This is a genomic window from Marinifilum sp. JC120 (assembly GCA_004923195.1).
Classification (GTDB): Bacteria; Desulfobacterota; Desulfovibrionia; order Desulfovibrionales; family Desulfovibrionaceae; genus Maridesulfovibrio.
Window position 1 is genome coordinate 1 of sequence record RDSB01000005.1, and the last position, 57671, is coordinate 57671.

Genomic DNA, 57671 nt, shown 5'->3' on the forward strand with positions numbered 1-57671 from the left:
CCTACGAAAAAACGTTGCCCGAGAAATGCTTCCACAAACCTGCCAACTGATGATATTGTCATTTTAGCCATGTCAGCCTCCTGCTAGTTTCACTTTTACTGGTATACTACCAGATTAAACAGGGGAGTGCTGACATGGTATTTTATGTCTTATTTTCCCATACTGGCGCGGATCATGTCCGCTACCCTGCGTTTTAGCTCACGGACCGGGATGATATATGTGATCGGGCAGTTGAGACAGTGCTTATCAGTGATATTTCCGGTGATGAGTTGTTTGCGTAGATCCGTATAGCCGGGTGTGTGCATGGCTTCGCGGACATTGTTGTAATTATTGAGATTCGCCATGATGTCGCCACGGATACAGCAGGAATGCAAGCTACCGTCCGGCATTATGTAGACTGAATTCCATGGGAAGAGACACGCTCTTGTTTCTCCCGGACCTGGAATGCCGCTTTTTTGACCATACATCCGTGCATCACCCTGAATGCTGTGCATTTGTATGCCCAGCTCTACTGGTTTTACTGCCAGTTCCAGATCCACTTTATATTCTTTTCCCGCGTGTTCCACTGTCAGCTTTGCTTCGACCATTTCTTTCCATGCTGGATGCATGCTCATGCGGAGTTTGTTTTGCTCGGCAATTTTAAGTGCTCGCTCAACGCACCCAAGGGCTTCTCGGAATTCGTCCTGATGAAGAGAAAAAATGCTGTTGACCGGAAGCTTCCTATCATCAAAATATGCAAGCTCATTGCAGTTCAACTGGGGGACATTGTTGGAAACCGCAAGGCTTACAAGGGCCGGAAGTTGTGAAACCACACGGTCTGTCAGGGTACACATCCACTGAAAGTCGGGCATGGGTAAGTCTTGGTTGATAGCCGCAGCCCTGATTTTGTGCATATTTAAAAGCATTCTTTGCAGGTTCGCGGGGGGCCGTACTTCTTTAAGAATTTCAGGGTCAGGAGAGTCTATACTGAATTGAATATGATTGAATCTGGCAAGGACGCGGCAATCCTCGTCACTCAGTTCCATATTGAAGTTGGAGCAAAGGTTCATGGTTACCTCGGCATCCAGAAGTTCTGTGCAGTACTCTGTCCAATTTTTACCGATGAGTGTTTCCCCGTAAAATCCTACAGTAGCCTGAATGACGTCGTTTTCCTTTATGTAATCCACGGTTTTGCGCAGCAGGGAGTTGTCCATTTCCATACCCTCAGCTTTGTTCCAACTCTGGGGGCAATATACGCAGCTCAAATTGCATTTGGTGATTGGCTGAAAATTAACTGAATCAAGCTGTAGCGGAGGAAAGCGCAGGTCATAATCGGATAATATCTCGGGGAAATCATGCTCATTTTCGTCTTGGGCAAATTTTGTAACCTTGTTGATGAATTCAGCGGCCTCACGGCTTACATTATCCCACTCAGCGCTCATCTTTCCGTTATGGATGCGTACTTCTTTTTCTACAAACTGACGGTGCAAATGGTCCGCCCGGTCAGCAGCCCATGCGGATATATAGTCGATACTCATAGGTGTATCTAACTGTATAGTTCTTACGTCCTGTTTACTTAGATCAAAGGCAATCATTTCATCGGAGTCCGTGACAACGTATATTTCATCCATGCTTTCGCAGATGCTCTGGACGCAATCGTCGTCAATTGCTCCGTAGAACTCGTTAAGGACAACCGGATTGATCATAATAGGGTGGAGATGGAAATTATAGGCGACTACTCCTTCCTCTGGAATTTCCCACAAAAGTTGTGACGGCCAGCCATTGGCATTCGGAGAGTCGACAAAAGCGTTTCTGGTATCCGGATGAATATGTTTTATGGCCAGATCAACCATTTCCCGTGCTTCGATAGGGGCTGCAACGGAATCATCGGAAAAGAATAGTTCTCGCATGCGTGGACGGAATTTTTCTCTCGTTACCCGCATTGTTCCGATCATGATGGCCTTGTAGCCTTCTTTGCTTCGCAGGTAGAGGTTCCGAAAAGTGGATTCTGAAATGACAGCATCCGGGGCAAGAACAACAGTTCTTGCTTTTTCCTCGTGCGCTTTGCGCAGGGCGTGTTTGTGACTTTGGACCATGTATTCGTACTTATTGGCACTATCCATCATATCGAAATCAACAGTATATAGCCGCACATCCATAATCCGGGTCAGCTCCTTAAAAGCAGGGGATTGCTTTATGGTTCGACTGTCTTCGGGGGTGGTGTAAATGATGTAAACTGAGCGGGCTTCGGTGTTCAGGGCTTCTAAGTTGTTGGGTCCAAATTGTGTAGGCAGGGTGTCATTTACAAACAGGGATGTGAAATCATCGCCAAAGACGGTAATGACGATGTGGAAGTAAATTGGGTCTTTACCACGGTGAACATTGTTCTCCACATATTCATCACAGGGAAAAACATCCATGTCAGCTGCGTTGTACGCATGTTGCAGGTATTGCTGTTTGATTTTTTCATCGTTGGGTGCGAGCTGAAGAGCATGGCTGAACAGCTCTCCAGCCTGATACAGCATTTCCTGCCGGGTAAAAAAATCGGCGATACTCAGTGAGGTTTCAAGGTCCGGCTTGGTCAGTTCAAGATATTGTTTAAAATACTTTACAGCGGTTTTTGGCTGGTCGCATTTTACGGCTAACTCTGCAGTGAGTTTAATCGCTAACGTATTTTGACTTTCTTCCTTGAGCATCCGTTTCAGTGCGATTTCTGCTTCAATGTAGTTTTCATCAGCAAGAAATTGGGCTGCCTCATCTAAAAGCTGTTCAATATTCATATGTTCTCCGTAAGTGATGCAGGTTGCAGGAAAATATTTATCAGTCCGGGATAATGAAATTTATTTGTGGATAGCAGCCATTTATACGCTGGGCAATACGTGTTCCCAATTCTTTGTTGAATCCCATTATTACCGCCGCTCCCTGTGGAATGCTTTCCGGGCCGATGATGGGAATGTTCATGTGGGTTTGACCTTGTTTGCTCGGGTCTTCATCAACAAAAAAGGAAACTTCATCAAGTGATGCAGCCAGCCACGTTCCGGCTACGGCTGTACCAAAGATTCCAACTTTTTGTTTTGCGCAAGCTTGTTTTGCTTTGCGGTGCAGTTGATTTAGCCAGTCCAAAGAGCTGTTCATTCTTTGCAGATTCTTCTCAATCTGGACCGAGGGTTGATTCGTTACTCCTTTCCGGGCAGTGAAGCCGATTTCTTTGGCCAACCAAGGGTCAGTGCGTTTGATGACTTCCAAACCTGACTGTACAGCTAAAAATTCCAGAGTGTCCGGGGTGAAATGTGAGCAGTGGTCGCAGACCATAAGGTCAAAGGGATTATCTTCAAATGATGAAGTATGAACCATGATTTGTCCGCCATCGCGGAGCAGGCCAGCTAATTGTTTAAAAGTACCTAACGGATCGGTCAGGTGTTCAATCACATAAGTCATGGTGATCAGGTCGAATTTGCGGTCGATCTGATTTAATTTTCCGGAATAAAATCCTTTCACTCCGGTAAGATGCAGGATTTCCTCTCGTTGTGCTGATTGTTCATGTCCGTACAAATCCCATTCGGGGAGGCGCATGTGAAATTGCTCAAGCAGGCTGCCGTTGCCACACCCCACATCAAGCATTTGTCCTTTCTCCGGTAGGGAAAGCGTAGGGATAAGTTGGTCCAGCAGGACTCCGCTGCGGGGCTTGCCTGTACCGCTGTCATCGAAAACGAGTGGCTCACTCCCATCGCTTAGGGGGTACATTTCGTAGCCGGAGTATATTTTGTTGATGTCTTGGAACCATTGCAGGGAAAGTCTTTTTTGGGCGTGTCCGCAATCGGTGCAAAGCAGGAACTCTCCCGCTCGCGGCCATGGTTTGCAGTCTGAAGTAATACCGGGGAAGTCATTGAATTCAGCAAAGCTATGCAGATTGCTGCTTCCGCAAAGCAGGCAGCAGGGGCGCAGAAGTTTTTCAATAAGTCTGTCAGGTGCGGGAAATTTGAATTGGATGAATTCTTCCGTTGCGCTTGAATCAAGACCGCAATGCGTCGGGCAGTAATCCAGAAATTCTTTGCAGCTGGCAGGCTTGATCAAATTGCTGTCGAAGCCTGATAATTCACAAAGTTTTTGGGCAAATTCAAGATAGCTGATCTCTTGCGGACCGGAACAATGGAAGACTCCACTGCCGCCGTTCTCCATTATCCGACAGCAGGCACGGGCCGCATCTTCAAACAGGACCGGAGCAATAGTCAGGTCTCTGAACGGGGTAATTTCATTTCCCGCTGCAAGATCGTTCAGCCAGCCGGAAATAAGCGGAGTGTCCCGTTCCAGAATCTTGGTCAGCCGCACGATGGCTGTCTGTTCAGGATAATTGAGCAGGAATCTTTCCACTTCTGTTTTTTGGCGGCCGTATTCTGTGACTGGACAGGTGGGAGCCTTAGCTGTGGGATAAGGGGCATCACCATCAAAAACCGCAGTGCTGGAGGGAAATAATATTTTTGTACCCCGTTCCAGAAGAGTGCGGCAGAGCTTAATTGTTTGGTCTACGTTAACTCTGCGGGATTCTGGATTGTCTGCGCATTCTTTGTATCCTGAAATCCCGGCAGCTATGAACGCCCAGTCGGTTTTTTGGAGATTAGTGAACTCTTGTTCATTTTTAAAATCAAAATGAATAAGTTGCTGATCTTTTCGCGAAGTCTGGAATAGTTCATGCCCGGATTCTTGGGCCTGCCATGCAATGGCATTTCCGAGCGAGCCGTCACCTATAACCAAAATTTTCATTACGCTCCGCCTTAATTAAACAAAGGGCAGGTGGTCGGGGTTGGCATTCAGGTAGTCGTGAATAAGCATATTCTTACCATTGGAAACGCAGTGATGGTTGCAATGCTTGGACGGGTTGATCTTGAAGAACTTATCCCGGTTATTGAACCAGAAATCCTTGAAGCGCACATCCTTGATGGACCCCAGTTCTCCGCAATCAAGGTTGTAGGCCTTATCCTGACAGGCGTAGACCCGTTGGTCCGCTCCGATGATGGGCAGAATTTGCTGGTAGGGGCACCACTGGTAGTGTTTATCGAATTTTTCGTCCAGTTCGTGATAGGCATCAAAAACTTCGAAACCCTCTGATTGCAGTTCTTCTTTAGCTCGCTGGGTCTGTTCTTTGATTCTTCCAAATACTGGCGCGTGGTAGCGGTTATTTTCATGACCGTCATTGCTGACCACGCATCCTGAAAATTTTATACTGTCCACTCCCGCATTCTTGAGTTTTTGGCCCATTTCAAAGACGTGATCGGCATTATCTCGGTTGATGACGTAACTGACACCCAGAAAACATTTACCGTTCAGCTTCTTGAAATTTTCGATGTTGGTCATGATCTTGGAGAATTCATCCTCAGCAACCGAGCGAAAGCGCGAATAGCTGGGACCGTCCCAGCCGTCCATGGAGATTCTGAGCCATGTGCCTATGGAGGCAAATACCTCGGCTACTTCGCCGTGCAGCAAGCCGCCGTTGGTCAGAGTGGCGATGCTCACTCCGCCTTCAGCCAGAGTTCGTGCCGTTGTTGCCAGTTGCGGATAACAAAGCGGTTCCCCTCCGCCACTGAAAGTTACAGCCTTGACACCCATCTCAATACAATCAGTGACTATCTCTTTCATTTTTGCAGCAGGGATACGGTCGGCAATGGACATGTCCTGTCCCAATTGCAAGTTTGGATTGCGGTACGCGCAGTAAGAACAACTGTGGTTGCATGTATTGGTCGGCTTGATGCGGATATGGAGAGGTGCTTCGGTACGCTCCGATTCCGGGGGTAGTGAATCCAGTTTGTGCTGGTAATGGAAAATTTTCAGGTTGGTGTAGAGCTGCATGTAATCCCCCGTTTATTCGAAGTAGATGAATTCATAGTCGCCGGAATAATTGAATTCCTTGAAAAGCCATTCCCACTCTTTCTTACTAAAAAAAGATTCGCAGGTCAGTGCCCAGCATTGGAGGTTAAACAATTCCTGCTCATTGCGGAAGCTTTCAACGCAAAGATATTTATTTCGTCCGACCCGTTCCATTTCCGCAAGGGCTTTTTTGAAATTGAAAACCGGCAGATTGTGCAGGGAGTTGATGGAGATTACCAGATCGAATTCTCCATCTACATAAGGGAACGGTTCTTCGGCCCGCTGGATGAACAGGCTGTTTCGTATTTCTTCTCTGGCGCCTTCGAGTCCGTGGCGGGAAATATCAAATCCGTGAACTTCCATGCCTAGCTTGTGCAGTTCATAGAGCAGGAATGCTTTGCCGCAGCCCACATCCAGAACACGCGAACCTTTGTTGAGTCCGTATGTTTCGATCATTTTTTCGGCCACCGGGGTCCAGTATCCTGCCAAATAGCGATAGCCTCCATAGCCGTAGCGGCGGTCGCCGTCCCAGTAATCGAATTCGTATTCTTTGGCCTTGAGCATGCACTGAACTTTCTCGTCCATCATGCGCGGCAGGTATTCGCGTTTGGTTGATGTATGCAGCGGAGTGACTAAGTTTAATAAATTTCCCATAATATTTTATATGATGCGCTATGCGTTTTTGGATGAAATGATTTCGCCTCCGGCGGCTTAAGGAGCTAAGCCCCTTAATAATCCCTAGTTGTTATAATTGGAGCTTATTTTAAAAGTTTGCGGGTCTGTTCAACAATATTTTCAGCAGTCAGTCCGTTGTGGGCGAAGTGTTCCAGCTGAGAGCCGTAATTTTCGCTGAAAGAATCAGGCAACCCGATTCGCTTCATGCGTAGCGGGTTGGGCAGACATGCTTCCGCAAGGATTTCAGTCACTGCGCTGCCGAGTCCGCCAAGGATGGTATTTTCTTCCACGGTGATAATCGCCCGAGTTTCCCGGGCCCGCGAAATTATGGCCTCGTTGTCCAGCGGTTTGATGGTCGGTAAATGCAAAATAGATGCTTCGATCCCAGCCTCAGCTAGTAATTCCCCGGCCTGTTTCATGATTCCCAGCATGACCCCGCAGCCGATCAGCAGCACATCCTTACCTTCGCGATAGGAGTATGCTTTGCCGATCTCAAATGAATTTCCAGAGAGGGGGGCCTTGGTGACGATGGGGTCGTAGCCTTTGGCTAAGCGGATGAAAATGGGCCCTTGATGATTCAAGGTGTGGGGCATAATCCGGTTCATCTCTTCAGCATCGGCCGGGGAAAGTACGGTCAGGTTGGGAATAACCCGCAGAATGGAAATATCTTCCGTGGCCCAGTGGGTGGGGCCGAGCGGGGCATAAACTAGACCTCCGCCATTGCCGATGAAACGCACATTCAAATTGTGCATACAGGCATCGAGCAGCAATTGCTCGTAGCAACGGCGGGTCAGGAAACTCTGGATGGTGTTAACGTAGACCACCTTCCCTTCATGAGCCATACCACAGGCCATTCCAACGGTATGTGCTTCGGCAATTCCTTCCATGAAAAAACGCTTCGGCATCTCTTCTTGGAAATGGGAGAGAGTTCCCGCGCCGAGATCGGAACCTATAAAGACAACCCGCTCATCTTTTTTAGCCAATTGGTAGACCTGTTCCAAGCAGGCTTTACGCATGGTAATTCTCGATACTTTTAATGATCATAGCGTGGTCTTCGGCAGACATTTTTGTTTTGTGATGCCAAGTGGGATTGTTTTCAGCTGTAGGTATGCCTTTGCCTTTTATGGTATGACAGATGATTGCTGACGGTTTTTCTTTTGCAAAGGGCAGGTCAACGAAAGTCTGTTCCAGTGCGGTTACATCGTGTCCGTTCACCTCGCGCACTTCGAATCCAAAGCTTTTCCATTTGTCAGCAAAGGGTTCTAGGCCGGAAATATCTTCGGTTGCGCCGTAGGATTGCAGCTTGTTGTAATCCACAATGGCGGTCAGGTTGCTGAGCTTCTGGCGGGCCGCACTCATGGCTGCTTCCCAGACGGCTCCTTCGCCGCATTCACCGTCACCGAGTACGGTAAAAACTCGGCTGGTTGAGTTGTCGATTTTGAGTGCCGCAGCAATACCCACAGCAAAGGATAGTCCGTGCCCAAGGCTTCCGGTGGCGAACTCCACCCCCGGAGTCTTGGTTGTGGGGTGACCGCCCAGTAGCCCCTCAAAGGAACAGAAGCTGAACAGTTCTCCCTCAGTTATAAATCCTTTATCGGCTAGCAAAACATAGAGAGTCAGACAGCCATGCCCCTTACTGAGGATTAAACGGTCCCGCTCTGGCAATTGCGGGTCAGCAGGATCATATTTTAAAACCGAGTCATAAAGCACGCGCAATATTTCCACCAAAGACATGGACGGACCGACATGGCCGCGTCCTGCATGGTGGAGCACATCCACTATTTTTTTTCTGAGCTGTTTAGAACGCTGGTCCAAGTCCTTTCTCCAAATGTATTAGCGCAAGTTCAGTGCGGTTAAAATCTTCTGATCTTTATTAAGGAAATTTTCAGCCTTTTCAAGCTGTTCCCGGCGGAGTTCATCGCGTGGGACCATTTCCCCATTGGCGAACTCCCGTTGTTCGAGATGATGGTTTAAAAATTCGTTAAGCAGGATCATGCACCACTTTAGGCGAAACAGGGGTAGATAAGTCTTGAAGCGGGTTATGAAATTTTTATCTGTTTTGAAAGTATCTATCATACCAGTAAAGAATAGTTTCATCTGGCTTTCATTCAAATTCATTGCCGGATGGAGCAGAAAATCTGAGGTCGCTTTTACGGGATCATCCCAACCGAAATATTCAAAGTCTACAAAAGTGAACTTGTTATCACTTTTAATCATGTTGTGGAAACCAAAGTCGGACGGGCTGAGAATTCTCAAGTCATGTGGAAGTTGTTTGTTCCATAATTTGCCGGGGAAATTCTGTTTTGTGTTGTCGATACACTTTTTTAATTCCGGCAAGAATTTATCGTCCAGATATGAATGCATGCGTTGATAGAGTTCATCTTGTGCAGGCAGACCGCGTAGTTTTTCAAATCTTAAATGGATGTTTTCAATCAATTCAGCTGGTGAGAAACATGCTTCAGCGGCGTGGGGCAAAGTTGCGGCATTAGCTTTGGTAGATATTTTTTTGAGTTTGGCGAGGAATGAGAGTACGGCCCGGATGCTTTCGTACGTTGTTTCTTCCACAGGATTTCCATGGATGAATGAGTAAATCGTTCCTTGGGCGGATTCATCAAACCCTATAGGGCGAGGGATACAAGTTATTCCTGATTCATTCATGAATTTCAGTGCAACCCATTCCTGATTAAGCCTGCTGCATCCGTCTGCTGTGGGCTGGAGATAGAATTTTGTTAGCAGAGTGCAGCCAGACTTACAGTCAACCCGAAAGACCCGGCTGTTGCGTCCTGCCCGGATTCGCGTGGTATTGACCGGAATTTCCCCGGTCAAAGTAAGGACAAGTCTTTTGGGATCAGATTCTACCATTTTTGATCCCCGTGGATACAAATTCGCTGATCTGTGCAAAATCTGGAAGTATAGTCATGTCGAGTCGGTCGATATTTAGCTCTGACGAAATAAGAATTTTAGCGGTCTGCTTCGGGAAATCAGGTTCAAGAAAAAATTCTTTTAGATCGTCAATGAAAAGGAAGCAGTTCAATTCACGAATTGTTGCGATTTTTTCAGCCCGTGTGGACAGAAAAAAAACATCATCTTCAGTCAGACCCAAACCGGATTCGGCAAAAAAATTATGTTGCTGCAGAAAGTCCATTGCCGCTGCGCGCAAATTTATTTTGTTTTCGCCGTAATTTGGATAACGAGTTTTGTGACTGACAATTTGAAATTTAATTCCCCGTTCTTTTAATCCCAGCAGAAAATCCCAGACACCGTCCATGAGTTCCGCCCGCTGCATGTGTGTCCCATAAATGGCGACCTGTAGTTTCTGCCATTCAATTTCGCCATGTTCAGCACGGACCTCGTCACGGATTATTCGTTTGATCTTGGGCGTATCACTTGAAATCAGACCGCGCTCAAGAGCAATGCCATGCAAGGCATTGTCATAGCAGATAATAGTATTATCAAGGTCGATTCCAACAAGCATAACCCAGTCCCCTAATAGGGATTCCAAAGGGGCTTAGCTCCTTTGGTCCCGCTGAAAGCGCCCGCCGGGAGGCGAAATCTTCTTATCTCAAAGCGCGAAGCGCATCAACTTTCTATATAAAATTTACATGATCACCGGGATTTTTAAGCTCCCAGAGATAAGCGTTAATCTTGTCCATGCGGCAGTTGACGCGGCACTGCTGCGGATTAAGATTCTCGGCACACCATTTGAAGGATGCTGCCCGTTTTTTTCCGGTCCAGATTTCTTCAAAGCTGTTTTCATGAATATTTCCGTAGAGGAAATTGTCATCGTTGAGGTAAATACTGCATCCCCAGACATTGCCCTTGGAATCAATGTAGGACCAGAAGGGCAGGGCGTTGCAATGTTTGTAGTCGCGTTTACGTCCGTCCCAAATTTTCATGGTTTCGCTACGGAAGATTACGTTGAAGCTGTCCGTTTTGTAGCTTTGCAAAAGTTCTTCAAGTTCGCTGCAATCAGTGTAGCTTATGTCTTTGTACTCGGTACAAATGCTCTGAGGATGATGGGAGTAGGGCTTGATTACCAGATAGTCCATGCCCGCGTCACGGGTCAGTCCGGCCAGAGTCTCCACTTCCCCTTCATTTTCAGGCAGCAGCACCAACTGTACTCCCAAAGTACATTTGGCCTGCTGTTTTTCACGGATATTGGCAGCTGTTTCCAGATTTTTGAGCACGCGCTGAAAATCATTTTCCTGCGTGCCGTGAATACGGGAGTATGTTCCGGGAGTTCCCCCGTTCAGGCTGACCTTGATCCAACTGGTGTAAGGCATTATTTTAGCGGAGTTTTTTTCATCCAGCAGCACTGCGTTGCTGGTTAGGGCAACGTCAATCCCTGCTTCCTTGGTGGCGCGGATGATCTGGTCCATATCCTTGTGCAGCAGAGGTTCACCTTCTCCCGCATACATGATGCTTTTTACTCCTAGTTTCCCCATTTCGCTTAGTCTTGCAGTCAGGATTTCCGTGTTGAGAAAGTCGGGCTTGTATCCGGCAAAGTCGAGGCCGCAGAATTTGCAACGGTGATTGCAGGCTCCGGCAGGACTAAGCTCCATGTATACTGGATAAATATTTTCCCCTTCCAGCCAGTCTGCCACCCGGCGCGGGTGCAGGTGCATTTTGTGGGAATCTATACGCAAATTATCGCTCATTAATAATCCTTACGGGGTGGGAATGGAAACGGAATCCATCCAGTAATGCAAAATGCAGGAATGTCCGGTTTCGGCCATGCCGTATGTCTCAGCAGGCAGCCAAAAATTGATGTCGCCGATGGAACGCAAATTGTTTTCCGGGGACATGGCACTGAGGGTGACCACCGAAGCCCCGGTTTCAGCGGCAAAGCGGCAGGCATTGAGCACATTGGGTGAGTTGCCGGAGCTGCTGATGGCGACCAGCATATCATTGGGAGTGAGTCTGCGCTTGAGTGGCTCCACAAAGACCTGATCGTAGGAAATATCGTTGGCAAGGGCGGTAATAAGTGCCAGATCGGTAAAAACCTGCGTGTGCACATGGGCATTTTTTGCAAGGTCGGCGGAAAAGTGGCTGGCCATGGATGCACTTGCCCCGTTGCCGATCAGGTAAATAATTTTGCCCTGCTCACGAAGTTTCTCAGTCATGTTTTTCCATACACTAAAAGCCTGATCACAACCCTCGGGGCAGCAATTGTTACCACTTACTTGAATAGAACTTAGGCAATTCTGTAAATTTTCTGTATGCTTATTCCACAAGGTCTTTTCCCGGTGGTTAAAGTTTGGTGGCAGCGGTCCAGAGTTGGGGAATGGTCTGATTATGAAATCCCCGCACATAAAAGCTCTTGCCACCGTCGGCAATTGTTCGAACCAGCATGGTTTTCCACGGCCTGAAATAATATTGGGCATCGCTTTTAGGAGCTTCGCTTCCAACCTGTTCGGGCAGATCATGCAAATCGCATACTAAAGTTGTGAAATCTCGAATGGTTGTTGCGGGATTAGAATTTGCAGCAGCGTTGCGGACCATGGCGAGGGCTTTGAGGTAGATCTCCGGGGCCATGACGGCACTGCCGAAATTCATGACCACCCCGTGTTCAAGGTTTTCCATCTGGCTGGCAAAAATCAGGAAATCACGATAACTGGCCTCGCCGATAGCTGCGCCGTCGCAATTGGGATGCTCGTGAATGATATCATATCCGATCCCGGCATGGACGGTAATTGGAATTCCCAGTTCATAAGCCTTGGCAAAAAGGCTGATTTGCGCATGGGGGAGTTTGTTATCGTAAATGTACTTACCCACAGCTTCGCCGAAACCAAGTTCCTGCGCATTGCTTTGGGAAACAATGTCGTTAAGAAGCCCGGTTTCTTTCCAGAGGCCGAACTGTCCGTTGGAGATGTAAGTGGCGACGCATTCCGTGGTCTGTCCAAGCAGGGCGAATTCAAAATCGTGGATAGCGCAGGCTCCATTGACCGCAATGCAGCTGATTAATCCTTTTTCCATGAGTCCAAAAAGGTAATGCTGCATGCCGGAACGGATCACATGCGCACCGATCATGAGCACCCGTGCGCTGCCTTTGTCCCGCGCTGTTGCAAGCTCTTTTGCCACAGTTTTAAGGGAAGGATGAATCGCTGCACAAGGTTTGGGTTGTTCGATAAGTCCGGTATCAATCAGGCTTTTACGCTCTGACAGAGGAAGTACCCTAAGTTTGCTGCGGTCGAATTGGCGGTATTTGCTGCTCATTTTATTTCATGGTCGCGGTTATGTATTTGCGCATGGATTGTTTGTCGATTGCCCGGTCATTACCCATGATCTGCACAGCCAGCGATCCGGCAATATTGCCGAGGAAGCCGACCAGTTCTTCGTGCAGTCCCATGCAGGCGGACATGGACGCAATGGAAAACAGCGCGTCCCCGGCACCGACCCGGTCCACCACATTGGACTGAAAGGAAGGTATACGCACGAACTCACTGTCCGGATTGTATAGCGAACAGCCACGACTGCCCTGTGTGACCAAACAAATTTTGCTCTTCAGGCGATCTCCGGTTTCAATGAGCAGGGGGCGCAGTTCATTCATCTGATCGCGGGTTTCAAGACGCAATTCGTGTTCAGCCAGTGAGAAAAAGTCCATCTGCGGATATTTGCCGATGGTATTGAATCCCCGGTTTCCGGCATTGGCCTGCGTGTTTACCGCAAGGTAGGGCGATTTTTTTGTAAGCAAATCAACGACCGCAGGGCTTATCAATCCGTGACCAAAGTCGGCAGCAAGCACTAGATCGTAACCAGAAATCATGTCTTCCAGCTCGGCGCAGATCTCCTGTTCCACCTTTTCCGGCAGCGGGCTGTCATCCATGACGTAGATTTCCATGACTTTGCTCAAGGAATAGTTGTCAATGAACCTGCGCTTAAGGGTGGTCGGCCCGCCCTGACGGGTGAAAAAGCGGGGCTTGATTTTGGAATCCAGCTTTTTACAGATAAAATCTTCGTAGCGTTCTTTTTCACCGAGCATGGTCAGCAGGGTTACTTTCCCGGCAAAGTTGGCTACGTGATTGGCTACGGCCAGTGCGCCCCCGGCATAAAGTTCATGGGACTGGTACTTGAGGGCAAGGATGGGATCTTTGGAAGATTTCCCCAGTGTGGAAGCAATCTGGTATTCATCAAGGATAGTATCTCCAATGACGAGTACCTTGAGGTCCTGCATGCGTTCCAGATGACCCAGCAGGTCATCGAGTTGATAGCGGTTACGGAACATTTTCAGGTACTCGTCCAGTTCTTCGCTATTGCGGTTCAAATAGCGGTTGATCAGATTGGAGGAGCTGTAGACAATGTCCGATGTGAAGACCAGTTCAGCACCGATCTCGCGGACCACGTCAGCTTCCTTGCCGATCTTGCCCAGCGGATCGTTCTCGATATCTTTAAATTCATCGCCTTTGGCATAAACATGCGGGCGAATGGTGCGCAGAGTTTCTTCGGCAGTAGGCCATTCATTAATGGCTACGTAATCGGTTTCACCAAGCGAGGCGAGGGCTTCGGCGCGCAGAATTTCAGTGAAGGCCGGGCGATCCGGGCCTTTGTCCACGTAGCGGTCCGGGGTCAGAGTGACGATCAGTATCTCGCCGTGTTCCTTGGCCTGATTGAAATAGCGGATGTGTCCGATGTGCAGCAGGTCGAATACGCCGTGACAGAGCACGATTCGTTTACCGCTCTCTCGCAACTCTTTGGAGATTTCCGCAAGTTCTGAAATATTTTTTATCTTACTGTCCGCACTGGCCATTTATTCTGGTTTCCATGTCTTTCTTATTGATTTCAAGGGGCGCAGCCCGTCCGCAGGATCAGCCCGCCACTGACGGTCCGGGATTTCCACTTGTACCGGGACTTTGATTCCGTCTCCGTCCGCAGCCATACCTTCGCGAACGTTGCTGATCATTCTTTCAAGCTGATCCGGCAGCCAGCAATGCCCGAATTTGTATTCGGCCCCGGCCTCGTCAAGATCGAGATGCAGTTCAATTATCCGGGCGTCATATTTATGAATTGCCCGCTGGATGACAGCTTCGCTTACTGTATGATCAGACCATCCGATTTTGCAATTGAATTTATTTTTTATGGTTTGCATGGCCGCAAGATTGGCCTGATCAACCGGAGCAGGGTAGCCGGAGACGCAGTGAAGAAGGGTCAAGTCAACGCAGTTCGCATCGCGCAGAGTTTTCACTGCGGTATTTATTTCGGCCATATCAGCCATACCGGTGGAAAGCACCACGGGCTTGCCACTGGCTGCACATTTTTCAAGCAGGTCAGTCCAAAGCAACTCATAGGAGGCGATTTTAAAAAAGTCTACGTGCGGAGTCAGAACTTCGACAGCATCAAGATAGAATGGGGTGCATGAAAATTCTATTTTACGTTCTTGGCAATGCTGGGCCAGTAAGGGAATGAATTGTTCAGGGAGTTCCCATTGCTTGCGCTCCCGGTGTTCTTTGCTTTGCGTGAGAACCTCCGGGGCAAAGAGTTCTTCAATCCTGAATAGCTGGAACTTGACCGCACCGCAGCCGATGCGTGCGGCGGTGTCGATGAATTCATAGCAGCGTTCAAGGTCGCAGCCGTGGTTGCTGGAGACTTCGGCTATGAAGAGGGGGATGGTATTATTGGTTATGCTGGGCACGATTGGAGCACCTTTTTTTGTTGAAAAGTGAAACAATTATAATCAACGTTTACCGGGTAAGAATTCATTCTTAGCCCACCTCCAGCACCATCCGCTCAACAACAGGTCCATCATGCTTCCTTGAAATATAGTAGACCGCCACAATCTGTCCCTTGTTGTTTATTGCCAGATCTCCGTAACCGCCGTGGAAACGGCCGCCTTTATACCATGCTAGGGTCTGGGGGTGGCTCCATGTTTCTCCCTCGTCTTCGGAGATGGTCAGGGTTACCCGGCATTTCCGGTTCTTGCGGATCATGCCCCGGTAGATTGCCAGCACCCGTCCGTCTGGCAGAATTTTGATAGACGGGGCCTCACCGTAAAGGCCGATGGGAGCCGGGGTGGACCATGTTTTGCCGTCATCATCGGAAATGGATTTGAATAGGCCGTCCTCGCAGGGGGCCTGACGTATAAGGGCTATTATCCTGCCTGAAGGCAGGCGGGCAATGGATGTTTCATTGAGCCTGTATTCTGGAAAATATTTGTAGATGTACGTTTGCTGGGAGATTTTTCCGCTTTCCGGGTTAAAGCGGAAAGTGCCGCAGCCCGGACCATTATAAAATGAACCGATAAACGTTTTTTCATCATCAAGAGTAGGGATGAAATGCCCGAAGGAGGACCATTCGCCATCGGGGAGGTCCAGCGGTTTGCGCTCTGGAAAGTTCTTGCCGCCGTCAGTGCTCAAGGAAAAATAGTTTCGGCGTAGTTCAGAGGTATGGGTGCGCGAGATGAGCAGCACCCGCTCATTGCCCAAATGGGTAACCAGTGCGTCATGCTCGTTGGTCCGTTCTTGAGCGTGACTGATGACTAGTTGCGGGCGGTCAAAAGTCTGCCCGCCGTCAGTGGAGCGGGTGGTGTAGATATCACCTGCCATGCCGTGATCCATTCTCTGTCGCAGATCATCGCTGATGTTTACTGCCCTGCGAAAGCCCACCAGCAATTCTCCGTTCACATCGGTGATGGTCGGGAAAGATTGGTAGCCGTCCCATTCCTGCGGGGTGATTCGTTTAGTGTCGATGATTGAGACAGACAGTTTGGGGCGTTTCTTAAGCATGTATTATTCTCCGGGACGGGGCTTAATGCTGAATCCGGTGCTGAAGGTGAATTTGGGGTCAGGGCCGCATCCGCGCAAGCTGGTTTCGTCCATTTCCTGCATGGAAAAAAATACCCTCACAAAGGGTGATGGTGCGGCCTGTCTGCATTTGATCATCCCGATAAAACCATGTTCCGGGTAAAGCGGGCTGATTTCCAAAGCCCGTTCCGCGCCGCCCAGAACTATCTTTGAGTCAGTCATGCCCAGCCCCTGTGAGGCCGAGACTGCAAATGAAATATTGTCGCTGTGATCAAAAGTAAGCCCGTTCAGCGGGAACTTTTCTTCCTTGCCGCCGTTGGATGTGGAGTAGAAAAGTTTGGTCGGGTCCATGTCTGCGGTAAGCAGGGTGACGTGTCCGATGCGCGCGAATCCAGGAGGTCTGCAATCCAGTGCAAAGCGGTAAAGAATATCGATCTGTTCACAGTTTTTATGGATACGCACTGCCTTATCGAGCATGCCCTGATAAAGATCAATGGAGCAGGAAGCGGTGATGAATTCATCACTTTCATCAATTAACGGAGTTCTCCGGGCCAGATCGGTGTCCTTGGGGATTCCCGGACCTTCCATAATTATATGACCGGAAAAGAAGTCCGCGCCAAGGTCTATTTCTTCAAAATATCCGTGTTCAAGGGTTCCGAATGATGGAATGTTCTCGTGGGAGGGAAAGTGTGCTTTCTGTACGGCTAAACCTTTGGCGGTGTTCAGGGTCACGGATGCGCTTTCCGTCTTCAACTTTAGCATGCGGCCGTGCTTCGATGCCGGGGTGCCGGAGATTTGAAAATACGGTTCTCGGACAGCAGATTTGGTTTCAAAGGCCAGTTGTTCCAGCTTTTCACTTGCTTCAGCGTACCGTTTTCCGGTGATGTGGGTGCGCAGGTCACTGGACCAGCAGAAACATAGTTCGCGCCATTTTTCTTCATTATCTGTGCAGAAAGGGAAGTCTTGTTCAAGTTTATGGCAGACCGCCCGGCAGAGGGAGTTTAGTTGGAAATCGTTGCGTCCGCTGAGTGCCCAGCGGGTAATGTTGTATTTGCTTTGCTTTTTGACCGGGATGGGCTGACTTGCACAGCTCAGGTCCAGTTTATTGCCACCCAACGTATGATTTAGGCCATCCAGTACCGCTGATGGCAGTTGGAATTTATGGCCGCGCTGCTGCAAGGTTTCAAAAACTTGCCGTATCAGCTTCCATTCGCTTTCTGCTTCCTGCACGGCTTCATTCTTGTAGCGGCGGGGACGGAAATCAAAAATCTCAGCATCATTGCCGTAGATGGGCAGCCAGCCTTCGCCTGTTCCCAGACCTTCCACATAATCAAGATATTCGGGTAGTTCCAGCTCTCGGTGGGCGAACCGTTGCAGCTTTTGAAAAACCATGGAGCGGCTCCAGATCACCGGAATAGATTCACCGTTGGTCCCTTTGGCTTGCTGGGGAAAATGTTGGATGTGCTCATCCCACTCAGCGTAGCGGGCCGGATTGTCGTAATCCATGAAAATAGCTTTGTATCCGGCCTTAAGATAGTGCTTAACCATGCCGGCGGACCAAGCCTGTTCATTGACCAGTGCTATTTGCGAAACAGTATCTAAAATTTTCTGCCCGCTCTGCATGCCCAGCGCAAGGTTGGCTAGGTTTACCGAGGACGGTACAAGGGGACCTATTATTTGTCCGTAGCCGCTGCCGATGAATTCGGTCTTACCCTCATGGAGCAGGGTTTTGAAATTTGTAATCCATTCAGGATCAAGGTCACGGATAATTTCAAGGGTGATTCCTGAAGCTTCAATGCCCAGCGGAAAGCCTTTATCGACCAACCTTAAAAGCGGCCAGTAGCAGCGCTTGATGACCTCTGTCCGGCTTTCTTCGGGAATGGAAGAAAACATGAGGTTAAGATGAAATATGGCAAAAATTTTCATATCAACTATTCGGTGATGATTTTAATTGGGACTACTGCCGCTTCAACTTGTTTGACGGCTTCTTCGCGGGTTTCAGCTCTGGCCATGACTACTCCGGCACGGGCCGGATGGGATGTTGCTGGTGAAATAGTTTCACCCACAACAGTACGGATTTCCACCATGCTGATTCCGTTCATTTTTTTTGCTTCTTCAACGCCTTCGATGGCAATTACTTTGCCCGGTTTGGGAAAGAGGTAACGCTGGGCCACTCCTTTTTGAAATGAGGGCGTCATGTCTTGGGCATGGGGAGTTTCACCCAGGGCCAGCCGGATAGCGGTACCTACAAAGTCTACTCCCGTGTTCCATGGGATTTCATGGGAACAGAAATAGCCTCCAGAAAGGCGGGCTGCCATTTCGATGACATAAGGTTTGCCATCATGCACAACCATGTCGCCTTTGAATATACTGTTTTCAATGCCGAGAGCTATGGCTGCCTGCCCGGAGAGGTCTTTTACCGCAGTTTGAACATCCAGTGGTAGGAATGAAGGTAGATCTCCACCGTTCTCAATTATATTGGGGGCGTAACGATCAAGAAATTCATAGTTGCGGTCCGAGAATCCGGGACAAAAGGGCTGCCCGTTGACCACAAAACCTTCAGTGCTGATTTGCGGCCCGTCGAGATGCTTTTCTACCATAACCCGCCCGCTGGGTGATTCATTTTTGGAACATTCAAATGCCCATTTGGGATCAGGCATATCCGTTGCCCCATAAACAAGACGCAGCACACCACGCGCGCCCCGGCTGTCCACAGGCTTGATGACTAGCGTTTCCCGCCGTTCATCCAGAATCCGGGTCAGCTCATCCGCGTTGAAAATTTCCTGATACCAGGGGATGGGGATTCCCCGTTCCTTGAAACGGTCCTTCATGGCTTTTTTGTCTGTTGCCAGACGGGCCGTTTCCGCGCTGACCGCAGTTAAACCAAAATGATCAGCCACAGCCGCAACTGTAGCCGGAGCATCAACAGCCGCGCAGATGACACCATGCGGCTTGCCGCCTGTATGAGACCATTCAATCAGGGTGGCAACCGATTTTTCCGGGGTGTAGACACAACCGATAACCGGATCATGGGCATGAGCGAATCCGGGAGCCTGCGGGTTGGCGTCTACCGCCACAACATGCAATCCCATATCTTTTGCTCTTTGGAAAACCGGAATGGATTCCAACCCAGCTCCGATCACAATTAATGTCTTGCGCATAAATTATTCTTGCCTATGACGGTTAGTCATTTGAAGCGGCGAAGCCTTAATAAAAGTTTTTGGGATTCTTAAACCCTTTTTTCAAAAAGGGTTTAAGGCCCCCGGCGGGGTCGCCGAAGGCATTCTTTCTAAGCCGTCTTGCGGCAGACCATAAAAGTATTCTGGCCTTTGGGGTCATCAGGAAAGACAATGCGTCCCTGCTTGATGCCTGTGGTCTGCATAATTTCAAAATGTTCGGAACAAAGCCCGCTGATTTCCTGCAATGAAAATTCATGCAAATGCTGGGAATTGACCGGAATATGTCCAAGACTGTTCTGGGGAGTACTCAGGATGAGCAGTCCGCCCGGTTTAAGTACCCGTTCCATTTCCTTAAAAAAAGGAGCCGGGTTGACGTGCTCCACGGTTTCAAAACTGGTTACCGCGTCAAAGGAATTGTCTTCGAAACTGAGCGAGGTCGCATCCCCGGTCTGGAAGGTGATGTTATCAAAATATTTACCGGATGAGGCAAGGCGCACTGTTTCAATATCCAAATCTGTGGCGATGACTTTCTGGGCCTTATGGGCAAGCATCCTTGAACCGTAACCGGGACCACATGCACAGTCCAGAACCAGAGCTTCTGAATTAATGTAATCAAGGGCAAGTTCGTAATGAAATGTAAGCTGGTCTCCGGCACTGATTCCTCTGTGCTGACCCACATTCATGTTCCCGGCCACATAGACCTGCTCTGCGGTTTTGCGGCATTTTTTCAGCCATTCTTCGCTTACAGCCGGAGGAGCAAAACGGGAGCATTTGAAATTTCCATTTTCGCAGAACATGAAAAATTTAGGGTGGACCCGGTAGGGTGCTCCGTTGGGCCGCTCTTCCAGAATGGCAAGTGCTTTTTTGAGTGCACTCAGCCTGTAAATATCTGCGGTGAGCTGGATGGGGAAATCGTCTTCGGTTTTAACACAGTCCAGACCTTCTTTATCTGCCAGCTCCAGCATGGTCCGGGCATGTTCTGCGAGCCATCCGAAGTGCAATCCGTCCACCCGGATGAACAAGGAATCTTCCTCTTCTCCGTCAAGGGCTGCGATCATACGCTCCAGCGGACTTTCATCGTGACCGTAGAAGACAGAAATCTTGTGTTCCGGGAACATGTCGGGCAGTTCATTCAGTCTACCGCCAAGATCAAATTCAGGTGCGATGATTCGAACATCCGCCTTGGGAAATTCCTTCAGTGCGCTTTCAACTGTCAGGGCCACTACGGGGCGACCGTCAACTTCGTTCATGCACCAGTCCGGTGCGCCGCTCCATGCCCTTGATGCCGCCTGTACCAGAATAATCGGAGTATCCATCAGCTGTCCTTCCAGTTAAATAGTTCGTCCGTGTGCGTTTGCAGAAAATAAGTACTTATCGGGGTTTCAAAACGTGCGTTGTATTCTGAAGTTTTCAAGTGTGATAGGTAGCACCGTTGCAACTTTTTTTCTTCTTCAGTTGTTTGCCATTTGCCGTTTATCCGCAGATTCATTTCCTTTATTGCTTTCAGCAGTTCATCTTCTGTATTGTCAATAACCGCAAAATCGGAATCTGCAAAGTTTTCAATGGGCCATTTGCTGATTCCGGCTTTGATTATCTCAGGAACGCTTATAATCCGTCCTGTGGATTTCGATTGGATGAGCTTGAACAGGGCTAAATCTTCCGGTGAGCAGTATTCGATAATTTCCAGCCGGGCCACATTGATCCGCAAGCAGGGAATGCGGAAGACATTGGCCACATGCATGGGGCCGCTCTGTACGCCGACAAAAAATGTACAGGTGGCGGGCAGGTAGATATCCATGAAGTCGTTTTGCTTTCCACTCCATGCGTAGTCCACAAAATTGGGATGCTCGATTTCAAGCGGCTTCTGAACAATACTGCCGATTCTTATTACGTTGTAACCGAGTCTCAGCAACTCCTCGGCTCCGGCTTTGAACGTAGAAATTTCCATATTGCGGGGTTCCTGCATGTCCCCGTCACTTTCGGGCATGGTCTGTTGCAGGAAGGCGTTATCCCGGCCCAGCAAACATACGTGCGGACGATTCGGATCCAGGCCGAGTTCCTTTAGTTCGCGTTTACCTCTTTTGCTTTCTTCTTCCGTGAAAGCAACATGGGTATGCGTTTGCTGGATGACACATTCATAATCACGGGCAAAGGATATGGTCCGGGTATTCAGGAGTAGCTCATGTTTCTCCGTGAGATTGAAAATTTTTACTGCTTCCAGCAGGTAACGGTTGCAGTTACAGATCTGCATGTTGCGGGCAAAGAGTTTGCCGAGAGTTTTGTTCGCAATCTGCCCATCTTTAAAACAGAACAGATCCAGATAACCATCATGGCGCCCCAGTTCTTTTTCTGAGAGGTAGGTTTCACAATCAAGAGCCAGATGGCCCAATCGGGAGGAGTATATCTCAGCTACCCGGACAGTTTTGAAAAGGGAGAATGCTTTGATCAGCAGGGCCAGTGTGCCCAGTGAAATCCATTTTGAGAATTCTTTTATCGGGTTGGGTTGTAATGCCGGATCTGCCGGAATTAGCTTGTTTTTGACGCAGGTTTGGATGCGCAGGTTATAGAAATTTGTATAAAAAGAAACCGCTCGAACCACGTTGTCGTGGTCGTAGGTCATACCACAGACGATGACAATTTCATGTGGCCTGAAAGTGAGCATTGCTTTTAACAAGGGTGGGAAAAAGGGATGGAATGTACCGGAGAAAAAGACGGTCTTTTCATTGTCAAAAGCTCCCCGGTCCCGCTCAGGAAGCAGGAGCAGGATTTCCATTTTACTGCGGTCCACGCTGCTAAGGAAATCCCTGATGTGGCATTGCTGGGCTGTGCCGATGATGAGCAGACGTTTGCGGTCTGACATTGTACTCCGTTACTTCCGTTTCAGGACCCGGCGCACCGCAGTAGCGATGTCCTCAGGCATTAATCCATATTCGCGGGCAAGGTCTTCCGGCTCCCCGGAACTGCCGAAAATATCATCAATTGCCACCCGCTCCACCGGGACCGGATGGTTTTCGCAGACGATTTCCATAATCGCCCCGCCAAGACCGCCGTATTTGTTGTGATCCTCGCAGCTGACAATGGCCCCGGTTTCCTTGGCGGCTTTGATGACCGCTTTTTCGTCCATGGGCTTGAGCCAGCTCATGTTCAGCACCCGGCAGAAGATGCCTTCTTCGGCGAGCTTTTGAGCTGCTTGCACTGCCCGGTGAACCATGACGCCTACAGCCATGATGGTACAGTCTTCTCCCTCAACAAGTGCTTGGGCTTTGCCCGGTTCAAAGACAGTGTTGGCATCAAACACATTGGGCAGGGGACTGCGTCCGGTGCGCAGATAGAGCGGACCGTGGCTGTCCAGCAGATGGGGTAGTACCGCTCGAAGTTCAATGGGATCAGCCGGGGAGACCACGGTCATGTTTGGAATGCTGCGGTAAATGGAAATATCTTCAAGGGCCTGATGAGTCGCCCCGTCCGGTCCTACGTCAAGTCCAAGATGGCTGGCCGCAATTTTTACATTAAAATCTGGGTAGGCAATGGAGTTGCGGGCCTGTTCCAGTGCGCGCATGGAAGCAAACACCGCATAGCAGGTCACAATTGGTATGATCCCGGATTCCGCCAGCCCAGCAGCCATGGAAAACATGTTCTGTTCGGCAATACCGCACTGGATGAAGCGGTCCGGACAGGCTTCCCGGAAATGGTATGTTCCGGTTCCCCCGGCTACATCAGCATCAAGGACCACAAAATCGTCGCGGATGGCTGCAAGTTCCACAAGGGCTTTGCCGAATTCGTCTCTCATGTTTTGCATTAGCTAAGCTCCTCGCATCCGCATTCGCGCAGGGCGCATTCCCGTTCTTCTCCTGTGGGGCAGAGGCTACCGTGCCATTTAGGAACATTCTCCATGTATGAAATTCCTTTACCCTTAACGGTATGGGCGATGATCATGGTCGGCCTGCCCGCAGTCGTCCGGGCGCGGTAGAATGCGTTTTCGATTTCGCGGAAATCATGTCCGTCAATTTCAATTACCTGCCAGCCGAAAGCCTTGAATTTATCGTTCAAAGGTTCAAGGGCGGTGATGTTTTCGTTGAGATCATCGCTTTGAAATTTGTTGTAATCCACCACCGCAACAATGTTATCAAGCTTGTGGTGTGCGCCGAACATGCAGCCTTCCCAGATTTGGCCTTCGTTCAGTTCCCCGTCACCCAGCAGAGCATAGGTACGGCTATCGCGCTTCGCCCGTTTGGCACCAAGAGCACAACCCAGCGCGAAGGAAAAACCCTGTCCCAGCGAGCCGGAGTTGAATTCAACTCCCGGAGTTTTGATACGGTCCGGGTGACCCTGCAATATGCCGTCGGCGTGGCGCAGCTTTTTGAATTCATCCTTGGAGAAGAATCCTTTTTCCGCTAGAGCGGCGTAAAGGGTCAGGCAGGAATGGCCTTTGGAAAGAATGAAGCGATCCCTACAGGGATCAGCCATGTTCTCGGGACTGAAATTCATTTCCTTTGCAAAGAGCCAACTGACGATTTCCACACAGGATAGTGAACCGCCCGGATGTCCGGACCCGGCATAGCAGTTCATGGTGATGATGGATTTGCGCAGTTCGGCAGCGAAATTTTCAAGATCTTTATGGTTTGATTTATCCATATTTTGGTGCTGGTCCATTTGCTCTCCTTAGAAATACAGTCCGCCGTTGACATTAATAGTCTGGGCGGTGATGTAGGATGACTCGTCGGATGCAAGATAGGCCACGCTGTCCGCCACTTCCGAAGCAGCGGCAAACCGTTTCAAAAGTACATTCTCGGCAGCTTTCTGTACTGCCGGATTCTGCATGCCCGCATCAGCCATATCTGAGATGACCAGTCCTGCGGCAACTGTATTGCAGCGAATATTCCACTCTGCTCCGAAGCGCGCCGCCACCTGAGTCATGGAAATGAGTCCGGCCTTACTGGCTGCGTAATGGGCGGTGCGCGGGCCACCGTATTGTCCGCTCACCGAACCTATGTTGATCACGCTTGCAGACTTGCTTTTCTTGAGTAGCTCAAGGCACCGCTGGGTGCACAGGAAAGGCCCTTTCAGGTTCACCGAAAGAATGCGGTCCCATTCTTCCGGGGTGATCTTATCGAAATCCTGCGGATCATTGATTCCGGCATTATTGACCAGCACATCAAGCCTGCCTTCATTGGCTAAAATATTGGAAACTACGGAATCCACGGAATCCGCATCGCTAACTTCAAGTTGCAGGATGCGTGCTGTGCCGCCGTCTTTGGAAATTTCTGCTGCGGTCTGCTCTGCGCTTGCGCGGTCATTAACCCAAGTGAGGATCATTTGCGCGCCTTCGGCTGCCAGTTTGAGGCTGATGGCCTTGCCGATGCCTCGTCCGCCTCCGGTTATCAGCGCGATTTTATCTTTTAATCTTAACATGTAAATTTAATCCTTTTTGCCAGCCATGAGTACTGCGTGGCGTCCGAATCCGGCCTCGGCAAAAGAGCTATAAAGCTTGTCCAGTACATCGCGGTTGTCGCTGCGGGTCAGGTTCAGTTCAAGCTCTTTGCGCATGGCGTGACATTCGCGGCCCAGTTCCGGGTTTTGCAAATAGTTTTTGCCCATGAGCAGGAATAATTCCATAGGGAATGTAATTTCATAATGCAGCGGTTCAAAGTCCAGCCGCCGCAGCAGCCGTTCAAGGGAACTGCGGTTGAAGAAATTTATGTGATGCGGGGGAGTCAGCCACCACGGCTTCTCGTCCATATCTTCGGTCATGATCTTTTGCAGTTTGTTGTAATCGTTGGGAACACCAATGACAATCAGCCCGCCGGGATTCAGCACCTGCCGACATAGAGAGAGCATAGCTGCCGGGTCAGGCAGGTGTTCGAGCACTTCCCAGAGATGGACCACATCAAAGCGGCCTATGGAATCGGCACACTTTTGATTAAAAAATGCGTGTTCAATATCAAGGCCTTGAGAACGGCTATATTCCACTGCCATGTCTGATGGCTCGACACCTTTGGATTTCCAGCCCTGATTGACGGCATCTTTTAGAAAAAAACCGGTGCCGGAACCTACATCCAGTAGACTGCCTTTGCGGCCCAATTGTTTTTCAATGACTTGCAGCCGTGCTTTATTGGTAGCTGTATGCCATTCCTGATCTTCCAGTTGATGCTGGATCATGAGCGGTTTATATTCGGCATGGAAATCCCGTGTATAAATACGGCTCATCTCTTCTTCATCGGGAATAGGAATGATGTGCTTGAAGCCGCAGCTTTCGCAATGGATCACATCGAATCCATCAATTGAATCCAGCACTATGCCGCTGTGATCTATCCAGCATTTTCTGTCACTCAAAATTGTGCTCCAAGCTTAATTAAATGGCTTCCATAATTCGGGCTGCGATGTTCATGGCCCCTTGCCCTATTCCAAGTCCGGCAGCTTTTGCAGCCATGGACTTAAGCGAATCCTGACCGGAAATGAAATTTTGCAGTTCTACTGCCAATTTTTGGTCAGTGATGCGGTCAAATTTTCCCAGTGAAACCGCTGCTCCACATGCATGCAATGCCGATGCCGAGTGGGTGTGATCATCGCTTAGGCAAAGCAGCATTTGCGGAACCCCGCAGGCCGCCAGTTCATAAGCGGTCATGCCGAAAGATGCTATTGCTGCGTCGCAGCGATGCATGGGGACGGACATGTCCTTTATCTCATTCAATAATTTTACTCTCTTTCCGTGCTCTACCGTTATCCGGCTGATTTTGTCCAGATTATTGAACATGGGGCCGATTACAACTTCGGCCTGCCAGCTTTTATTTGCTGATTTCAGTGGGGGCACGGATTTTAGTGCCTGCAATATTTTCAGGGTCAGATTATGAGGATCGCTGCCGCCCATGGTGATTAATATTTTGGGCGGGAAAGATTTTTCTTTTAGCTTTTGGGCAAGCCGGAACTCTTTGCGCAGGGGAATAAATTCCCATCCGCGATGGATGGTGCCGTTAAAACCGGTCCAGTCCAGCTCATGGAATTGCGGTACTGGCGGGTAAAATGCCAGATCGCAGTGCAATCTGTTGGGAGTGGGGTCGTCGATGGAGACCAGTAATTTGCCAGCATCCTTTGCGCGCTCAAAAAAAGATTGGCCAAGGGTAATGCGCAGGTCGAGGACCACGGCGCATTCGTTGCCGAATTCCCCAAGATCAAAGTCTTCAACGGTAATGGTTCTGAATCCGGCTGCATTGATTTTTTCTTCAGCAGCCTGATCGCCCCGGAAGCTGAATACGGAATCGCGCCCGAATCCATCGCGCAGTGCTGCGGCTATGGCAAGACAGCGGCCCGCATGCCCGAATCCAGTCTGCGCTCCGGCTTCACATAGAAAAAGGACCGGACCATTACTTTTCATCATTCATGAAAGCTTGATAAAGCCGTTCGGCAATGTGCCAGTCTTCTTCGGTATCGATATCCACCACCATGTAGCGGGGCAGGAAGTAGGGCATGTTTAATCCCTCCTTGCGATCTGCCGGGAAATCGGTCAGCTCCATCCAGTAAAACTGGGCGGCATCATGGAAAAAAACAGGAAGATCTTGCGACCGACACGGCGCGTATTCCGGGAAAGCGTATTCAACACCGCCCTGCTCATTCTTCTTGAAAGAGCGTAGGATAGGGTAAGGGAATTCTGAAACTCCCAAAACACAGTTGGCCCTGTTTTCACGCAGCATTTTATACCCGCCGCGAATACTTTCAGCGGTGACAAAGGGGTTGGCAAAGAATTGGCAATACCTTTCCGGTTCGCCCCAATTGTTTTTGACCCAGTCTACTGCGTGATCAATCACCGGCTGGGTAGGGGTAAAATCGTCAGCCAGTTCCGCCGGGCGCATGAAGGGCACTTCGGCCCCGTACTCGCGGGCAACTTCGGCGAATTCCTCGCTATCCGTACTTACCAGAATATGATCAAAGAAGCCGCTCTTGCGGGCGGCTTCAATGGTATAGGCTATAAGTGGTTTTCCCAGAAAAGGGCGGATTGATTTTTTAGGAATCCGTTTACTGCCGCCCCGGGCCGGGATAATTGCTATTTGCATTGATGTTTGAATCCGTACTTAGAGTTACTGGTCGGCGCGCAGGAAAGTCTTTTCCGCAAACTGCCAGTCTTCTTCAAAGTCCACTTCGACGCATGCGTGTTCTGACACATCCACGGGCTTGAGGTTGACTCCTTCCTCGATAATGAATTCCAGACCTTTTTCAAAATAATCCTGATCCTCACAGCGTCGCAGGGCTTCTTTGTAAGGAGCTAGATCCTTTTGCTTCACAAGGTTGATACCTACAGCCTCACCCTCGGCATTGACCACCTGCTTGGAGATTTCGGTGATGTATCCCTTGTCGTTGAGTACATACTTGATCTCTTCTTCGCCGCAGGATTTGCGGTCAACTGCGATGCGGCTTTCATCTTTTGCTTCATTGAGGAATTTTTTTAAAACCGGCTTTTCAAAGACCACGTCTCCGTTAAGCCAGAGGATATCATCATCAAGTTCTTCCACAGCCTTAAGCAGGCTTTTGGAAGTATTGGTGATGTAATAATCAGGGTTGTACTTGTAAAAAACTTCAGGAAATTGTTCCATGATCAGGGTCATTTTAAAACCGACTACAACAATAATTTCCTTGACGCCCAGTTCGCGCATAAGGCGGATCTGGCGACCGAGAATAGTCTCCCCGTAAGGAAGCACAGAAAGTGATTTTGGGAAAGGTCTGCTCAGCCTGCTTCCTATTCCTGCTGCAAGAATGATTGCTTTCATGGTTTGCCCCCTTTGCGGGTTAAAGATAGTTGGCGATAATGTGTTCACCCAGTCTTTGCGCGGCCTTTCCATCGCAGTGGGTGAAGGAAAGTTCTTTCAGTTTTGTCCGTTCCTCAGCAAAGTCATCTATATTATTTATCACGATCTCCTCAAAAGCGGTATAGAGATCATCTTCTTTTCTGACTTTTCTACCCGGAGTCATCTCATCATAGTCGTAAAGAAGCTCCCGGTTTTTAGTCACATAATCTTCAAGGTCGTAGGGGTAGAAGATCATGGGCCGATCCAGAAGCAGGAAGTCGAAGTAAATGGACGAGTAGTCGGTCAGCAGTGCATCGCAGAGTCCCAGCAGCGGATAGGCGTCGCTCTTGGGGTTCATGAGCACGATGTTTGGCGGCATTTGGACCTGCGCGATACTCAGGTACGGATGGAATTTGCAGACAAAAAGGATATTGTTCTGCTGGCAGAACTGCGAAAGTTTGCCGAGGTCAATGGCTCCGTCCTCAAACGGTCCGCCGCCGAGATCTCGGAAAGTGGGCATGAAGAAGACCACTTTGCCTCCTTGTTTACGAAACTTGACCATTTCGGCGTAAAGTTCGCGGTCAGCATTTATCATATCGAATTTGCCGGGGCGGCGCAGAAGCACATCGTTGCGCGGATAACCGAGTTCCAGAAAATCATCGGCTTTGAATGCGCGTCCGAAGGCGGTCTTGGTGAAATATGGTGAAGTGGAGAGCACTGCATTGTACCCGGAATAGGCGAAAGAAAGATGCTCAGCCTTTTCAGGGTTCATATTTACTGCGGAGTTGATTTCCGGGAAGCCGATGGCTTTGAGCGGGATGCCGTGCCATAGCTGGATGGAGGTGGCTTCACTGAGCAATGCCCATAGCTGATCCTGAGTCTTCCAGCTGAAATCGTCACTGATTACCAGCGAGGCCTTGGTCATCAGGGCAAGCGTCTCTGTGTCATTGATGTACAGCGCGGATAGTCCTTGGCGTTTGAGCATGTCTGCTTCCTTTTTATCAAATGAAAGGAAGAAACATTGCAGCTCCGGCCGGTGCTGCACGCAGTGGATAAAGAAATATTTGACGTTATCAATAAAATACCCGCCTGCGCGTCCGAAGAACAGAGCCAGATTTTTCTGTTTGGGGACCGATGCTGATAATTCCCGCAGCTTTTGCAGTTCGTCTTGTTGCATGATTTCGCGCTGTCCGTTTGAGTCCGTTTAAGTTCAAGAGGAAAAAATGTGTGTTTTCTGACACCTGTGAACAGTTTATTCAATTTGAGTGCCAAAAACAATGCAAAGGTTGAATATTTCAGGAAAAGAGTCCGTGAGTGGTAGTGTGGGATGTATTGTTTTAGCGGAGTGACTATTGTTATTTTTTAATATCATTCTGATATATAAGGATATATTTTTGTATAATCATCTTGAATCAGCAGCAGGTCAGCAGTACTCTCAACCTCATGAGAACAACAGCTGACAGAATAAGGCACACCCTTTTATTCGAAATTATCGGACTTTGCACCTGCGCCCCGCTGGCATCATGGATACTTGATAAAGATTTGACCCGGATCGGGATTATGAGCATCGCCATTTCCCTGACCGCTATGGTCTGTAACTATCTATACAACTTGATTTTCGATAAGGCTCTGGTGGCCCTGAACCGGCCGGTTAACGTACGGCCTACATGGATGCGTGTATTGCATGCAATCCTGTTTGAGCTTTCTCTGTTAACCCTTACCGTGCCTTTCGTGGCTTGGTGGCTGGATCTGACGCTCTGGCATGCTTTGATTGCTGATCTCGGGTTCGCGCTTTTCTTTCTGGTCTACGCCTTTGTCTACAACTGGGTGTATGACATTGTATTTCCCATGCCGGTGGCTGCGGATAACGCGTAGTGCCTCCGGCGGCTGGGGAAGGGAAAACTTTTAACGTGCTTCGCAGTTTTAATTGTTAAGTCGTAGAAAATTGAAACCCCGCAATATCAATAAAGATATTGCGGGGTTTGTTTTTTATTCTCGCTTCTTTCGCCTAAACATATTTCTAACCCGTCCGAATTTCTTGCCTGTTTTTTCTCTCATAGTTTCCGGTTCAGGCTCCGGTTCTTCGGTTTTTTCACTCCTGAAGGTGGCGAAGCGGGCTACTTTGCCTACTTGTGTGGCTGAATATTTGGCTGCCTTGCTGGTGGCTTGAAAAGCTTTGTCTGTTGAGTCGACTACTTTTTTTGCTGCGCTGGCTGCTTTTTCCCCGGCTGCTCCGGTGATGGTTTTGAGGTAGGCAGTAGTAATGGTTTTGGTGGACCCCATGGCGATGGAAAGGAGCATGCCTGCAGCTTCGCGAAGTACGGCGCGGCGATAGCCCGGAGAATTTTTTTCCGCATGGAAATTGAAATGTCCACGGGTGATGATGCCGACTCGCAGCGCAAGGAAAGCATTGGTGGAACCGTCCAGTATTGATGCGGTTACGATTGAAGTTAGCCCGCTGGCACCGGGGATCATACCCAGGGCGGACCCTGCCAGTACAGGAGACATGATGGCCTCGATCTGGGCCTGAATATCCAGTTCTTCAACCGCGCTGGCAAAGAATGCCGTACCTGCTACATTAGCGTAGACTGCGACCATATCCCGCATAGAGGGGCGTTGGTTGTAAATTTTGGAGACATCCCAGACCAACTTGGTCAGGGTGCCGAGTACTATGAAGGAATCGAGCTGCCCGTTCTGGGAAATGGCCGTGGACAGGAAAATCCTTGAAGCCACGGTTTTCATTTTTTCCGTGGAGATACGGTCAAGGTGCTCAAGTGCAATGTCTAAATCTTCGGTCGTGGAAAGAGGCAGCGCGGCCTCACGGATATATCTGTTACTGCGTAATCTTTTGCGCAATTTGCGGATGAATTCCCGTTGCTCGGCAGGAGTGGGATCATCGGGCATGACCAGCGGTCCGGGCCGGAAAAAATGAATAACCAGTGGACTTAAACAGATGATCAGGAACAGCCCGCTCAGCCCGAAGAGCACGTAATCGTGAGAGGCTGGAAAATATACGGCGCAGAGCTGAGCCAGTCCGGCGATCTGGTTGAGCATGAAAAGGATGAATCCGCCCACAAGAAAAAGCAGCAGGGCGGTTATGAGTCGCGGCAGGGCCTTGGACATATATTTAATCCTCACTGTATCTGTGTTGTTTTTAATAATTGTATCTAGCCGCCAGCCCCCAAGTACGTCAAATTTATCCTTGCATCTTTTCTCTGTTGAAATATTGTGCCGCACCGTAAGCGCTATGCGCTGCGACTAACATTGAAGGATAAACAAAATGATCAAGCTTAAATCATCTGCAAGTCTTGGAATAGCGCAGGCTCTTGGCGGGGCGGCACTCATTTCCCTTGTGGGTATCTTTATAAAAATTATGGTGGTGGATTACGCCCAGCCCATTTTTGTGGTCACTTTCTGGCGGAATTTGTTTGTCAGCACCATTCTCATGGCGGGGTTGCGTATTTTCAAACCGCACAAGCTCAAGTTCGAGCGGGAGCATCTCGGGCTACTTGCAATATACGGGCTGGTTCTAGTTGGATTGAATGGAATCTGGGGCGGGTCGGTTTATTTTAACGGGGCCGGGGTGTCTACGGTTCTGGTTTACGTCTCCGTGCCTATCACCGTGCTGGCTCAATGGTGGCTGGGCGGGGAAAGGCCGAATCTGCGTATTGTCCCCTCAATCTTTTTCTGCTTGCTCGGTTGCGCTTTAGTCTGTGGAATTCAGGGAATGTCTGATTTTTCGTTGACCCCCATGGGAATGTTTTTGGGGCTGCTTTCCAGCGTCTTTTTCTCTGCCTATGCACTTCTGGGGCGGGAATGCGCAAAGCGGGGCATAAGTTCATTCAGCACAATGATGCATGTTTTTGGGATTGCAGCCATTTACATGCTGCCTCTGAATCTTTTTGCTCAAGGGATAATACCCGGTACAGCCCTGAATCCTGCGGCTATTTTTATGCCCGGAGTGGATTGGAAAGGCTGGGCCTGCATACTGACCCTTGCCATCGGCCCATCCATGACCGGTTGGACTTTGATCACCGCCAGTCTGAATCATCTGTCTCCCTCAGTGGTTAACATCCTGCTGACCGTAGAACCCATGATGACCGGGCTGGTCGCTATTCCGGTTCTAGGCGAATACATGACTATGGAGCAGTGGGCAGGGTGTTTTCTGGTTGTGATCGGGGTAATTGTTTTGAAGAAAAGATAAGAAAAACCCCGCAATATCAATCAAGATATTGCGGGGTTTATTGTAAGCAAGTCTTAACTAGCGAAGCGGCGAAGCTCAATAAAAGTTTTTGAAGAGTCCAGAGAAACTTTTTCCAAAAAGTTTCTTTGGTCCCCGAAGGGCCGCCGGAGGCAACTTATACATTAAACAGAAAGTGAACAACATCGCCGTCTTTTACGATGTATTCCTTTCCTTCTGAGCGGAGCACTCCGGCTGCGCGGCAGGCTGCTTCTGATTTATTGGATACGTAGTCGTCGTAGCCGATAACTTCAGCGCGAATGAAGCCGCGTTCAAAGTCGGTGTGGATGGCTGCTGCTGCGCGGGGAGCCTTGTCGCCGTCATGGATAGTCCATGCGCGTACTTCCTTAACCCCGGCGGTGAAATAGCTGATCATGCCGAGGGAGTGAAAACCGGTGCGGATGATCTTGGCAAGGCCGGATTCTGTTACACCGTATGAATCGAGAAATTCGTTGTATTCTTCCTCATCAAGGCCGACCAACTCTTCTTCCATCTTGGCGGAAATCTTTACGAACTCAGCGCCGCGCTCTTCTGCAAGGGCCATTACTTTTTTAACGTAATCGTTGTCCTCGGTGAGGCCTTCTTCGTCCACGTTGGCGCAGTAAATTACGTTTTTGGCGGTGATGAGGCGCATGTCGCGGAGCATCTCGTCCATGATGTCTGTTTCAAGCTCACCGTAGGTGTTTACGGGATTACCTTCGTTGAGGTGTTCAAGCAGCTTTTCAGCTTCGGCGATCTTCGGACCGAGAGACTTGTCGCCCTTGATCTTCTTTTTCATGCCCTCAATGCGGGTATCAAGAGCCTGCACATCGGAAAGGATCAGCTCAGTCTCAATTACATCAATATCACGCAGGGGATCAACTGAGTTGGAAACGTGGATAACGTCGTCGTTGTCAAAGCAGCGCACAACGTGGAGGATGGCCTGAGTTTCGCGGATGTTGCCGAGAAACTTGTTGCCAAGACCTTCACCCTTGCTTGCGCCTTCAACAAGACCTGCGATGTCGATGAAATCAACTGTGGACTGCTGCACGCGCTGGGGATTAACCAGCTCGGCCAGCTTGTCGATGCGCTCGTCCGGGACGGGCACAACAGCCTTGTTGGGTTCGATGGTACAGAAAGCGTAGTTCGCGCTTTCCGCGTTCTGGGCCTTGGTCAGGGCGTTGAAAAGTGTGGATTTACCAACGTTGGGCAGTCCCACAATACCGATACTGAGAGCCATAATAAATTCTCCTCAAAAAATATAAATTCCTTTTCACGCCGCAAACATCCCGTACACGCAACGTTTGTTGCATGAAAAAATAAATTTATCCGGGATATTGTGCCGTGAAAGGTGAAAAGTCTTTTTCATTATCTATAAAGATAATATCACGTGTTGCGGCCCCTCAATACCCGTCTTTGCGGGGATGGGCAAGTGTTGAGTTTGGGGGAGGGGGATTGCTGGCTTGGATGTGAAACGTGAAAGGCGAAGAGCTGGTGCTCTTCGCCTTTATTTATGCTTCGGTGTCTGTGTCTTTTCCGTCTGATTCAGCTTGCTTGGTTTTGGCTTCTTGTTCTTCTTGGCAGACTTGGTTTACGAAGTCTTCGAACCAGTCTTTGTAGTCTGGGTGGTTGCGGATGTTGTCGAGGTCGGTGTCGGATTTAAGGTGTTCGCAGGGAGAGATGAAGGGAGCAAGTGCTTCTGGTTTAATGATCCATTTTTTACACGTTTCAAATTGTTTTTGTAAAGACGCTATGCAAGCAAGATTATATGCTCCGTAGCCTTTAATTATTTTTTCAGCAGCAAGAGATTTTATTTTTGCTAAATTTAAAAGTGAATTGTTGGGGGGGGTAGAGATTTTAGCTCTATCTATGAGGGAGCAGGACCAATTATATAATGCTTTTGGATTTTCGGGTTGAATTTTAAGAGCAGTGATATATTTTGTTTCAGCTTGCTTAAGTATATATCTTTTAGTTTGTCCCTGTTTATTACGGGCTTTGTGTTTTAAAAGTACCCCCCAATTGTTCCATGCGAGAAAATTGTCATGATCGCTATCTGTAGCCTTCATATATTTTTTTTCAGCTTGGTCTAAGATATCTGTTTGTTGTTTTTCATTCTCCAGCTTGGCCTTTCGGTATAAAAACCAACCCCAATTGTTCCATGCTCTACTAAAATTGGGATCAATGTCTGTTGCTTCGCGATAATTTTTTTCTGCTTGTTCGAATAAATCTTGTCTTTGAATTCCATATTCGTTTTGCGCTTTGTCTTCTAATAATATTCCTAAATTATATAATGCATATGTGTGCTTTGGATCGATTGTTATGGCCATACGATAGTTGCTTTCAGCTTGTGATTTATATTCAGTATCTTGAAAAATGTCATTTGAAGTAAGATGTACTTGAAAAATATAGCCTTGAGCAAAGAATGGTTCTGCTTTTAGGGGAAACATTTTTGCTAATGTTTTCCATGTCGAAAGGGCATCTTCCCATTCTTCAGTATCTTGATATTGAAGAGCTGCAGCTCGTAAACGATCATAAGTGGAAGCGTCTTCGTCTTTGGCAACTTCTTCTAAAGCTTTAGCTTCCTCTTCACTGCGTTCAAATTTGTCGACTGCAATTTTACGTGTTTCCTCAATTGCTTTGGAATCATTTTTTGCTTTCTCTTTATGCGCAGCACAAGCCGTCTCATGTTCCTTGCACCGTTTAACTAACTCTGAAATTTCTTCTTCTTTTGTTTGGATTAAATTCTGAACTTCCATAGCCATAGATGAAAAATCATTTTGTTGAGTCTCTAGTTTTATTTTTATGTTTTCAATCGCATCTTCAGCTTGTGAATTTAACTCTGTTGCAATTTCATTGATCTTAGCTTCAAGTTCATTCTGATTTTTGAGTGCAGCTTGTTCTTGTTGTCTATGGAATAGAAAACCCAGAACGGATAAAATTAAGGCGGCAATTGCTGAAATCCAGATGAGGGCATTGTAAAAGAAATCGATATTCTTCTTTTGATTTTCAGACCATTCCCGAACATGCTCAGCCTGCTCCTTAGTCCGTTCAAACCACATCTGCCCACTATTATTAACCTGAAAATTCTTTATCTCAGTTATATCGCTTTCAATGCTGAATATCTTACGTTCAATCTCATCAATTTGTTCAGGAGAGACTTTATCAGCCTTAACCGCAGCCCCAACACCCGCACAAACCCCCAAAAGCAAAATAAGGGCGAGCATCATCCCCGAAAAGACACGAACAAATCCATTTCCCCGACGCATATATATTACTCCAACTAAACGAAGTTCTTAATCAAATATTATTTATAAATTACAGCAGAACTCTTTTACAAGATCATCCATATTTCGTCTAGCAACTGAAATAGAAAAGTGGATACTCCGCCAGCAAATGCGCACCCCCTTTTTATTCCTTTACCCAGCCCCCAAACCAGCCTACAACCCCTCTCATGAGCAATACCTCTTCAAATTATGATGTAATTATTCTCGGCGCGGGCGCGTCCGGGCTTTATTGTGCCATGCATGCTGCTGCGCGCGGGCGTAAGGTGCTGGTGCTGGACCATTCCGGTAAGGCGGGGCGTAAGATCCGTGTTGCCGGGGGTGGCAAGTGCAACTTTACCAATATGGATGTTGTGGCGGATAACTATATTTCCGCAAACCCCCATTTTGTGAAGTCTGCATTGGCGCGGCACAATCAGTGGGATTTTATTTCTCTCGTTTCCGAGGCCGGGATTGAATATGAAGAGCGCGAGGACGGACAGCTTTTCACCCTTGACGGGGCCGGACTGATTGCCGGACTGCTGGTTTCCAAATGCCACCGTGCGGGCGTGGAAACACTTATGAACCGTGAGATTGAATCAATCAGCGGGGAAGGTCCGTTTGTGGTCAAGAGCGGGGGACAGAGTTTCGAGGCGGAGTCACTTGTTGTTGCGCTTGGATCGCCTGCATCGCCTCAAGTGGGGGCTACTCCGTTCGGTTACAAAATTGCGGAGCAGTACGGTTTGAAAACTATTCCGGCCCGGCCTTCCTTGGTTCCGTTTACTATCGGCGGACGTGACGGGAAGTTTTGTAAGGAACTTAGCGGCAATGCTTTGCCTGTTTCTATTGAATGCGAAGGGCGTGTCTTTCGCAGTGATATGCTTTTCACCCATAAGGGTATTTCAGGTCCGGCAGTGCTCCAGATTTCCAATTACTGGCGGCGTGGATCTGCACTTACTATTAATCTACTGCCGGATCACAACATTTCAGATCTTTTAGAGGCGCATCGCAGTGAAAATACTGCTTTGCATAACTTTTTAGCCCGCTATTTTACCCGCAAAATGGTCGGTTTGCTTTTGGATGATCAGGATGGTGATACCGCAATCAGTCAGTTGACCAAGGAACGCAGGCTCGCTTTGGCTGAGCGCATTCATTCGTGGATGGTCAAGCCGCAGGGAACCGAAGGATTTGCAAAGGCCGAGGTTGCTTCAGGCGGTGTTGATACTGACGAAATTTCGTCAAAGACCATGGAAGCCAAGAAAGTCCCCGGACTCTATTTCGTCGGCGAAGTGCTGGATGTGACCGGCTGGCTGGGCGGCTATAATCTGCAATGGGCATGGTCTTCGGGGTACGCGGCGGCGCAGTTTGTTTAGTATGGGTTTGCCGTATGATTGAAATAAAGTCTGTAAGCTCCATTCCGCAGGGGATGCGTGATGAATATCTCGACTCTCTGACCAAAGCTCAGGACCTTTATCTGGAAGAATTGGTCCGAGAAGGTGCTGTTTGGTTAATGGGTGATATGGGGTACGCTGTGGTAAGCGGTGATTCCCTTGTAGAGTTTTTTGTGCCCGGAGAGTTTAGGGAAAAATTAATATTCCTGTTTGATACTCTTGTTGATTTTTGCCGGATAAAGCAGGTGCTTTGTAAATCTTTTGATAGTGATTTGCTGTTTGTTTCATTGAGTCGGCAGGTACATATGAGCACAGTGGGACTTCTGTTCAGGGAAATCGCAGATAGTTCATTTCATTTAGTTGAAGGCCAATGTATGCGTCCGGCAAATGAAGCTGATATTGATACGATTGTGGCTTTTGATGACGGTTTTTTTCATGACCGTGCTGAAATTGAGCATTATTTTGCAGAAGGCAATCTTTACGCGTTTGATTGTGCTGGTAGTGTTCGGGGGTGCGGGATAGTCACCCCGGTTATTGCCGGTCGAAATTATATGGATGTCGGGGTGCTTGTGGCTCCTGAATTCAGAAATCAGGGCTGCGGAGCTTATATCGTTTCATTCTTGAAGTCAGCTATGCTTGAACAGGGTTACAATCCCATATGCAGTTGCAGCAATGAAAATCGTGCTTCTGCAAAGGCTTTGCAGCGGGCAGGCTTTGTTTGTGGGCATAGAGTGCTGAAGTTTGTCTTTTAACTTGTAGTGGCTTCTTTTATAACATCAAGTAGCGTCTTAAAATCGAACGGCTTGCACACGTAATACTTGATCCCCGCCCGTTCGAATTCAGCAAAGGCATCAGAATAACAATGCCCGGTCATGGCTATGATGGGGGTTTTGGACTTCTCGCCAAAAACAAATTCATCACGGATTCTGTCAATCGCTTCATAGCCGTCCATTTCCGGCATCTGGATATCCATCAGGATGCATTCGAAATCTGATTCTTCCAGCTTATCGAGAGCTTCGAGGCCATTGCATGCCGTCGTGACAGAGTGCCCCTGTTTTTCGAGTAAACGTGAGGCGGAGAGTACATTTATCTTTTCATCATCAACTAACAAGATTTTCATGATCTCATAATAATAAAAAAAAAGCTTAGCTGTAAAGATAAAGCCGAAAGAAAACCCCGCCCTTGATATAAGGACGGGGTTCTTTTTGTGTAATTGGAGCCAGTCGCAGGGACCGGGATAATTACATTTCGTTAGGCAGTGCCTTAAGCTGTTCGTATGTGTAGACAGGACCGTCCTGACATACGTAGCTGGTGCCGATGTTGCAACGACCGCAGATGCCGACGCCGCATTTCATGCGTTTTTCAAGAGTGGTGATGATCTGATCATCCTTGAAACCGAGCTTGGCAAGAGCCTGCACGGTGAATTTGATCATGATCGGCGGTCCACAAGTTACTGCGTATGCGTTTTTGGCCGAGGGCTTGATGTCCAGCAGCACGTTGGGGATAAGTCCCACGTTGTGCTTCCAGCCTTCGTATTCCGCATCAATGGTCAGATGGGTGTCGAGGTCGTCGCGTTCCATCCATTCGGGCAGCTCATAGCTGAATGCCATGTCTACAGGGCTTCTTGCACCGTAGAGCAAAGTTATTTTGCCGTAATCTTTACGGTTATCCAGCATGTAGTAGAGCAGGGTACGCAGAGGAGCCATACCGATACCACCACCGACGAAGACAATATCTTTGCCTTTCATCTCTTCGTAAGGGAAGCAGTTGCCTAAAGGAGCGCGGACACCAATCTGGTCGCCGGCATTTAAGGTGTGCAGCTTCTCAGTAACTTCACCGGTACGCATGACACTGAATTGCAGATAATCCATGCGTGTGGGGGTGGAGTTGATAACGAATGTTGCTTCACCGATACCGAAGGCGGACAGCTGTCCCACCTGACCGGGTTCAAAGGTGAAGTTTTTTCTGATTTCCGGGTTGTTGAGAGTCACCCGAAAAGTCATGATATTGTGAGTTTCCTTGATGACCTCCTGAATGGTGGCCATTGCCGGAAGATAAGGATTGCTAGTCATTTGCCTTCTCCTTTGCTTCATATGCAATAGCGTTCAGGACGATTTCGCGGATGTCCACGCCCACGGGGCAGCTCTTGATACAGCGACCGCAACCGCAGCAGGAGATAACTCCGTCATGCAGGTCCGGGTAGTAGCTGAATTTGTGGCCGACTCTGTTCTTAAGGCGGTGGGCCTTGGTTGGGCGGGGGTTGTGTCCGCTGGCTTCCATGGTGAACATGGAGGACATGCAGTTGTCCCAGCTTCTGATGCGCTCACCTTTGACTCCGTCGGATTCATCGGTGATGTTGAAGCAGTAGCAAGTGGGACAGAGATAGGTGCATGCACCGCAGCTGAGGCACTTGGCGGACTGTTCTTCCCAGAAGTCCTGATCGTCAAAAGCTTCGAGAAGCTTTGCCGGAGCCTTGGAAAGGTCCTGTGCTTCGCCCATGGACTGGTCGGCTTTGGCGCGAACTTTATCCGCTTCAGCCTGTTTGGAGCCGCCGTCTTCCAGCAGGGAGCTGGCGAGCAGTGCTTCACCGCGGTCGCTGACTGCTTCAAGGAAGTAGCCGCTATCCACGGGAACCATGAGCACGTCAGATCCGCTGGGATCGGAAGGTCCGGAACCAACCCAGTTGCAGAAGCAGGTGGTTTCGCCTTTTTCACACGCGAGAGTGATGAAGAAGGTGTTTTCCCTGCGGGCTTTGTAATATACGTCCACGTGTTTGCCGTTCAGGTAAACACGGTCGAACATGGTGAATCCGCGCGCGTCACAGGGACGGCTGCCGAAAACAACCCATGATGAATCAGGAATGGTTTCCTTAACGTCAAGGGCCACTTTCTCAGGATTCTCAAGATCTTTGATGTGGCTGAATTCCACGAGGGTTTCACTCTGAGGGAAGCAGGCCTTTTTAGGGGGCGCGGTTGCTTCGCGTTCGATGTTGAAACCTTTCTTGGAGTCGTAGGGCTTGAACACAATGGAATCGCCCTCATTGCGGGGAGCGAGCACTTCGTGTTTCTGACCCAGTTCTTCCAGCCATGCCGATACCTTGTCGGATTTGATGAATTTTGCCATGGCTACCACTCCTTCTCCTTGATAGTAGGTTCATCAATCTTGAAGGTCTGAAGCGGAGGTTTGGCCTCGGGATCGAGTCCGGCCTCGTAGTTAAAGACTTCCTTGATTTCCTTGTTGAACTTCTTCTTAAAGAGCAGGATGGGAATGTCTACCGGGCAGGCGCGCTGGCATTCACCGCATTCGGTGCAGCGTCCGGCGAGATGGTAGGCATGGATAACCTGAAACATCCACTTGTCGCGGACGTGGGCTTCCTGGCTCAGCCAATGCGGATCGCGGGACTGGGCCACGCAATGATCGCGGCATACACACATGGGGCATGCGTTACGGCAGGCGTAGCAGCGGATGCAGCGATCCATTTCACCGAGCCAGAAACTGAATTTCTCTTCGGTGGACTTGGCTTCGAATTCCTCAAGGTCTTTGTATCCGTCTTCAAAGGAAGCGGTGGCCTTTATCTCGTCACCGATAAACTGGTCGGAAACCACTGCGTTGGGGTAGCGGCAGGTCTGGCATTTGTCAGCAATGACGTCAGCCATGGGCAGCTTGTGCTCTTTGCCTGCAACGGTGAGCTTGACTTCAGTCTCACTCACTTCGCAAGTTTCAACCTGTCCTACATCACCCACTGCGCGGCGGATCTTGGTCTGGTCCACAACACCGTTGCAGCCGAAACCGAAGATGGTCACGTCTTCGCGTTTGATGAGGTTTTCCTGCAACAGTTCAACTACACTGCGGCTGTCGCAGCCTTTGACCACGATACCGACCTTTTTACCCTTCAGGGAGGGCAGGTAGGTAGCTAGGTTGTGAACGCAGAGCGCGTCCACTTTCAATTTATCTATATCTGCTTCCCTGCGTATGAAGTGGGGGGTGGCATGCAGCGGGTCGAAACTATCCGACCAGCCGATGACCACGTCCAATTCAGGCAGGGCATCCTTAATCTGTTTTTTAAGATCTTCCAGATTTTTCACTCTGTTTCTCCTTGCGTGGAATTGCCCTGCCTAGAGGGAGGCTTCCATCAATTTGAGTGTCTCCTCAGCTTCCGGGCCTTCAATTTTCTGGGCCGGGCCGAGTTTGTGAATCTGTTCGGTGAACTTGGTCACAACTTCCTGCCAACGCTGGCCTTCTGATGCGGAAACCCAGGTGTAGTCGAAACGGTCAGGGTCGATTCCCAGCATGGGGATAAACCTTTTGAGCATTTCGAGCCTGCGGCGGGCATAGAAGTTACCTTCAGCGTAGTGGCAGTCATTAGGGTGACAACCGGACACGAGCACTCCGTCCGCACCGGACATGAGTGTTTTCACAATAAACAGAGGATCTATTCTTCCTGAACAGGGAACTTTGATAACCCTTAAATCAGTCGGCTGGGTGAATCTTCCTACGCCTGCGGTATCCGCGCCGCCATAGGAGCACCAGTTGCAGAGAAAACCGACGATTCTGAGTTCTTTACCTTCTAGAACCGGCATACTGCGTTAACCTCCGCGAGAATCTGGTTGTCAGTAAAGTGCTGGAGCTGGATTGCACCCTGCGGACAGGTGGATGTGCAAATACCGCAACCCTGACAAATTGTTTCAATCACCTCAGCTTTAACCATGCCGCGGAAGTCTACTTCTTTAATAGCTCCGAAGGGGCAGGTGCTGATGCATTTGCCGCAACCGATGCAGCGTTTGATATCGACTACAGAAATCGCGGGGTCACTTTCCAGCTGGTCCTTGGAGAACATGGCCAGAACTTTTGCCGCCGCCGCACTACCCTGTGCAACAGATGCCGGAATATCTTTGGGGCCCTGACAGGCACCAGCAAGAAAAACACCGGCAGTGTTAGTTTCAACAGGCTTAAGTTTGGGGTGTCCTTCCATGAAGAAACCGTAGTTGTCGTAGGATATACGCAGCTTTTTAGCCAGATCGGTGGCTCCGTTTGCTGCTTCGACACCGACAGCCAGTACAACAAGATCAGCATCGACTTCAACCTGATCACCCATAAGGGTATCAGCGCCGCGTACTATCAGTTTATCACCTTTGGGGTAGATCATGGATACGCGACCACGGATGTATTTTGCTCCGTACTCTTCCATGGCTCTACGGGTGAACTCGTCGTACATTTTTCCCGGTGCTCGGATGTCCATATAAAAGACATAAGACTGTGAATCGGGAATGTGGTCTTTGGTGAGGATAGACTGTTTGGCGGTATACATGCAGCAGAAACCTGAGCAGTAGGGACGGTCAACAGATTTATCTCTGGAACCTACGCACTGAATAAACACTACGTTCTTAGGCTCTTTACCATCGGAAGGACGCTTAACGTGTCCCTCGCTAGGTCCGGAAGCGGAGAGCATGCGTTCATATTGCATGGAGGTGATAACGTCGGGGTACTGACCGCCGCCGTATTCACCGTATACTGTCCAGTCGAAGAGATCATAACCGGTAGCGGCTACAACTGCGCCCACTTCTTCGGTGATGAATTCATCCTGCTGGGTATAATCAATTGCTTCTGAAGGGCAGACCTTGGCGCATACGCCACATTTATCCCTTTTGATTTTAATGCAGAAATCGGGATCGATAACCGCTTTCTTGGGGATAGCCTGCGGAAAGGGGATGTTGATTGCCGGGGCTTTGCCGAGATATTCGTCAAAAGGATTGTCAGCTTTTTTACTGGGACATTTTTCCATGCAGATTCCGCAACCTGTGCAGAGATCCCAGTTAACATAGCTGGCTTTCTTTTTGATTTTGACTTCGAAGTTACCTACATACCCGTTAACTTCTTCAATTTCAGAATAGGCATGAAGAGTAATATTGGGATGCTGGGCAACGTCAACCATGCGAGGTCCGAGAACGCAACTGGAGCAGTCCACAGTGGGGAATGTCTTATCCAGTTTTGCCATCTTACCGCCGATGGAGGATGTTTTTTCAACAAGGATAACATCGAGGCCGCCGTCGGCGCAGTCGAGAGCCGCCTGAATACCGGCAACACCGCCGCCTACAATCATAACCTTCTTATTCATGTCAAAGAATTTGGCATTAAGAGGCTTGTTGTTGATCAGCTTGGCCGCTGCCATGCGAACAAGGTCAACGGATTTGTTGGTGTTGGCTTCGCGGTCTTTGCCGATCCAGGAAACGTGTTCCCTGATATTGGCCATTTCGAAGAGGTAGCGGTTGAGTCCGGCCCTTTCCAGCGTTTTGCGGAAGGTGGGTTCGTGCATTCTGGGTGTGCAGGATGCAACGACTACGCCGTCGAGTTTGTGTTCCTTGATAGCTTCTATTATTCCGTCCTGTCCGGGTTCGGAGCAGGCGTACATTGTATCTGTTGCGAAAACAACACCGGGGAATTCACGCGCGGCTTCTGCTACAGCGGCAGTGTCCACGGTACCTTCGATGTTAGTCCCGCAATGGCAGACAAAAACTCCTATTTTCATTTAAGTCTTCTCCTTAGCAGGGTTTCCGCTATTTCTTCTCTTCTTTGCCGATGGCATCAAGAACTTTACGGGGGCTCACGCAGAGCTTGTCCATTCCCATTTCTTTTTCATTCATGCCGAGGGCTATCCCCATGAGCTGAGTGTAGTAGAAGATGGGGATATTGTGCTTGGCTCCAGTGGCAGAGTTGATCTGGGTTTGACGCAGATCAAGGTTCATCTGGCACAGCGGGCAGGCGGTGACCAGTGCGTCAACACCAATGTCGTCCGCTACGTCGAGCAGTTTGCCGGACAGTCTCATGACCACATCCTTACGGGGGATACCGAAGGATGCACCGCAGCATTCAACCTTTAAAGGATAGGGCAGCACGGTGGCACCCATGGCTTTCAGGATATTGTCCATGGCCATGGGGTGTTCTGGGTCATCGAAGTTCATCACTTCCGGCGGGCGGTTCATGATGCAGCCGTAGTAGGCAGCAACTTTCAAACCCTTGAGCGGTTTGATGGTGCTTTCCTTCAGCGCTTTAAGACCGAGATCTTCAACAAGAATCTGAAGCACTGATTTGGTGGAAACCCCGCCGTTGTAGGGATTGTCCAGCAGTTTGTTGACCTTCTCGCGCATTTCGTCTTTTTTCATACGATGTTCTGCGGATTTGAGGTTGGTCAGACAACTGGGGCAGGGGGTAACCGCTGTATCCAGATCCATTTTCTCCACCAACTGTAAATTGCGGGCAGAGAGGGCGCTGGAAAGTGAGTGGTCCACAGTGTGAGCCGGGGTGGAACCGCAGCAGCTCCAGTCGGGAATGTCGGTGAGCCGGATTCCCAGCTTTTCACAGACAGCCCGGGTGGACATATCATATTCCATGGATGTCCCGGTGCCGGAGCATCCGGGGTAGTAGGCGTATGTTAAGGAATCACTCATTTGCGGGACTCCTCTTGGAACCTTTTGAAGATTTTCTTGATTTCATCCTTGCCCTGAATTTCGTGGGGTTTGAAATGCATTTTGCCCTTGGGCAGCACTTTCGGCCCCAGATCGAGGTCGGTCCAGAACCGTCCTGTTTTGGCTACATAAGCCGCAAGCAGGCCCACTTCGAACACTCTTCCGTTATTTTCAACGGAATCGAGGAAGCTGTCCCAGAATTTTTTGACCGTGGGTACAGGAGCGTATCCTTCCCGACGGGCCATGTGGCGCAACACATCCATGATGTGAGCCACGTCGATGTTGTTGGGGCACCTTGTGGTGCAGGATTCACAGGTCGCGCAAAGCCAGATGGACTTGCATTTGAGCACGGTGTCCTTTTGCCCTGCCTGAACCATACGCATGATTCTGCTTACTGGAATGTCGTACGCAAATGTGTACGGACATCCGGCGGTACAGTTACCGCACTGGTAGCAAAGGGACAGGTCCTGCCCGCTTTCCTTTTCTACCTGTTTAACAAAATCGGCGTCGTAAGTCTTAGTAATATTCACTATTCCCATAAATGAGTAGCCGCCTTTCCGCTTTAAAAGTCCGGTGGAGCGGACCTTTAGTTTCCGTAGATTGGCTTAAAGATTATTGACAGAGTATGGATTCTTAAGAGGGGGTATTCTGCCAGAAGTCCTATGGAAACTGCAAGCGATAATAACGTGTTTCAGTCTGCTTTCTTTTTCGAGCTGTGTTTTTAAGATTCTGCAGTGATTATGAGCTCTGTGTGTTGGTCTTGAAGGGTTGAATGTTCTGTAAAATCGACAATGGATAATTTATTTTAATGTTACACGAAGGGTGTGTTGTAAAAGTAAGACTGGCAAAAAGAGAGGTGTTGTAGATTTATTAATTATTTCATTGAGGTGAGGTTTGATCTTGTCTATAATGTTTTGCGTCTTGAAAAAAAGTGTTTCAGTTTTGCTACAGAGAGACGTCAGAATGTGAATTTGCACTTCACTTCTATATGAAAACAGGGTACTTGAGTGTCTATATATGTGATAGTACGAACTTTTTTAGTGGGAGTGGAGTTTGAGGCTTGGTTTTGAAGGATGCAGGACTATCAAAACAGCGGGGTTATTATGGTAGATAAAGGGTTTGCCGTACGAATTGGGGTGATTCTGGCGGTGATTGTCGTTTTCAGCTGTTCGTTGGCCGGGTACGGTATCACGGATTCAGCTACTTATGTGGGGTCCGAGGCATGCGCTGATTGCCATGAGGTGGAGTACCGGAATTATGAAAAATTTTCTAAAAAGGCCCATTCCAGTAAAAGCGTGAAAATCATGGCTTCAGATCTTGATGCTGACGAGCTTAAAGAATGCTTTACCTGTCATGCCACTGGATATGGGAAACCCGGCGGTTTTGTTTCTTTTGAACAGACTCCTCACTTAGCCGATGCCGGTTGCGAAGTTTGCCATGGTCCCGGCTCTCTTCATTCTGAAGACGGTGACCCGGATTTGATCAAAAGAAAAATGACTATTGAGGAGTGCGAAGTCTGCCACAACGCGGAACGGGTCAATAATTTCAATTACAAGCCGCTGATTTTCGGCGGAGCACACTAAGGAGGTCGCTATGAAATTTATAAAAACCTCCTTAGGTAACAAGGTCATGGTTCTGACTTCGCTGCTTACAGCGACTGTTTTTATATGTCTTTTTCTTGCCAACTCTTTTTGGCAACGCACCACCATGATGGAAGAGATAGAGAAAAATGCCTACAAGACAGCGGATATGCTGCAACTGGCCATCCGTGAACCCATGGCAAAAGGTGATAACCGGGCCACAACAGCGAAGTTTGCCACTGTTTCTGAAAAATATTCTGATGTAGATATTTATCTAACCAACTTTAAGGGTAATATTACCTACTCCACCAATACTTCGGACATCCGTGCCGACCTTAACAGCAGAATACGTGATGAAGGGATAAATGACCTTGTTGCGCGTAGCCTTAAGACTCCGCTTAAAAGCGGAATCCTTTCCGAACTCGACGGTAAGGAAATCTTTGTTGAGGTGGAGACAATTGAGAACGAAAAAGCATGCTATCATTGCCACGGCAGTAGGCAGCCAGTTCTCGGAACCTTGGTCATGGTGCAGGATGTTTCGCCGCAGTTTGCAGGATTTCATGAATCTCAGTTGAAAGGTGCCGGGCTGTCCTTTGGTGGATTTATTACTTTACTCGGCGCGCTTCTGTTCTTCATGCGCAGATCCATTGTCGATCGTATTAAGGTTATTTCCAACGCTACCAGCGATTTTGCTCAGGGTAATCTTGATGCTCAGTTTGCAGTAAATTGCAGCGATGAGCTTGGTTCTCTCGGTGAAAATCTCGGCGATATGGCCCGTCAAATTAAAGACCAGCTGGTATACAACAGAGGGGTACTCAACGGTATTACCGTGCCCATGATTGTAACTGACGGCGAGGGTAAAATTGATTTTGCCAACAGTCCCATGCGGGATATTATCGGTAGATCTGAAGAAAATCTTCTTGGAACAGATATCGGGAATTTTTTCAAAGTTGACGGTAAGTCTCTGGCCGCAGACGCCATTGCTACCGGAAAATGCCCTGAAGGTTTGCTGCGCTTCAACAGGGAGGACGGAGTTGAGTTTCCGTTGCGCTATCAGGTTTGTCCGTTGCTGAATGCAGAAGAGGAAACTGTCGGTGCTATTGCGGTAATGGTTGACCTTACTGAAGAGGAAGCCAGCCGTAAGCATATTGAGCAGCAGCAGAAGTCCTTGCTTGAAGTGGCCAATGAAGTCACTGAAGTATCCAAGTCCTTGCTTTCGTATACCACTGAGCTTTCGCAGCAGATGAATGAACTTACTGCGGGAGTTGATACCACGGCCATGCAGACCAGTCAGGTTGCCACTGCCATGGAAGAAATGAATGCGACGGTACTTGAAGTTGCCCAGAATACCGGTGAAACAGCTGAAGCTTCCGACAGGGCCAATTCCGTGGCTCGTGATGGCGGAGAGGTGGTCAGCAATACTGTTTCAGAGATTCATATTGTAACCGAAACTACGGACAAACTTTCCGATATGCTTGCTGACCTTTCGGAGCGGGCTATTAATATCGGTGAGGTCATGTCTGTAATTAACGATATTGCCGACCAGACCAACTTGTTGGCCTTGAACGCTGCCATTGAAGCTGCACGTGCCGGTGAAGCAGGACGTGGATTCGCTGTGGTTGCTGACGAAGTCCGCAAGCTTGCTGAGAAGACCATGGGTGCGACCAATGAGGTTGAGAGTGCTATCTCCCTCATCCAGCAATCCACTGACAAGGTCGTTGGCGAGATGAACGGAGTGCGTGGCAGGGTTGAAAATACTGTGCAGATGGCTGAAGGAGCTGGTGGAGTTCTTGGGCAAATCGTCAATGAATCCGAATCCATCGCTGATATGGTCCGGGCCATTGCCACAGCAGCAGAACAACAGACAGCCACCAGTGATGAGATTAACAACAGCGTCACCGAGATCAACAATCTATCATTGGCTCTTTCTGATGGTATTCAGAATGCCAACTCCAATATTATGGAAGTGGCCGACATGGCTGAGAAGTTGAGCAAGTTGGTGGAAAGGTTCAAGTAAGACTGAATTATTACAAAGTACTACAAAGCCCCTCCCGCAAATTTGCGAGAGGGGCTTTGTCTATGCATCCGCGGACCTTCGGGGACCAGAGCCCTTTTATAAAGGCTTCGTTGTTTAGCTTGGAAATTCGTACAAAATTATGATCGCAAAATCATTCATGATGATGCGTTCTTAACTTTTAAGCGCGTTTAGATACGCTAGATGCGAAGCATACTGAAAGGTTCTGAAAGGGATGGGGTCTGGGGAAGGGAAAACTCTTGCAAGAGTTTTCCCTTCCCCAGCCGCCGGAGGCATCTGTCTAACGCCAGCCTTTGCCGGAGTTGCTGAAAATTTCTGTAATACGGATATTTTTAACTGGCCTGAATTTGTTGGCTCGTGCTTCTTGAGGGGTTTTGCCTGTACTTTCGTAGATGGTCTCTATGTACTTGAGCAGCCCGACTAGCCCTTTGCGTTTGGCACTGGTTCTTTTTACTCGGCATGAGATGGTATCCGGCGATATGGAGTGATAGCGCGCGAGATAACTTCCGTCCTTCTGGAGGACTAGTTCCATACGGCTGAAGCCTTTGATGTGACTTTTGTTGAGCTTGACCACCCAGCCGATGGCAAAATTTTTGAAGGTGTCCAGCTCCTGCTTGGAACCGGGCTGGGATCCGTATGCCGCCGAGCAAAGCAGCAAGCAGATAAAAAAAGATGTTAAAATCTTGCGGGCAAGTTTCATCGGGTACTCCAAATTGCGAAAAGGGTGGAAGGATTGATCCTTCCACCCTTTTAATTACTTCTAAGGCTTCTAGTCTTCTACGTCGATTTCAACGCGGCGGTTAAGCTTGCGGCCTTCTTTGGTCTTGTTGTCATACTTGGGATTCATTTCACCATAACCCTTGACCTGCAAGCGTTCGGAAGCAACGCCGTTTGCGGCCATCCAGTCGGCAACAGCCTTGGCTCTGCGTTCGGACAGCCCCTGGTTGTATGCTTCGGAACCGGAGGAGTCGGTGTGACCGCCAACCAGAACTTTGAGGTTGGGGAATTCTTCGAGAAGGGTTGCTGCTTCAGTCAGAGCAGGAACCATTTCGTCAGTGATTTTGTATTTGTCGAAACCGAAGTTGAAGTTACGGAAAACAATTTTTTCCTGAACCGGAACAACAGGAGCGATTACAACTTCTTCAATGACTTCAACGATGAGTTCTTCTTCCTGAGTATAGAAAACATCCTGTGCGAACTTATCGAGAACTGCTTTGTCGGCAAGGGCTGTGGCGTCAACATAAACACCACAGGGAGTCTTGCTGGCAAGGCGTTTCAGGTTGGATTTGCCGCGCGCGGTGTCAGCTACACTGATAACGTGCAGGCAGAAACGGTCGCCGTATTTTTTAGACATGTCGGAAACAACGAGTGAAGGGTTGCGTCCGGCGTTGGTCAAGCCATCAGATACGAAAACAACTGCAAACTTACCGTCCCAGTTATTGAGTACGCGATCAAGATCTTTAAAGCCTTCACCCATGGGGGTGGACTGGAAGAAAGGCAGGTCGCTGGGTACAGCGGCGATCCCTCTTGCCATGGCGGATCTGGTGAACATAGATTTGGGAGAATAGGTTGCAAAGTCGGGCATTGCGTAGAGAGCTGAATCGTATCCCAGTTCAGGAACAACGTTGTTGAGTCTCTTTAAAGCATTGAGCCCGGCAATAATTTTTGGATTTCCGGTGGAACCGTATGCCTGTGACATGGAGGGGGAAGTGTCGACGAAGTAGGCAAATGCATCTACTTTGGGTTTAAGAACGATACGTGATTCTGCAAGGGCCATGGAGCCGAAAGCCAGAAGAACGGCTATAGCAACGGTCAGGATTGACAAAATTTTTCTGTTCAGCATTATGAAAGTCCTCCGGTAAGTAGGTTAACGGTTATTAGTGGTATTTTTAACTCTCTCAAAATTAAGGTATTGGCGGACCTTAATCAATAGTTTTGTGTTATTTTTATGCTTCTTTTTAATTTTCAGCTCCGGCGAAATGTTTTTCAAGCATTATTTTCAGGATGGTTCGGTCTGTATCTATCATGCCTTGAGTGCTGAGTGTGCCGATGTTTTGCATGGTTTGCTCGGGTGAGGAGCCAATAATGCCGTCCGTGGAGTGAACATTGACGCCGTGGACGGCAAAAAGTGCGGCTTGCACAGCGGTTCCGGCTGCTGTTGCCAGTTTTAGGGCACAGCCTGATTTAGCTCCATCACAGATGATTCCGGCAAGATCTTCAGTCAGGTTAGTGATGGCTCCGGCCATGTGTTTAGTCGTGCCGCCCATGAGGTATGTGATTCCAGCGGTGGCTCCTGCTCCGGCAGCAACTGAGCAGCCGCAGACAGCAGAAAGGCGGCCGGTCTGAGCCTTTACGTAAGCAGTAACGAGATGGCTGAGGGCAATGGCTTCAAGCATGATTTTTTCAGTGCAGTCCACAAACTCACTCACCGCATAAATTGGCAGGATAGCAGTCAGTCCGTGGTTTCCTGATCCTCCTGAACTCATGGCCGGGAGCTTGATTCCGCCCATACGGGCATCAGATGCGGCTGATGTGACAATGCGGGCGGCGAGTATCATATCTCTGCTTAGAATTTTCATGCGGGCCAGCTTTTCGAATGTTGCACCTACGCCCAACCCTGAGCCATGCTTGAGTCCGTAGTCGGCAAGACGCATGTTGTAGGTGATCCCTTCCTTGAGAAAGTCGAAATCCTGTTCGTCAAGATCGTCGATCATATCTACGAGATCATCAAGGGACAGGGTTTTGATGTAGTCTTCAAGTTTGGAAACATCAGCTTTTTGAGCCTGTTTCTTTTTGACCAGAGTAGAGTCCTTGACCGATTCACCGTTAAGAGTCAGAGAAATTATGTTGTCGTGAACCCCTTCAATGATTGTTTCAACTAAGCTTGAACCGAAAGTGAGCAGGGCACGGACGTAGATGCCGTGCCTGTCTTCAAGCAGGTTTACTGTGACGGGGTTTTCTTTCTTGTATTTGCATGCTTCTTTAGTGCTCGGTTCGTCCAGAGGTTCAAGTACTTCAAGACCAAGCGAGGGATCGCCGTAAAGGGCTCCCAGCGCGGCAGCTGTGTCCAGCCCGTTTATTCCGCCAGTGCCGGGGATGATGACGGCAAGTCCGTTTTTATAAATATTCGGGTCAACCCAGACTTCGATTTTGTCAGGTCTTGTGTCCGGCATAACTGAAGCTGCTGCTGCGGTGGCAAGGGCAATGGCTACCGGCTCGGTGCAGCCTAGTGCCGGTGAGACTTCAAGGTGTAAGATTTCTTTAACTGAATATTTCATGACCATCTCTATCTTTTAAAATGTTGACTTGATGTTAGGTTGCTGGTTTGTTCGGACAGGTAAACAGCGATTGTAAATAAAGTCTAGAAAAAATCATAATAAATTGTTTCTTTAAATAAATATACCATTAAGATGGAGCGAAGCAAGATTAAAAAATGTATTTTTAACGGTGAAGTTGGTGTCGGTAGAAGAGTTGAATGTTAAAATGGCATTTCTTTTGTTGTTTACAACAAACATTCTTTATCTCTCTTCGCTTTTTTATTTTAAAAAAGTGTTCTTTGAAGATGAATCAATGTAGAAGAAATGTTTTTGCTTGTTTTTTTGTGTAAACCAGTTCTTTTTACTTAATTGTAGTTGAAAAGTGTCAGAAAAATAAGTAACATCCGGCAACTTATATTATGTGATAGTCTTAATAGGTTTTTATATCTGCTTAAAATAGCTGGAGAAACTATATATGTATATTGTGACAGGCGGAGCCGGGTTCATCGGCAGTGCCATGGTCTGGAAGTTGAACCAGATGGGAATCGACGATATCTTGATCGTCGACAACCTTGCCAAAACGGATAAATGGAAAAATCTGGTCAATCTTCGTTACGAGGATTATGTCCATAGGAATCAGTTTTATAAGCTTATTCTCGAGGGTGATGACCCCTTTGAAACTGATGCCGTAATTCACATGGGGGCTTGCTCCTCCACCACAGAGCAGGATGCGGATTTCCTCATGGAAAACAACTACCGCTACACTCAGATGCTCTGCCGTTTCTGCCTTAATCATGATGTCCGGTTCATCAATGCCTCCAGCGCCGCAACTTACGGCGATGGTCGTTTTGGTTTTGATGACGACCATGCGGGTATTGATCAGCTCCAGCCCATGAACATGTATGGCTACTCCAAGCAGCTTTTTGACCTTTGGGCCAAACGCGGCGGCGTTCTGGACAAGTTGGTAAGTCTTAAATTTTTCAATGTATTCGGTCCAAACGAATATCATAAAGACGACATGAAAAGTGTTATCTGCAAGGCTTTTCACCAGATCGGTGAAACCGGGGAGATGAAACTGTTCAAGTCTTACAAGCCGGAATTCCCCCACGGCGGCCAGAAACGCGACTTTGTCTACATCAAAGATTGCGTGGATGTAATGTGGTGGTTTTTACAGAACCCGGATAAAAACGGTATTTTCAATATCGGAACCGGACAGGCCCGTGAATGGAATGAACTGGCGAAATCTGTTTTCGCGGCTATGGATGTGGATCCGAACATCAGCTATATCGAGATGCCGGAAACCATCCGCGACAAGTACCAGTATTTTACTCAGGCAAATATGAGCAAGCTGGTGGCTGCCGGTTATGACAAACCGTTCACTTCGTTGGAAGATGCGGCTAAAGATTATGTACAGAATTACCTGGCTCAGGAAGATTCTTATCTCAAGAGCTAGTTGTTGATCCGGGCAACCGGAATAGTTGAATATTAAAGGGCAGGTTGTTTTGAAATCTAGGTTCGCCATATTTGTAGTTTTACTTCTCCTTTGTCTGCCGTGCGCGTCTTTTGCGCAGGAGCAGATGACCGTGCCCATGACTGACAGTAAGGGTGTGGAGCAGAAGGGTGAGCAATGGAAGTTTTCCGCAGACAAGCTTGTTGTGGAAAACGACAGTGAATACCTTCAGGCTTACGGCGATGTAACCCTGCGCAGCGGGGACAACTATATTAAAGCGGACTTTGCCCGTTTTTATCAGGCTACTAAATGGATTTATCTGCGCGGCAATGTAAAAGCGCAGATAAAGGGCGATTTTTACGACGCGGCCGAGGCTGAATTTGACCTTAACAACATGGTCGGTTGGCTGAAAAAGGGCCGCGTTTTTGTTGCTAATCCCCATGTTTACTTTGAAAGTGAGTTCATTGAAAAGCACAACGGTGCCACTTACAGCTTCAAGGATGTTAAGGTTACCGCCTGTGACGGTGAAAATCCGCTCTGGTCTTTTGAGTCCGGTGAGGGTGATATCACTATCAATGGTTACGCAAGGCTTTGGCATTCCAAATTCAAAGTAAAGGGTGTCCCGGTTGCGTATACCCCCTACATGGAACTTCCGGTGCAGCGTGAACGCCAGTCCGGTGTGCTCAATCCTGAAATAGGTAACTCCAACCGTCTTGGTAATAGGATCAACTTGCCGATCTACTGGGCCATCAATGACGAAATGGACATGACCTTTTACCCGGAATACCTAAGCAAGCGCGGAGCTAGACCCGGGGTGGAATTTCGCCATTCTGAAGATGTAAACAGTAAAGGATCGTGGCGTGCGGACTGGTTGTTTGATAGCAAGAGTTACGACGACCCCAATGCCGCAAGCTATTCTTTCAGTGATAATATGATCCGTCCCAACCAGAACCGTTGGTGGATCAGATCAAAATATAACGGATATCTTGGAAATCCTGATTGGCAGACCATTTTTGATATGGACCTTGTCTCTGACCAGGATTACCTGCGTGAATTCCGTTCCGGTTCCAATGGTTATGAAGCTACCCGTAATGAATTTCTTGATGAATTCGGGCGTGACATAGCAACTGCTGACTCAAATAAAAGAACAAGTACAGCCCTTGTTGCCAGAAGTTGGGATAATTACTCGGTGTCAGCTTTGGCAGAGTACACCGAGAATCTGCTTTATCGTAACGGGAACAATCCTTCCACTAAGGACCCGACTTTACAGAGGTTGCCCGAGCTTTCCGCATACGCATTTAAGAACAACTTTTTTGGGACCCCCATTGAATGGGAAGGCGAATTTCAGGCCAACTACTTCTGGCGTGAATACGGCACCACCGGTGGACGTTTTGATATCAAACCGTCTTTCAGCATGCCGGTACGTCTTGGCGGGATTACTTTTATTCCCCATGCCGGAGTCAGGGCTACGAACTATCTTGTAAGTTCTTTCCAGAATGCAAGTACTGAAGTCAGCCGTGACAGCAGTCAGACCCGTATCCTTGCCGATGCCGGAATGAGCGCAGCTACAGATTTTTACCGTGTCTTTGATTTGGAATCCGCTCCGGTCGTCAGCAAAGAGAATATTGGTAAATCCGGTTGGACCCGCATGAAACATAATTTTATTCCCCGATTGGAATATTCATGGGTTCAGGACGATTCCGCTTCGCAGGCCAAACTGCCTTACTTTGATTCCCGGGACCGTATTTCTGAGCAGAATGATATTGTTTTCTCACTGACCAACGTTTTTGACCGCAATCGCGCAACAGTTGTTATGGGCGATGACGGCAATCCCGTGCTCGAAGCTGACTATCTTGAATTTCTGCGTGTCCGCCTTGAACAAGGATATGACATTGATGAAGAGAACCGTTCTGTCGAACTTAGCCAGTATGAGCGGCGTCCTTTTTCCGATTTCATGGCCGAGTTTATCGTTACTCCGTATAATTTTGTGAATCTGACCTCCCGCACATGGGTCTCCCCTTATTTGGGTGATGTCACTGAGCATGAAAATATCCTCAAGCTCTTTTATGATGAATATGCTGAGTTCTCTCTGGGGTATGATTACCTGCGCAAGATCGATGAATATAAAAGGCAGCAGGATTCCGATATGCAGATTGTGAGTTACGGAATGAAGGCCAAACTGCCTTGGAACCTTCAGGTGGGCGGTAAGTTCCGTTCCGATCTTAATTCTGATCGTGATCTTGAAAAGACCGCTTCTGTCGGCTGGAACCACCAGTGTTTCTTCATGGAATTTGTTGCTTCCAAGACTACTGTTGATGAGCGTTACAGCGTTAACTTTAACCTTTTCGACACAGGCATGTTTTAGTTTTTTGTAAAAATAAATCGTATCGGGCCCCTCGGCTACAGTGATGTAGACGGGGGGCCTTGCTTATTGTAAGTTTGATGAACAATTAGAAAATAAACATTGCAATAAATAATTATACCACACAGATATATAACTATGAGTACTCCTGAAATTCATGTCCTTCCGGCTTCCTTGCGCAACCAGATTGCAGCAGGTGAAGTTGTTGAGCGGCCTTCCAGCGTGGTCAAGGAACTGGTTGAAAACTCCATTGATGCGGGCAGCACGCAGGTTGATGTTGTTGTCGAACGTGGGGGACAGGGCTTTATCGCTGTTAAAGATAACGGGCGCGGCGTCGCTGCTGATGAATTGAAGCTGGCTGTTACTCGTCATGCCACCAGCAAGATTTCCAATGTAGATGATCTGACCTCCATAACCAGTTTTGGTTTCAGGGGCGAGGCTTTGCCAAGCATTGCCTCCGTCTCACGCTTCAAGATGAGTTCCTGCCGTAATGGTGCAGATGAAGGCTGGTTTCTTGATGTGGAAGGGGGCGATGTTGTGGAGGAAGGCCCGGCTGCCATTCCCGGCGGGACTTCCGTTGAAGTGCGCGACCTTTTCTTTAATGTCCCGGCTCGGCTGAAATTTCTGAAAACCGAGAATACCGAGGCCCGGCGTTGCAATCAGGTCCTCTTTAAGGTTGCTCTTGCCAACGTGGATGCCGGATTCTCATTTACTTCCAATGGGCGAGAACAGTTCAGACTTCCTGCCGGACAAACCCTGCCCGAACGTCTGGCCGTTTTTTGGCCACGCAATATTTGTGAATCCTTATTGGAATTTTCTCACGAAGCCGGGGAAATGAAAGTTCACGGCTGCGCGGGAATTCCGGGTCTGGCTCAGGGGCGTGGTGACCGAATTGTCATGTTCGTTAACGGCCGTCCAGTACAGGACAAGTTGCTGCTCAGTGCCATCCGCGGGGCCTATAAGGGTAGGTTGATTTCTCGTGAATACCCGCAGGCTGTTCTTTTTCTTGAGCTCCCCCCGGAACTGGTGGATGTGAACGTGCATCCGGCCAAGATGGAAGTCCGTTTTCAGGAGGAAAGCTCTGTTTTCAGCATCATTCGTAATGGCATAGGGCAGGCTTTATCCCGTTATGAGCTTGGCATTGTAGACGGGGACAGTGATTTTGAAAGACAGTCTGAAATCCCGGTCCGCCCAGCTGCGCAGGGACAAAAGTTATCGGAAAGTGTCTCTTTGCCCATCGAACCTACGGCCAAATTTTCCAGCTGGAATGAGTTTAAAAATACCGATTTTACAGCTATGGATGATGAGCCGGGAGTGACTCCAAGTTTTTCCAAAACAAATTTTACTTCTCCCCCTGCAACTGAACATCGCCCGGACCCGGACATGGTTCACGAACAGCACATGGATTACTCCGCGCAACAAGTCCGGGGGGCTGAACCGGAAACGGGACAACACGCATCTCTGATGGCGGGGCCGGTTTACGTGCCCGGATCACGTATTGAATATCTCGGACAGGTTGCCGATACCTATTTGGTTCTCAAGCTTCCCAACGGTTCTCTTGGGTTACTGGACCAGCACGCGGCCCACGAACGGGTTATTTACGAGAATATGAAATCACTGCGCACTCGCGGTGAATCCCGTCCGCTGGCCCTGCCCATTGATCTGGTCCTGCATCCCAGTGAGGTGCAGCGGGTACAGGAAATGTGGGAGGATTTGCAGGCTGCCGGATTCATGCTTGAACTTGAATCCGGGCAGACTCTTTCCATGCGTGGAATTCCTCCGGCACTTGAAACCGGTGAAGCAAGGGAGTACTTAAAAGCAGCCGTGGACGGACAAGCCAAGACTCTTGATGATCTCTGGATCATGCTTTCCTGCAAATCAGCCATAAAGGCTAATTTGCCGTTGGCTGTGGATGAGGCCCTTTCCCTGCTGGGAGCGTGGGTCAAATGCCCGCAGCGTGAGTACTGCCCCCATGGCAGACCCGTTTTGGTCAGCTGGTCCGCGCTGGAAATGGAGAAGCTTTTCAAACGCAAATAGTCAGTCTCAATCTCAACCGGAGATCTCCAATGACGATCGGATATAATGCACTTGAAGTTGAAGTTGATTTAAACGCTATCCGCCATAATTATCGTTTGCTCTGCGAAAAAGGGAGCAGGGTTTATGGTGTGGTCAAGGCGGACGCTTATGGACACGGTCTGATTGAAGTCGCCCGTGCCCTTGAGGAAGAGGGGGCCGATACCTTAGCCGTAGGTACTGTGGGTGAAGGTCTGCAACTGCGCAAAAGCGGTTGTTCCAAGCGCATAATTTCCCTGCTTGGGCCGCTTAATGAAGAAGACTGTTTCAATGTTACACAGAACGGGATAATTCCTTTTATCGGTGAATTTGAGCAGCTTGAAATGTTGGCCGGAGTTGTTTCAGCGCAGGGACGTAAAGTCGAGATCAGCC

50 protein-coding genes (1 of these 50 running past the window's edge) are annotated in these 57671 nt (G+C 48.7%); 10 read left to right on the forward strand and 40 right to left on the reverse strand.

The genetic code is table 11. The annotated features are described in order from the left end of the window. Window positions 1-149: 149 nt before the first annotated feature. The 26 genes from D0S45_06365 to D0S45_06490 all read right to left on the reverse strand — a co-directional run bounded on the left by D0S45_06365 (window position 150) and on the right by D0S45_06490 (window position 29386). A complete protein-coding gene (locus D0S45_06365) occupies window positions 150-2759 on the reverse strand; it encodes a radical SAM protein (protein TIH17279.1) in 2610 nt (869 codons plus the stop codon). A gap of 40 nt (window positions 2760-2799) precedes the next feature. After that, window positions 2800-4740 (reverse strand): methyltransferase domain-containing protein, encoded by a 1941-nt coding sequence (locus tag D0S45_06370; GenBank protein ID TIH17280.1) that lies wholly within the window; start codon window positions 4738-4740, stop codon window positions 2800-2802. A 15-nt stretch (window positions 4741-4755) separates the two neighbouring features. Beyond that, window positions 4756-5823 carry a radical SAM protein gene (locus tag D0S45_06375; protein TIH17281.1) on the reverse strand — a complete coding sequence of 356 codons (1068 nt, stop codon included), beginning with the start codon at window positions 5821-5823 and terminating at the stop codon, window positions 4756-4758. 12 nt (window positions 5824-5835) lie between these two features. Next, on the reverse strand, window positions 5836-6495 hold the full coding sequence (locus tag D0S45_06380) for a class I SAM-dependent methyltransferase (protein TIH17282.1): 660 nt from the start codon (window positions 6493-6495) through the stop codon (window positions 5836-5838). Window positions 6496-6599: 104 nt separating this feature from the next. After that, the gene (locus tag D0S45_06385; GenBank protein ID TIH17283.1) at window positions 6600-7532 is read right to left on the reverse strand and encodes a transketolase; all 933 of its coding nucleotides are present in this window, start codon (window positions 7530-7532) and stop codon (window positions 6600-6602) included. Beyond that, window positions 7525-8331: a transketolase gene (locus D0S45_06390; GenBank protein TIH17284.1), complete on the reverse strand. Its 807-nt coding sequence runs from the start codon at window positions 8329-8331 to the stop codon at window positions 7525-7527. The genes D0S45_06385 and D0S45_06390 overlap by 8 nt, the downstream gene beginning before the upstream one ends. Window positions 8332-8349: 18 nt before the next feature. Beyond that, complete coding sequence (locus tag D0S45_06395; protein TIH17285.1) at window positions 8350-9378, reverse strand: hypothetical protein; 1029 nt, start codon at window positions 9376-9378, stop codon at window positions 8350-8352. Continuing rightward, window positions 9365-9991, reverse strand: coding sequence for a hypothetical protein (locus D0S45_06400; GenBank protein ID TIH17286.1), 627 nt, complete (start codon window positions 9989-9991; stop codon window positions 9365-9367). The genes D0S45_06395 and D0S45_06400 overlap by 14 nt, the downstream gene beginning before the upstream one ends. A 112-nt stretch (window positions 9992-10103) precedes the next feature. Further along, a complete protein-coding gene (locus tag D0S45_06405; protein TIH17287.1) occupies window positions 10104-11174 on the reverse strand; it encodes a radical SAM protein in 1071 nt (356 codons plus the stop codon). A 9-nt stretch (window positions 11175-11183) separates the two neighbouring features. Beyond that, the gene (locus tag D0S45_06410; GenBank protein ID TIH17288.1) at window positions 11184-11750 is read right to left on the reverse strand and encodes an SIS domain-containing protein; all 567 of its coding nucleotides are present in this window, start codon (window positions 11748-11750) and stop codon (window positions 11184-11186) included. A 16-nt stretch (window positions 11751-11766) separates the two neighbouring features. Then, window positions 11767-12732 carry a hypothetical protein gene (locus D0S45_06415; GenBank protein TIH17289.1) on the reverse strand — a complete coding sequence of 322 codons (966 nt, stop codon included), beginning with the start codon at window positions 12730-12732 and terminating at the stop codon, window positions 11767-11769. A 1-nt stretch (window position 12733) separates the two neighbouring features. Then, a complete protein-coding gene (locus tag D0S45_06420) occupies window positions 12734-14263 on the reverse strand; it encodes a cytidyltransferase (GenBank protein ID TIH17290.1) in 1530 nt (509 codons plus the stop codon). Then, complete coding sequence (locus D0S45_06425) at window positions 14264-15145, reverse strand: N-acetylneuraminic acid synthase (protein TIH17291.1); 882 nt, start codon at window positions 15143-15145, stop codon at window positions 14264-14266. Between the two features lie 70 nt (window positions 15146-15215). Then, complete coding sequence (locus tag D0S45_06430) at window positions 15216-16235, reverse strand: exo-alpha-sialidase (protein TIH17292.1); 1020 nt, start codon at window positions 16233-16235, stop codon at window positions 15216-15218. A gap of 3 nt (window positions 16236-16238) precedes the next feature. Beyond that, on the reverse strand, window positions 16239-18179 hold the full coding sequence (locus D0S45_06435; protein ID TIH17293.1) for a glycoside hydrolase: 1941 nt from the start codon (window positions 18177-18179) through the stop codon (window positions 16239-16241). A 5-nt stretch (window positions 18180-18184) separates the two neighbouring features. Beyond that, window positions 18185-19414, reverse strand: a complete 1230-nt coding sequence (locus D0S45_06440) for a phosphoribosylglycinamide synthetase (GenBank protein TIH17294.1) — start codon at window positions 19412-19414, stop codon at window positions 18185-18187. A gap of 128 nt (window positions 19415-19542) precedes the next feature. Continuing rightward, a complete protein-coding gene (locus D0S45_06445) occupies window positions 19543-20748 on the reverse strand; it encodes a methyltransferase domain-containing protein (protein TIH17295.1) in 1206 nt (401 codons plus the stop codon). Beyond that, window positions 20748-22292 carry a TIGR04372 family glycosyltransferase gene (locus D0S45_06450; protein ID TIH17296.1) on the reverse strand — a complete coding sequence of 515 codons (1545 nt, stop codon included), beginning with the start codon at window positions 22290-22292 and terminating at the stop codon, window positions 20748-20750. The genes D0S45_06445 and D0S45_06450 overlap by 1 nt, the downstream gene beginning before the upstream one ends. Before the next feature lie 9 nt (window positions 22293-22301). After that, entirely contained in the window at window positions 22302-23231 is a 930-nt protein-coding gene (locus D0S45_06455; GenBank protein TIH17297.1) for a transketolase family protein, read from the reverse strand. Continuing rightward, window positions 23231-24085, reverse strand: a complete 855-nt coding sequence (locus D0S45_06460) for a transketolase (GenBank protein ID TIH17298.1) — start codon at window positions 24083-24085, stop codon at window positions 23231-23233. Before D0S45_06460 ends, D0S45_06455 begins: the two co-directional genes overlap by 1 nt. Window positions 24086-24094: 9 nt before the next feature. Beyond that, a complete protein-coding gene (locus tag D0S45_06465) occupies window positions 24095-24844 on the reverse strand; it encodes a 3-oxoacyl-ACP reductase FabG (GenBank protein ID TIH17299.1) in 750 nt (249 codons plus the stop codon). Between the two features lie 6 nt (window positions 24845-24850). Continuing rightward, window positions 24851-25765 carry a class I SAM-dependent methyltransferase gene (locus D0S45_06470; protein ID TIH17300.1) on the reverse strand — a complete coding sequence of 305 codons (915 nt, stop codon included), beginning with the start codon at window positions 25763-25765 and terminating at the stop codon, window positions 24851-24853. 19 nt (window positions 25766-25784) lie between these two features. Next, window positions 25785-26804, reverse strand: coding sequence for an acylneuraminate cytidylyltransferase (locus tag D0S45_06475; GenBank protein ID TIH17476.1), 1020 nt, complete (start codon window positions 26802-26804; stop codon window positions 25785-25787). Next, complete coding sequence (gene pseF, locus D0S45_06480; GenBank protein ID TIH17301.1) at window positions 26794-27480, reverse strand: pseudaminic acid cytidylyltransferase; 687 nt, start codon at window positions 27478-27480, stop codon at window positions 26794-26796. The genes D0S45_06475 and pseF overlap by 11 nt, the downstream gene beginning before the upstream one ends. 24 nt (window positions 27481-27504) lie before the next feature. Continuing rightward, on the reverse strand, window positions 27505-28191 hold the full coding sequence (locus D0S45_06485; GenBank protein ID TIH17302.1) for a phosphocholine cytidylyltransferase family protein: 687 nt from the start codon (window positions 28189-28191) through the stop codon (window positions 27505-27507). Window positions 28192-28210: 19 nt separating this feature from the next. Beyond that, window positions 28211-29386 carry a CDP-glycerol--poly(glycerophosphate) glycerophosphotransferase gene (locus D0S45_06490; GenBank protein TIH17303.1) on the reverse strand — a complete coding sequence of 392 codons (1176 nt, stop codon included), beginning with the start codon at window positions 29384-29386 and terminating at the stop codon, window positions 28211-28213. A gap of 266 nt (window positions 29387-29652) precedes the next feature. Between D0S45_06490 and D0S45_06495 the strand changes: the two genes are divergently transcribed. Beyond that, window positions 29653-30084, forward strand: a complete 432-nt coding sequence (locus tag D0S45_06495; GenBank protein TIH17477.1) for a PACE efflux transporter — start codon at window positions 29653-29655, stop codon at window positions 30082-30084. A gap of 114 nt (window positions 30085-30198) precedes the next feature. Here the strand turns inward: D0S45_06495 and D0S45_06500 are convergent, their stop codons facing one another. Next, window positions 30199-31332, reverse strand: a complete 1134-nt coding sequence (locus D0S45_06500; GenBank protein ID TIH17304.1) for a DUF697 domain-containing protein — start codon at window positions 31330-31332, stop codon at window positions 30199-30201. A gap of 157 nt (window positions 31333-31489) precedes the next feature. Here D0S45_06500 and D0S45_06505 point away from each other — a divergent pair, with 157 nt between their 5' ends. After that, the gene (locus D0S45_06505) at window positions 31490-32413 is read left to right on the forward strand and encodes a DMT family transporter (protein ID TIH17305.1); all 924 of its coding nucleotides are present in this window, start codon (window positions 31490-31492) and stop codon (window positions 32411-32413) included. Between the two features lie 154 nt (window positions 32414-32567). Here the strand turns inward: D0S45_06505 and ychF are convergent, their stop codons facing one another. Together ychF and D0S45_06515 are read right to left on the reverse strand one after the other, a co-directional pair. Continuing rightward, entirely contained in the window at window positions 32568-33668 is a 1101-nt protein-coding gene (gene ychF, locus D0S45_06510) for a redox-regulated ATPase YchF (protein ID TIH17306.1), read from the reverse strand. 271 nt (window positions 33669-33939) lie between these two features. Continuing rightward, a complete protein-coding gene (locus D0S45_06515; GenBank protein ID TIH17307.1) occupies window positions 33940-35694 on the reverse strand; it encodes a hypothetical protein in 1755 nt (584 codons plus the stop codon). Window positions 35695-35879: 185 nt separating this feature from the next. On the opposite strand from D0S45_06515, the gene D0S45_06520 reads away from it, so the two are divergent. Beyond that, window positions 35880-37061 (forward strand): NAD(P)/FAD-dependent oxidoreductase, encoded by a 1182-nt coding sequence (locus D0S45_06520; protein TIH17308.1) that lies wholly within the window; start codon window positions 35880-35882, stop codon window positions 37059-37061. After that, window positions 37019-37831, forward strand: coding sequence for a GNAT family N-acetyltransferase (locus D0S45_06525; GenBank protein TIH17309.1), 813 nt, complete (start codon window positions 37019-37021; stop codon window positions 37829-37831). Before D0S45_06520 ends, D0S45_06525 begins: the two co-directional genes overlap by 43 nt. On the opposite strand, the gene D0S45_06530 is transcribed toward D0S45_06525, so the two are convergent. The 8 genes from D0S45_06530 to D0S45_06565 form a co-directional block, all read right to left on the reverse strand. Beyond that, window positions 37828-38199 (reverse strand): response regulator, encoded by a 372-nt coding sequence (locus tag D0S45_06530; protein ID TIH17310.1) that lies wholly within the window; start codon window positions 38197-38199, stop codon window positions 37828-37830. The two genes, D0S45_06525 and D0S45_06530, sit on opposite strands and share 4 nt — an antisense overlap. A gap of 121 nt (window positions 38200-38320) precedes the next feature. Then, on the reverse strand, window positions 38321-39151 hold the full coding sequence (locus D0S45_06535; GenBank protein TIH17311.1) for a hydrogenase: 831 nt from the start codon (window positions 39149-39151) through the stop codon (window positions 38321-38323). Beyond that, window positions 39144-40202 carry a hydrogenase gene (locus tag D0S45_06540; GenBank protein ID TIH17312.1) on the reverse strand — a complete coding sequence of 353 codons (1059 nt, stop codon included), beginning with the start codon at window positions 40200-40202 and terminating at the stop codon, window positions 39144-39146. The genes D0S45_06535 and D0S45_06540 overlap by 8 nt, the downstream gene beginning before the upstream one ends. A 2-nt stretch (window positions 40203-40204) precedes the next feature. After that, on the reverse strand, window positions 40205-41164 hold the full coding sequence (locus tag D0S45_06545) for a 4Fe-4S dicluster domain-containing protein (protein ID TIH17313.1): 960 nt from the start codon (window positions 41162-41164) through the stop codon (window positions 40205-40207). A 30-nt stretch (window positions 41165-41194) separates the two neighbouring features. After that, complete coding sequence (locus D0S45_06550; GenBank protein TIH17314.1) at window positions 41195-41659, reverse strand: hydrogenase iron-sulfur subunit; 465 nt, start codon at window positions 41657-41659, stop codon at window positions 41195-41197. Next, complete coding sequence (locus tag D0S45_06555) at window positions 41647-43605, reverse strand: CoB--CoM heterodisulfide reductase iron-sulfur subunit A family protein (protein TIH17315.1); 1959 nt, start codon at window positions 43603-43605, stop codon at window positions 41647-41649. Before D0S45_06555 ends, D0S45_06550 begins: the two co-directional genes overlap by 13 nt. Window positions 43606-43633: 28 nt before the next feature. Next, complete coding sequence (locus D0S45_06560) at window positions 43634-44524, reverse strand: heterodisulfide reductase subunit B (protein TIH17316.1); 891 nt, start codon at window positions 44522-44524, stop codon at window positions 43634-43636. Further along, window positions 44521-45081 (reverse strand): heterodisulfide reductase subunit C, encoded by a 561-nt coding sequence (locus D0S45_06565; GenBank protein TIH17317.1) that lies wholly within the window; start codon window positions 45079-45081, stop codon window positions 44521-44523. The genes D0S45_06560 and D0S45_06565 overlap by 4 nt, the downstream gene beginning before the upstream one ends. Window positions 45082-45645: 564 nt before the next feature. On the opposite strand from D0S45_06565, the gene D0S45_06570 reads away from it, so the two are divergent. Next, complete coding sequence (locus D0S45_06570; GenBank protein ID TIH17478.1) at window positions 45646-46125, forward strand: cytochrome C; 480 nt, start codon at window positions 45646-45648, stop codon at window positions 46123-46125. A 10-nt stretch (window positions 46126-46135) separates the two neighbouring features. After that, on the forward strand, window positions 46136-48139 hold the full coding sequence (locus tag D0S45_06575; protein ID TIH17318.1) for a methyl-accepting chemotaxis protein: 2004 nt from the start codon (window positions 46136-46138) through the stop codon (window positions 48137-48139). 298 nt (window positions 48140-48437) lie between these two features. Here the strand turns inward: D0S45_06575 and D0S45_06580 are convergent, their stop codons facing one another. The 3 genes from D0S45_06580 to D0S45_06590 form a co-directional block, all read right to left on the reverse strand. Further along, window positions 48438-48857, reverse strand: a complete 420-nt coding sequence (locus D0S45_06580; GenBank protein TIH17319.1) for a hypothetical protein — start codon at window positions 48855-48857, stop codon at window positions 48438-48440. Between the two features lie 69 nt (window positions 48858-48926). Further along, the gene (locus D0S45_06585) at window positions 48927-50000 is read right to left on the reverse strand and encodes an OmpA family protein (GenBank protein ID TIH17320.1); all 1074 of its coding nucleotides are present in this window, start codon (window positions 49998-50000) and stop codon (window positions 48927-48929) included. Window positions 50001-50115: 115 nt separating this feature from the next. Further along, on the reverse strand, window positions 50116-51435 hold the full coding sequence (locus D0S45_06590) for a serine dehydratase subunit alpha family protein (GenBank protein ID TIH17321.1): 1320 nt from the start codon (window positions 51433-51435) through the stop codon (window positions 50116-50118). 454 nt (window positions 51436-51889) lie between these two features. Between D0S45_06590 and rfaD the strand changes: the two genes are divergently transcribed. The 4 genes from rfaD to alr form a co-directional block, all read left to right on the forward strand. Next, window positions 51890-52867 carry an ADP-glyceromanno-heptose 6-epimerase gene (gene rfaD, locus D0S45_06595; GenBank protein TIH17322.1) on the forward strand — a complete coding sequence of 326 codons (978 nt, stop codon included), beginning with the start codon at window positions 51890-51892 and terminating at the stop codon, window positions 52865-52867. 124 nt (window positions 52868-52991) lie between these two features. After that, entirely contained in the window at window positions 52992-55229 is a 2238-nt protein-coding gene (locus D0S45_06600) for an LPS-assembly protein LptD (protein TIH17323.1), read from the forward strand. Between the two features lie 135 nt (window positions 55230-55364). Further along, window positions 55365-57263 carry a DNA mismatch repair endonuclease MutL gene (gene mutL / locus D0S45_06605; GenBank protein TIH17324.1) on the forward strand — a complete coding sequence of 633 codons (1899 nt, stop codon included), beginning with the start codon at window positions 55365-55367 and terminating at the stop codon, window positions 57261-57263. 29 nt (window positions 57264-57292) lie between these two features. Then, on the forward strand, window positions 57293-57671 hold the 5' end (the start) of the coding sequence (gene alr, locus D0S45_06610) for an alanine racemase (protein TIH17325.1). Its footprint extends 746 nt past the window's final position; 379 of the gene's 1125 nt are visible here — the first part of the coding sequence; the start codon lies at window positions 57293-57295; its stop codon lies off the right edge, out of view.

Coding starts and splice junctions, on each gene's coding strand:
- D0S45_06365 (TIH17279.1), bottom strand. CDS start 2,759: ATGAATATTGAACAGCTTTTAGATGAGGCAGCCCAATTTCTTGCTGAT.
- D0S45_06370 (TIH17280.1), bottom strand. CDS start 4,740: ATGAAAATTTTGGTTATAGGTGACGGCTCGCTCGGAAATGCCATTGCA.
- D0S45_06375 (TIH17281.1), bottom strand. CDS start 5,823: ATGCAGCTCTACACCAACCTGAAAATTTTCCATTACCAGCACAAACTG.
- D0S45_06380 (TIH17282.1), bottom strand. CDS start 6,495: ATGGGAAATTTATTAAACTTAGTCACTCCGCTGCATACATCAACCAAA.
- D0S45_06385 (TIH17283.1), bottom strand. CDS start 7,532: ATGCGTAAAGCCTGCTTGGAACAGGTCTACCAATTGGCTAAAAAAGAT.
- D0S45_06395 (TIH17285.1), bottom strand. CDS start 9,378: ATGGTAGAATCTGATCCCAAAAGACTTGTCCTTACTTTGACCGGGGAA.
- D0S45_06400 (TIH17286.1), bottom strand. CDS start 9,991: ATGCTTGTTGGAATCGACCTTGATAATACTATTATCTGCTATGACAAT.
- D0S45_06405 (TIH17287.1), bottom strand. CDS start 11,174: ATGAGCGATAATTTGCGTATAGATTCCCACAAAATGCACCTGCACCCG.
- D0S45_06415 (TIH17289.1), bottom strand. CDS start 12,732: ATGAGCAGCAAATACCGCCAATTCGACCGCAGCAAACTTAGGGTACTT.
- D0S45_06420 (TIH17290.1), bottom strand. CDS start 14,263: ATGGCCAGTGCGGACAGTAAGATAAAAAATATTTCAGAACTTGCGGAA.
- D0S45_06430 (TIH17292.1), bottom strand. CDS start 16,235: ATGCTTAAGAAACGCCCCAAACTGTCTGTCTCAATCATCGACACTAAA.
- D0S45_06435 (TIH17293.1), bottom strand. CDS start 18,179: ATGAAAATTTTTGCCATATTTCATCTTAACCTCATGTTTTCTTCCATT.
- D0S45_06440 (TIH17294.1), bottom strand. CDS start 19,414: ATGCGCAAGACATTAATTGTGATCGGAGCTGGGTTGGAATCCATTCCG.
- D0S45_06445 (TIH17295.1), bottom strand. CDS start 20,748: ATGGATACTCCGATTATTCTGGTACAGGCGGCATCAAGGGCATGGAGC.
- D0S45_06450 (TIH17296.1), bottom strand. CDS start 22,292: ATGTCAGACCGCAAACGTCTGCTCATCATCGGCACAGCCCAGCAATGC.
- D0S45_06455 (TIH17297.1), bottom strand. CDS start 23,231: ATGCAAAACATGAGAGACGAATTCGGCAAAGCCCTTGTGGAACTTGCA.
- D0S45_06460 (TIH17298.1), bottom strand. CDS start 24,085: ATGGACCAGCACCAAAATATGGATAAATCAAACCATAAAGATCTTGAA.
- D0S45_06465 (TIH17299.1), bottom strand. CDS start 24,844: ATGTTAAGATTAAAAGATAAAATCGCGCTGATAACCGGAGGCGGACGA.
- D0S45_06475 (TIH17476.1), bottom strand. CDS start 26,804: ATGAAAAGTAATGGTCCGGTCCTTTTTCTATGTGAAGCCGGAGCGCAG.
- pseF (TIH17301.1), bottom strand. CDS start 27,480: ATGCAAATAGCAATTATCCCGGCCCGGGGCGGCAGTAAACGGATTCCT.
- D0S45_06485 (TIH17302.1), bottom strand. CDS start 28,191: ATGAAAGCAATCATTCTTGCAGCAGGAATAGGAAGCAGGCTGAGCAGA.
- D0S45_06490 (TIH17303.1), bottom strand. CDS start 29,386: ATGCAACAAGACGAACTGCAAAAGCTGCGGGAATTATCAGCATCGGTC.
- D0S45_06495 (TIH17477.1), top strand. CDS start 29,653: ATGAGAACAACAGCTGACAGAATAAGGCACACCCTTTTATTCGAAATT.
- D0S45_06500 (TIH17304.1), bottom strand. CDS start 31,332: ATGTCCAAGGCCCTGCCGCGACTCATAACCGCCCTGCTGCTTTTTCTT.
- D0S45_06505 (TIH17305.1), top strand. CDS start 31,490: ATGATCAAGCTTAAATCATCTGCAAGTCTTGGAATAGCGCAGGCTCTT.
- ychF (TIH17306.1), bottom strand. CDS start 33,668: ATGGCTCTCAGTATCGGTATTGTGGGACTGCCCAACGTTGGTAAATCC.
- D0S45_06515 (TIH17307.1), bottom strand. CDS start 35,694: ATGCGTCGGGGAAATGGATTTGTTCGTGTCTTTTCGGGGATGATGCTC.
- D0S45_06520 (TIH17308.1), top strand. CDS start 35,880: ATGAGCAATACCTCTTCAAATTATGATGTAATTATTCTCGGCGCGGGC.
- D0S45_06525 (TIH17309.1), top strand. CDS start 37,019: ATGGGCATGGTCTTCGGGGTACGCGGCGGCGCAGTTTGTTTAGTATGG.
- D0S45_06530 (TIH17310.1), bottom strand. CDS start 38,199: ATGAAAATCTTGTTAGTTGATGATGAAAAGATAAATGTACTCTCCGCC.
- D0S45_06535 (TIH17311.1), bottom strand. CDS start 39,151: ATGACTAGCAATCCTTATCTTCCGGCAATGGCCACCATTCAGGAGGTC.
- D0S45_06540 (TIH17312.1), bottom strand. CDS start 40,202: ATGGCAAAATTCATCAAATCCGACAAGGTATCGGCATGGCTGGAAGAA.
- D0S45_06550 (TIH17314.1), bottom strand. CDS start 41,659: ATGCCGGTTCTAGAAGGTAAAGAACTCAGAATCGTCGGTTTTCTCTGC.
- D0S45_06555 (TIH17315.1), bottom strand. CDS start 43,605: ATGAAAATAGGAGTTTTTGTCTGCCATTGCGGGACTAACATCGAAGGT.
- D0S45_06560 (TIH17316.1), bottom strand. CDS start 44,524: ATGAGTGATTCCTTAACATACGCCTACTACCCCGGATGCTCCGGCACC.
- D0S45_06565 (TIH17317.1), bottom strand. CDS start 45,081: ATGGGAATAGTGAATATTACTAAGACTTACGACGCCGATTTTGTTAAA.
- D0S45_06570 (TIH17478.1), top strand. CDS start 45,646: ATGGTAGATAAAGGGTTTGCCGTACGAATTGGGGTGATTCTGGCGGTG.
- D0S45_06575 (TIH17318.1), top strand. CDS start 46,136: ATGAAATTTATAAAAACCTCCTTAGGTAACAAGGTCATGGTTCTGACT.
- D0S45_06580 (TIH17319.1), bottom strand. CDS start 48,857: ATGAAACTTGCCCGCAAGATTTTAACATCTTTTTTTATCTGCTTGCTG.
- D0S45_06585 (TIH17320.1), bottom strand. CDS start 50,000: ATGCTGAACAGAAAAATTTTGTCAATCCTGACCGTTGCTATAGCCGTT.
- D0S45_06590 (TIH17321.1), bottom strand. CDS start 51,435: ATGAAATATTCAGTTAAAGAAATCTTACACCTTGAAGTCTCACCGGCA.
- rfaD (TIH17322.1), top strand. CDS start 51,890: ATGTATATTGTGACAGGCGGAGCCGGGTTCATCGGCAGTGCCATGGTC.
- D0S45_06600 (TIH17323.1), top strand. CDS start 52,992: ATGACCGTGCCCATGACTGACAGTAAGGGTGTGGAGCAGAAGGGTGAG.
- mutL (TIH17324.1), top strand. CDS start 55,365: ATGAGTACTCCTGAAATTCATGTCCTTCCGGCTTCCTTGCGCAACCAG.